This window comes from Dyadobacter sp. HNCC25DJ187, from assembly GCF_056895255.1.
Genome location: NZ_JBXHAT010000002.1, coordinates 403,701 through 461,371 on the forward strand (window position 1 = coordinate 403,701; position 57,671 = coordinate 461,371).

The following is a 57,671-nucleotide window of genomic DNA, read 5'->3' on the forward strand; positions in this document are numbered from 1 at the left end:
AATCTTTTTGACGGCACAAAATGATGCAAAAATTTTACCTGACCAATTGCTTTTTGGTTGCTTTGATTTCTTTTACAAGCAAAAACTCACTGGCCCAGTCCGACTCTGCAAGTATCAAACAACTCAGTGAAGTCACCATCAATGCTTTTGAGTCAAAAGCCACAGCCTTATCCACTACGGCTTCGGTAGGAGTGATCAATGCCCGTGCGCTTGAACGCTTTTCTGAGATGAGCTGGACTAACTCGGTAAATACGATAGCAGGTGTACGCATGGAAGAGCGCTCACCGGGAAGCTATAGATTTTCAATTCGTGGAAGTATGCTCAGATCGCCTTTCGGTATCAGAAATGTAAAATTTTACTGGAACGGCATACCATTCACGGATGCAAGCGGCAACACGCCTCTTAACACATTGGATTACAATTCTGTACAAAGCATGCAGATCATCAAAGGACCAGCCAGCAGCATTTATGGCGCCGGAACCGGCGGAGTAGTCCTGTTAAGAAGTGCCACAGATACAAATCTCAATAGGGTTGAACAGAGCGTTGGGTTGGGTAAGTATGGATTCCAAAGTAGAAATACGATGCTTCAGGTAGGAGGCATTACGATACAGTATGGCAATACGGAACAAGACGGCTTCAGAAATCACAGTGCGATGGGGAGAGATGCCATCCGTTTTTCATCTACAGGAAAGCTTGGAACAAAGGGGACCTTGAATCTGCTTGGCATGTATTCGGATATCCATTATCAAACACCTGGCGGGTTGAATCTGGCACAGTTTCAAACCAATCCTAAACTGGCCAGGCCCTCCACGTCTGCCTTGCCAGGCAGTGAAGCGCAACGAGCAGGCATTTACACCAAAATGGCGCTATTAGGCGGAAATTATGTACTCAACATTTCGGATAAATGGTCTCAGTCTAATGCACTTTATTTAACCACAACTGATTTTGCCAACCCATTTATTTCCAATTTTGAAAAACGCGATGAGCAAGGTATCGGTGGCAGAAACATCTGGCAGTACACTGGGCAACTACGGCAGGTAAAAACCAGCTGGAACAGCGGATTTGAATGGCAGTATAGCAAATCAGCACAAAGAAATTACGATAATAAAGGCGGCGTTACCGATAAGCAGCAAACAGCTGAGGATATCCGTACTACTTCCCTATCAGTATTCAGCCAGGTGGAAGCAGTTCTTTTCAAAGATCTGACTGCAACAGCGGGGCTGAGTTACAACAGCTTCAAATACAATTACGAGCGCTATTTCCCATTGCCCGATAGCGATGAAAGCCGTTCGTTCGAAGGCGTTTTCGTTCCAAGAATTGCACTCAATAAAGTGATTGACAAGACATGGGCCATTACAGCGTCCTATAGCGGTGGCTTCTCACCTCCTACCCTTCAGGAAGTAAGGCCATCCGCAGGTGGATTTCGCCGTGATCTGAACGCGGAAAAAGGCGTAAATTCGGAACTGAGCATTCGGAAAATGGATAAAAACTTTTCGGCAGAAATTGGCGTATACAGCTTCGGATTGAGAGAAACAATTGTACGCAGATCGGATGAGTCAGGCTCAGAGTACTTTGTGAATGCCGGTAAAACCAGACAAAATGGGTTAGAATGGAATTTATCTTACGACTTTCTAACCAACTCCTCGGCTCCTCTTACTTTTAAACTTTGGAATTCGGGAACATGGACAAACTATACTTTCCGCGAACTTTCACAGGGTGAAAATAATATTAGCGGCAAGTTTTTGCCTGGCGTTCCAAGATTCAGTCAAAACAGCGGTTTGGATGTGTTGCTCAAATATGGTTTCTCCCTATTTGCTACCTACCAGCATGGCAGCGCCATGTTCCTGAATGACGCGAATACAGTTAAAAACACGCCTTACCATCAGTGGACAGCAAGAGCTGTATGGAGGAGAAGCTGGGGTGGACACCTATACAGCGAGTTTTCAGTATCTGCTGAAAAAGTAAATGCGGGCATATACAGCCTGGGTTTTGACCTGAATGCATTTGGTAACCGTTATTACAACGCCGCGCCAAAGGACAATCTATGGGCGGGCATTAAGCTGGGCTGGGAATGGGGAAAAGTCAATTAAAAATTAGGAATGAAAAATCAATAATGAAAGTAGTGATTCAGCGCTAAATATGAGAAGAATGGAATCTTTTGAAGTCTATTTTAATTCTTAATTCTTAATTCTTAATTCTTAATTCTTAATTCTTAATTCTTAATTCTTAATTCTTAATTCTTAATTCATTTTGCATCTCTACCTCCATATACCCTTTTGTACCCAGGCCTGCCATTATTGTGATTTTCATTTTAGTACCAATACGAACAATAAGGCCGCCATTGTAGATGCAATAGCCAAGGAATTGGTAATGCGCCGACCATATCTTACCTCTACAAGACTGGAAACCATCTACTTTGGTGGCGGCACGCCTTCTTTGCTTGACAAGCGGGAGCTGGATTTACTGATGGGAACAATCAAAGATCATTATGATGTAATGGATCATGCAGAAATTACCTTGGAGGCCAATCCTGATGATTTGAACAAAGCTAAACTAAAGCAACTTGCAGATGCGGGAATCAACCGGCTCAGCATTGGAATCCAGTCATTTCACCAGCCACATCTGCAGCATTTGAATCGGATTCATTCTGCATCTGAAGGAGAACAATGTGTAAAAGAAGCACAACAATTGGGAATCAATAACATTTCCGTTGATCTCATTTATGCTATTCCTGCTGAAAATCACGAGATCCTTGAAAGTGATATTCAAAAAGCCGTAAGTCTCGGTGTCAGTCACCTTTCAGCCTATTGCCTCACCATTGAACCTCAAACTGCATTCGGATCCTGGCTGAAGAAAAAGAAGATTAAGCCTATTGATGAAGAATTTGCAGCACAACAATTTGAAACCCTGGTCGCGTCACTGGCTGAAAATGGATTTGAGCAGTATGAAATTTCCAATTTCGCACGCAATGATCAGTATAGCAGGCATAACAGCTCTTACTGGAAACAGCGCCCCTACCTGGGCGTTGGCCCTAGTGCACATTCCTACAATGGATTAAGCCGGGAATACAACATTGCTAATAATAGCAAATACCTGGCAGCTATATCAAACGGAACAATACCAGCCACACAGGAACTGCTATCCGTGGCAGATATAACCAATGAATACTTGTTGACGGGATTAAGAACAAAATGGGGTGTTGACGTAAAAAAGCTGGGTGTTTTGTCAGCAGATAGGTTCGCATCTGAAAGCTCTTCATCTTTGCAGGAATTGATCAATAAGGATTGGATCACTGTACAAAATGATACAATTCTGTTAACGCATGCAGGCAAACTCTTCGCAGACCGAATCGCAAGTGATCTTTTTATAGAAGATTGAAAAGATCACTTGCGATTCTGAATAACGCGAATTAAGTCTGGATATTTACAGACTAATCATTTCGTAATCAATAGGTTAAATCCAATACCCTGTCATATTGAGCTTGTCGAAATCACAAGTAAGCTAACCTCTAATTAACTGGAAATTATCCGTGTATTATTTCGGTGCGCTGCACCTTCCATACACTAAACGGGACAGGTTTTCTACAAATATTATGGCGCTCTGCGCCTTGTATAAATCGGCCCTGAGCTGTAACTACGCCACATCCAAGATCTTGTCAGACTGAGCTTGTCGAAATCCAGGCAGCAAAGCTTATACAACCTGTAAATCAATAACATTCTCAAGACAAGGTGCCCTGCATATGGAACCAGCACAATAAAAAAGGATGAGTTCTTAAACCCATCCTCCGTGAAATACTTCGCGCTTGTCTTACGCCAATTCTGCGTTCAATGAGATCTCAGCATTCAAAAGCTGCGATATCGGACATTCCTTTTTTGCTTTCTCTGCTATCTCAGCAAATTTTTCTGCAGTAATATCTGGAATTTGCGCCTTAAGATCGATATGACTTTTTGTAACCTGTCCTTTGGACGGATCCAATGATACGGTGGCAGTTGCATTCAACTCATCAGCGGTAAACCCGGCTGCGTTCAACTCGAAGCTTAGTTTCATTGCAAAACATCCTGCGTGAGCTGCTGCTATAAGCTCTTCGGGATTTGTGCCTTTACCCTCAGCAAAACGGGTATTGAAAGAATATTGGGTATTTTCCAGAACTGTGCTCTGTGTGCTGATAGTACCAGTACCTTCTTTACCAGTGCCTTTCCAAACGGCTGTTGCTTTACGATTAATCATTTTTTTTATCTTTTTTAAAATAATGAATTGTTTTAACGTTCTATTGCAGTTAAAGTACGATGGAACGATGTTCTACGCAAATTAATTAATTATTAAAGTTGTGCCGAAGCAACCAATACAGCGCATCCGGCATCCATTTAGTTAATGAATCGTTAACGTTCTTCTTAAGATTAAACCTGAGGGACGCCTTTGAATCAAACCGAAAATTAAAATTTAAATCACTTTTATCTATTACATCATGAAAAAGCTTCTTATTCCTTTCATATTCGCAATCGGCGTTTTGTTTCAAAGCTGCACCGGCCCACGTGGCCCCGAAGGGCCAGCTGGTGTAAATGGTGAAATCGGCCAGACGTTTGAAATTGAAAACGTAAACTTTAATGCAGGAAACGACTGGCAGATTCGCCGTCCGTTTACCTCTGCCAGTGCTACTGTTCTGGACTCAGACATCGTACTTGCCTACATACTTTGGGATGTTGACGGAAATACTCCGATTTGGAGACTGATGCCACAGGCGATAGATATGCCGAGAGGGATCGTCTACAATTTTGATTTTACTCCTGCCGACTTTACTGTGTTTATCGATGCGCCAACAAACATAAATCTTTCCACATTGTCCTCAACAGTCACCCAGAATCAGACATTCCGCGTGGTGGTCCTTCCGTCAGACTGGACTACAAGAAAATCAGGACCAGGAGTTGATTACAACGATTATGAAGCAGTGAAGAAATATTTCAATCTTGATGATTCGAAAATCCAAAAATTAAGTGCACAATAATTGTAGTGCTGGCACTAATTTTTTAACATTGAGACACATAACTGATCCGGTAGTTTTGGCTACCGGATTTTTTTAAAACTCAATGAAAAAACTTCTTCACATATCTCTGATAGCTCTTGGCTTTTCCTGCCCTTTGATGGCGCAGGAATTTGCCAGGCATACCGATGACTACCGCGATAAGTATCGCGAAGAGGTTACAAAAACACCTAATTCTCCGCTCAGCAAGGACGATTTGAAATATCTTCAATTCTATGCACCGGATTCTACGTTTCAGGTAAAAGCAAGTTTTGAAAGGACTCGTCATAACAGGCCATTTGGCATGCCAACCTTTAGTGGTGCTCAGAAAACATTCGTGCAATATGGTGTACTTCGCTTTAAAATTGACGGCAGACGCCATAAGCTGTATGTGTATCGAAGTCTGGGACTTGAAACGCTTCCTCAATATAAGGATTATCTTTTTGTCCCTTTCAAAGATAGAACCAGTGGCAAAACGACATATGGAGGTGGTAGATATCTGGATCTGAAAACAACAGAAATAAAGGACGGTACATGTATGCTGGATTTCAATAAGGCTTATAACCCCTACTGCGCCTATAGTGAAGGCTTTAATTGCCCGATCCCACCGAAGGATAATGTACTCATGATATCAATTGCAGCGGGCGAGAAGAACTTTATGAAGAAGCACTAAGAGAAGTAGCCTCACTCTATTTTCCAGCCTTTAACGTGCTGTCCGTTTTCGTATTCAGTCACGACATTCACATTCGTTTGCAAGTTCCTGAATACGACTGTGCCCGAAAAATTACTGCGATCAACAGGTGCATTTAGTATCTGACTATCAAAATAGGTCGCGAGATAATTTCTGTAGTGTCTGCCAACGCGGATCACAATATAATTACTGTAACCCTGAACGTTAGAATTAGGAATTTTTTTACCTGAATTTAAACTAAAAATGCCTGGTATCAGTGGAATGTAGGCTACCTGTATGCTGTCATTTACCCTTTCCACAACATTACTGTCCCATTGCGCTTCCCACCTTAGCTGAACTGTATCTTTGAATGTTTGATTAAAAACTGTAAGACTGTTTTCTCTCTCGAAAGCCTGTTGAAGGCTCGTGGCATCCGTTTTTAAATTAGGCTCTACGGAAGATTTTTCTTTACAGCCTGCCAAAGTGATAACAGCGAATAACAAGTAGGCGAATCGTTGCATGTGTACAGAGATCTGTTGTATATGATGAATCAAAGGTAACCATAAGGATATACATTCGCTTTGACAATTATCAAAATCGCATTTTCACATATTATTTTTTAAACGCTGATCTGATCCTGCTCAAATGCTCCTGAGAAATCCCCAAATAGGATGCGATATAACCCAGCTTCATGCGCTGTGCGATATCCGGAATCTGAGCCAATAGCTTTTCATATCTTTCCTCCGCACTGCAAAATGCGAACAACTTCATACGCTCATCCAGCAACAAGTAGTTATGTGTGATCATCAGTCTGCCCAAGCGCTCTACGATTGGAAACTGCTCAAACACCGGTTCAATCTTATCGAACTGCAGACTCCATAATGTAGAATCTTCGGTCAGCTGAATGTTGTAAAATGAAGGTTTTCCACTGAAAAGGCTATCTATTGCACTGGCAATCTGTCCTTCAGAAGCAAACCATGCAGTTACTTCCTTACCATCCTTATAGTAGAACACCCTGGCGATGCCGGATTCCAGAAAATGAAATTCTTTACAGATATTGCCCTGGTCGAACAGCAACTCCCCTGCCTTAATTTCTCTTCTGATAGTAATCTTTGATATTGCCTCCTGCACATCTCCGGTTAATGGAGTAAAACCATTGAGATAACGTAAAAATGCGTTCATGAACAAAGTGATTACAATCCAAAGTATAGGCTAACAAAAAACCCGGCATAAACCGGGTTTTCAATTTCTTTATTTTTCTGCTTTCAGCAGTTCCTTTTGTTTGAGGATACGCTCAAAAACCTTGATGTCGTGTTCAGACGTAAAGATCGAAAAGGGAAGATATACAAACTGTCCCTTTGAGATCACAAGAACATAAGCATCTTTGTCTTTATATCCTTCCAGAATTTGCTCCCACTTCATGATGTTTCCCTCTTTGTGGTTCAGCTTCATCAAAATCTGACGGTTGTCGAATTCATAAGAGAATTTTTCAAACATAGGCTTATACTGCGCAAGCTGGGTAATGCCGGTGAACTGGATCACCCAAAAAAGGATGTACAGCAGGGTACCTACAAAAACTGTAATGTATACCCAATAATTAGGATACACGTCTGTAATTCCAAGAATAGCGTTGATTAAAATAAGCGCAACGGGTACCAATACCCATTTGATCTGCGTTTTAAAAAAATAACGCATGGCAAGGGTGATGTACTTCTTGGTCGGCAAGGCATACTTCTTAGTACGAACCGCCGCCGGATTCGTAGGCATTTGATAAACAGGCTGGTGTTTGTTCACCGATACTTTGGCCATAATTCTAAATAAAAATTAAGCAGTTTCTTTATTGTCAGCAGTTGTCAGTATCACTACAGGCTCAACGACGCTAAAATGAAGTGCAAAGTTAGAAAAAAGCATCTGACTTATGCAGAAAGCATTTGAAATAAAAAGCAGTTACCATAATTTAGTGTAATTTGCGATAATACCGCTTTCTGCTTTCGGCCATCAGCTTTCAGCACTTTATTTAAAGGAGCCCATCAGTATTGGTGCACGTTCAGTCCGATTGCCAACAGCCGATTGCTGACAGCCGAAAGCAAATAAGCACTTTAACTATCCTGCCCATAATGAATTTTTTGTTCCCTGGATTTCTTTGGGGTTTGCTTGCCATAGCCATTCCCATAGCTGTACATATTTTCAATTTCCGGCGTACAAAACGTGTATTCTTTACCAATGTAGCTTTCCTGAAAGCGGTAGATACACAAACCAGGTCGGTCAGAAAAATAAAACATTGGCTCATTATGGCGGCCAGGATATTGGCTATAGCCTGTTTGGCATTTGCATTTGCACAACCTTATCTACCCGGCAAAAACGCTTCGTCAACACAGCAAAAAGGAGTTACAAGTCTTTATCTTGACAACTCAATGAGCATGCAAAATGAGGTGAATTCAAAACGATACATCGATCTTGCTACCGGTCATTTGAGTGATCTGCTTGGGTTGTTCAAAAATGCGACTTCTCTTCAACTCGTCACCAACGACTTTTCAGCGCAGGAGCAAGCACTTTATCGGGCCGAGAAAATCCGCGACTTACTTACCTCGGTAAGACTTTCCCATACACCCAGAACGCTGGAAGATGTATACAAACGACAGCAGAACTTGATTGCCCGACATCAAAGGTCGGGCAAAAATCAGCTTTTCTGGTTTTCGGATTTTCAGAAAAGCACTACAGGCAATGTGGCTGACCTTAAAATTGATACAACCAATCAACTTTTTCTTGTCCCGGTACAAACAATAGCTGAAAAAAATGTCTATGTAGATTCCGCATGGCTGAGTACGCCTTTCATCAGAGAGTTGCAAAACAATGTACTTTTTGTAAAAGTGAGTAATGCAGGAAAAGAAACTGCCAAAAATGTAGTGCTTAAACTCACGCTGGACAATACGCAGGCTTCTACCGCTTCTGTTACTGTACCGGCAGGAGGCTCAGCCACGGCTCAATTCAACTTCAGTCTGACGGGCAAAGGCTACAAAAAAGGATTAATTACTTTTGACGATTTCCCTGTAACCTTTGACAATAACTATTATTTTGTCTTGAATGCTTCACCAAAAATAAGGGTAGTACATATTTATGGCCAGCAAAATCCGGACAATCACATTCAGAATGTTTATGCCAATGACAGCTTATTTTCTCTAAAAAGTTACAGTGTAAACAATCTTGATCCTGGTATGGTGAAAGATGCAGATATGGTAGTGCTCGAAGGTCTGCAGCAACCGGGCGGTACGCTTATTCAGGAATTGATTGCATTCATTAACACAGGCGGAAGCGTATCCATCATCCCACCCTCTCAGCCCGACCCTAACAGTTACCAGAATTTACTGCGTGGCTTTGGCGTTAACGGGTTGTCTGTAAACAAGAGTCCATCTCAGGAGCAGCTACCCATGACTGCTCCTGATCGTAACAATCCGTTTTTCAGTGATGTTTTTGAAGAGTCTGTTCGTCAGGAAACCAATCTGAGTTTGCCTTCTGCCTCGCCGGTGTGGTCCTGGCCTTCATCAGGACAGCAATTGCTTGGTCTAAGGAACGGGCAACCCTATCTGACGCGTCTTACACAAGGAAAGGGGAAGGTTTATCTGTTCGCTTCCCCGTTTCAGAATGAATTCAGCACTATGGCACAGCATGCTATTTTTGTTCCTGTGATGTATAAAATGGCTGCCATGAGTGTGCGTGCTCAAAGAACAGCTTTCACTTTTGATGAAAATCCCATTGCGTTGCATTTAGACACGGTGACGCCAAATACAACATTTAAACTAAAACGTGACAAAACAGAAATTATCCCCGTGCAGCGTGTGGCAGGCAATCAACTTCTACTGGAAATTCCTCAGGGCGACCAATTAGGAGAAAGTCTTCAGGCCGGCTATTTTGAGCTGATCAAAGATAAACAGGTGCTACAGGTTATTGCTTTGAATCACAATAACAATGAATCCAAACTGGAGTACTATTCTCCTGAGGAATTAAAAGCTGCTTTTGCCGGTCAGAAGAACGTTCAGGTTTTTGACAGTTTGAACGATGATGCCTTTGCCAAAGAGTTTCAGCAACAAAACCTGGGAACAAGTTTGTGGAAGTACTTTTTGTATGTAGCACTATTCTTTCTTTTGGTTGAAGTACTTTTAATAAGGTTTAAAAAGTAAAAAAACGGATACGGCTTTCTGTTTATCACTTTTTACCCCAACTTTGTACCAAACATTATTTTATTTATAAATGCTTTCATCCAGAATAGGAATTCTTGGTGGTGGCCAGCTGGGACTCATGCTCCTGCAAGCCGCTATCGACTGGAATCTTGATATTCATGTTTTAGATCCCGATGCAGAGGCTCCCTGCCGCAGCATTGCCCCACAATTTACGCAGGGCTCACTACAAGATTTCGACACGGTCTATCAATTTGGAAAAGATCTCGACGTCATTACCATAGAGATTGAAAAGGTTAATGTAGAAGCGCTGGAAAAGCTCGAATCAGAAGGTAAACGAGTATACCCCCAACCTTCGGTCATTCGCCAGATTCAGGATAAAAGAATCCAAAAGGTTTTTTATACAGACAAAGGTCTTCCTACTGCTGATTTTATATTGACAGACAACCGCGCTTCGGTACGCGAACATCTGGACTTTCTTCCTGCTTTTCATAAGCTGGGTCGTGACGGATACGATGGTCGCGGGGTACAGCGGATCGGATCAGAAGCGGATCTTGACAAAGCGTTTGATCAACCCGGGCTATTGGAAAAAGCAGTTCCTTTTGAAAAAGAGCTGGCGGTAATCGTGGCCCGAAACCCATCAGGAGAGGTGATGACCTTCCCTACGGTCGAGATGGTTTTTCATCCTGAACTGAATCTGGTAGAATATCTTTTTGCTCCTGCAGAAATTTCAGAAGACATAAACCAAAAAGCACAGCAGATAGCACGACAAACCGCTGAGGCATTTCAGGTTGTAGGCTTGCTGGCGGTGGAACTTTTCTTAACTCCTGAAGGTGAAGTGCTGATCAATGAGGTTGCCCCCCGCCCGCACAATAGCGGTCACCATACCATTCAGGCAAATGTGACCTCTCAATACCAACAGCACTGGCGCGCCATTCTGGACTTGCCTTTGGGAAGTACCAAAGCATACGGCCCGTCAGCGATGGTGAATTTGCTTGGTGAAGCCGGATTCGAAGGTCCAGCTGAATACCAGGGGATGGAAAAGCTATTGGCGACGCCCGAAGTATTTCCGTTTCTCTACTGGAAAGCCATCACCAAACCTTTCAGAAAAATGGGCCATATTACCCTCATGGACGAAAACATCAGCGCGTTAAAGGAAAAGGTAGCATACGTTACAAAAAACATCAAGGTGATCAGCAGGTCGTGATATAGCAAATGGAGAACTGCTGATACTCTTTCACTCTAAAACAGAAATATAAATGGTTGGAATTATCATGGGCAGCCTTTCGGACAGAAAGGTGATGCAGGAAGCTGCGGATGCACTAAAAGAACTCGGTATTACGTTTGAAATGGAAATTGTTTCAGCTCATCGCACGCCGGAGAGAATGATGGAGTATGGTGCATCAGCGCGCACGCGAGGCCTGAAAGTGATTATAGCAGGTGCAGGTGGCGCGGCGCATTTGCCCGGTATGGTTGCTTCTCTTACCTCTCTGCCTGTCATTGGTGTTCCGGTTCTTTCCAGCAACTCGATTGATGGATGGGATTCAGTCTTGTCTATCCTGCAAATGCCGTCGGGTGTGCCGGTAGCAACGGTAGCTCTCAATGGCGCCCGTAATGCCGGAATTCTTGCAGCACAGATTATCGGAGCAAGTGATCCGCAAACGGCGGAAAGATTGGATGCCTTTAAGTCCGGACTTAAGGAGAAAGTTGCTGTGATGAACTCAGAATTAAAAAATCTGATTGATTAATAGAGGCGCTTTACTATTTTCGTAAAGTAAATACCATCACTTTGTAATAGTACAACCACAAAAAATAGAACTGCCTGTTAGCAATGGAAGACGAATTCCCAAAGAAAAGAAATGTACGTCCGGTTGAAAAATCGAACCTCCCAATAATCACTTTATCGGTACTTGTCCTTCTTGTTCTGGCAATGCTTTATGTTGGCTACGAATATATTTCTGATAGCTCCTCCAATTCTGAAGAGCTTACATCAGTAGTGGTTGACCCTAATCCGGAAACCGAAACTGCAGAACCAACAGAAGAACCCCAGCCTATTACAAGCGCTGAGCGCACTGAACCGGTAAAAGAAAAAGAGAAGGCAACGGAAAAAGTAAAAGAAATTTCTGCTTCATCCATAGGAGGTCAGCAAATTACACATAGTGTGAAAAGCGGCGAAACTTTCTCAAGTATTGCGTCGCGTTACAATCTCAAGCTCGAAACGCTGAAAGGTTTAAATTCCTCCGTATCGGACGTAAAAGCCGGAACCACCAAGTTAAAAGTTCAGGTAAAAACCATTCATACTGTAGGGCCTGGTGACGTACTTCGTGTAGTAGCTGAAAAGCATGGTGTGACTAAAGATGCTATCATGAAGGCCAATGGGAAATCAAAAGATTTTTCGGAAAGGGGTGAAAAACTGATCATTCCATTCCCTCAGAAAAAATAACGCATAGGTTTAAATTTGAATCAATAAAAAATGGGATCGCGACTAAATCGCGATCCCATTTTTTTTAAATCAGTACATGATTAGAATCCTCTTCCTCCACCACCCGATCCACGATTACCACCTCCCGGAAAGCCACCACCAGGAGTGCCTCCCGGCCCGTCGAAACCTCTACGGTTTGTAGGAGCAGGCATTTTGCCAAAATTTCTAAGTGTGTATGTAAATGTGAGCATGGCGTATTGCGTAAGTACCTGGCTGGTCATATCCTGCACGTAAGTCTCTGTTACATTCCGGGAAATGCTGTTATTCTGTTTGAGTATGTCAAAGACGGTTAGCTTCAGTTCGCCTGCATTGTTTTTCAGGAATTTTTTACCCACGCTTGCATTCCAGAGCGTAAAGTTCTGATTGTAGCCTTCACCTAACCCACGGTACGACTGGTTGTTTACGTCTGTCTGCACTACAAATCCTTTTCCAAAAATCCAATTCACACGTCCGCTAATGCCAGAAGTGTAATAGTTATTGTTCATTTGAGGCTGGATTGTATTACGTACAATATTGTAATTACCTGAATAGGATAGCGTAAAATCCAGATTTTCACTGATATTGCTGCTTACCACCAAACCCTGTGAAACAGCATAAGTATTTGAGAAGTTAGACACATTGTTGATCACACCCGGGGAGCGCACATAGTTAAACCCTGTATTCAGGTTAACATTTAGTTTCAAAGGAGCGATCGGTTTTCCATAGGCAATCAGCGAACGTGCATTCCAGCTGCCATCCACATTGATGGGCGATGTGAGTCTTGCCCCCTCTTCGAGTACAATACCATTAGGCAGCGTTGTCTGTTGCTGCGCGATGAAAGTCGAATTCACAATCGCGTTGTTGGTCTGCGTTACAAAAATCATAGCGTTCAAACTATAAGGCCGGTTCGCGCCAGCCAGTGAATAGCGAACATTCAGGTTATTGCGGTATTCTTGTTTCAGACTAGCATTACCTGCCGTAAGAGATAGCGGATTGCTGTTATCAACGACATTTTGAAGCTGCGTAATCGAAGGCTGATTTGTTGAGCTTCGGAAAAATGCCCGGAACTGCGTACCGGATTTGGACCGGTACATCACCATTAAGTTAGGTAAGATATTGGTAAATGACTGATCGACTGTTGCGTTTCTGGGTGCCAGCTGCTGGCTGTACAAATTGGCATTCTGAAAATCAATTCCCAGATTACTCGTCCATTCATTCTTTCTCAACCGGTACGAAATTCCGGCTCTGTTTGTCGTGTAACGATTATCAAAATTGTTAGTCAACAAGGTATCTAAGTTGGCGTATGAATTGTCGTCAAAATTCAGATTATAGGTTTCCCGAGCCGAATTGCTGTTACTTAATGTAAAATTATAGTTCAGTTGCAGCTGTCCGCTTTTGCCCATTGGTTCGGTATAAATAAGATTTGTCCCCAATGTGGTTCCGTCAGAACTCGTCAGATTTTCCTGATTGATCGTATCGCCGGGCATCTCGAGATTGTTAAAATAGAGGTTTTTTGAATATAGTCGTCCCACCCCACTACGATCATTCATTTGTGTGTTCACATTCAGAGAGATGCTACGGCCCCTTTTTGCGAAGGCATGGCGGTACAAAATGTCATTTCCGAAATTATATCCGTTGGTTTTATTATTCCGGTTAATATCAGCACTGTTCAGCAGGCTGCCATCAGCAAGGCTTGTTAATCCTACTTTCATACTTGCAGAATGGTTATCCTGAAAGCTCAATCGCGGGGTTACAATAAGTGTATTGTTTTTGTTGATGTTGTATTCGACCCGGAAATTCACACGGTGATTCATGTTTGTACTGGATGTACGGCTGGTGTCGTTATAGAATTGATTTCCGCCTACACCTTGCAGGAAATATTCCTGTTGGGTAGTCTGGTCGTTGGTATTATTGGTTCGATTGAAAAAATAGCTACCCGTTACATCAACCTTTGTTCCGAATTTATTTGAATAGTTCAGACCTATCGAATTGGTACTTGTGATACCGCTTTGCCCTCCTACCATAAAGTTATTCGAACTTCCACCGCCTCCCCGGCCCCCGAAACCTCCTCCTCCGCTGCCTGTCACACCCAGCAGATCCTGGCTGGAAAAATTCTGATTATTGATATTATTACTCAGACCGATCAGTGATATACGCTGATCGCCTTTGAAATAGCTGACATTTCCGCCAGCCTGGTAACGATTATCCAGCCCATATCCGGCAAACATTTTTCCAAACTGGCCTACCTTGCGGTCTGCTTTGGTTACAATATTGATCGTTTTTTGCGCATTTCCATCGTCGTAACCAGTAAATTGGGCCTGATCGCTAAGTTTATCAAAAACTTCAATTTTGTCAACGATTTCCGCGGGCAGGGATTTAAGTGTCAACGCTGCATCTTCACCGAAAAAGGGTTTGCCATCAACCAATACCCGGTTGACTGTCTCGCCATGCGCAGTCACCGTACCGTTGGTCACAGTAATGCCGGGCATTTTCTGAATCAGATCCTCCGTTGTGGCATCAGGATTGGTTTTAAATGCAGCTGCGTTAAACTGGGTGGTATCACCCTTTTGCTCCATGGCTGTCACCTGTCCGACGACCTTTACCTCCTTTAAATTGGCCACTGCTTCTGTCAGCTCGAAAGTACCCAGATTCTGGTCATCAGACTCCAGAGTCACCTTTTTCATCATATCGTTATAACTCAGATAGGATATCCTGATTTGGTAGGCTGTTTTTTGCATGAGCCCTTTGAAAGAGAATCTTCCCTTTTCATCTGTGGTTACATATTCGGGTTTTGCATCAGGAGTATCACGGCTCAGTGCTACATAAGCGCCCACTACCGGACTTTTGTCTGTACTGTCGATAACCGTACCAGTTATCTGTACATTTTGTGCGTGTGTAGATGCAGAGTAGCCGCTGCAAATCACAAATAGAAGAAGAGTTAATAATCTTTTCATGGTTATTGTAAAGGTTTCTGCAGGGTTAGAGAAGGTTTTTGAAAGAAAGTTTAATCGACAGATATAAACATATAAAAACATCGACAGTTCGGCATTTTTAACCGACGATTTGACATTTGTTGCCGATAGAAAAAGATCTATCTGAAGTGATTCAGAGTCTATGAATTTTTAAAAAACCGGATTTGCATAAAATCGGTCATTATTATTATATTTATCCCGATCACCCTCAACATAAAAAATTCGTACTGCTCTCCCTGCTGGGAATTTCTTTATCCTCCTATGCTGTGTACAAGGTTAATGTTTTTGATTTTCATCATTTACTCGGTAAATGTGAGGGTAGTGACTATTGTAGAATCTGTACCAACTGTTCCAGGTTCGGATATTGTAAAGGCGGTGGCACCTGCGTGTGTTATTCACCCCGCGCAATTGTAAGAAGAAGTCCATCCCCTAAAACTTACCGGCCGGCAAAAGCTATTTCCTTCAGTCATGCGCATGCCGTTCGTACAGGTAGTCCCTCGGTGAAACGCTATAATCTGCAAAAATCCGTTGCCGGTAAAAATACATCTATCCGAGAGGAAAAGGAAACCTTTGTGCTCGAAATTCCTGATAATGCTGATTTTGTACGTATTACTGCGGCTTCCGCAAATTTGAGGAAACAGTTCAATACAAAATCGAGATTCTTCAAAAGCTCAACCATGGGGATTTATTAATAAAACTGAAATCAGTTAGAGGCTGGGTGAAGGTGCAGGCGCTGGATTCCGGAGCGGTGAGATATGTGTCTGTTAGTTTACTTCAATAGGTCGCAAGATTATTCTTTACAAAATTTAGGTTATTTGGTCCAAAAAGTACGTTTATTCTGTAAGCCGGGTGCTAACCGAGGAAAAAGCCGTAGCACTCGACAAATATTTATATATTGTTGACCAGTTATCCTTAAACCAACATTTACTTTACATGAAGAAATATCTTTTCTTGATACCTTTTCTCATCAGTATATACAGTTGCAAAACAAAACCGTCCAAAGAGGTAGCAGTACCAGAGAAACAAATAGGTAATGTCAATTTTTTCATGGAAACGTCGGCGAGTATGGCAGGCTATTTCAATGGTCCGACCGAGTTTGTAAAAGACATTCCTAATCTGCTGGTCGATATAGAAGGAAGAGAGCTGGGCGGCAAAGGACCATTAAAAATATATTATGTGGCTGATTCCCTAACGCTGTATCCCAAGACGACAAAGGATTTCATCCGTGACATTTCCACCACCCGGGTTGCTAACGAGAAGAGCTCGGAAATGCATAAAATCCTGGAAATGATTGCCATCAAAACGGATTCCAATGATATCTCCATTTTCGTTTCGGACTGTATTTTGTCTTATCCTGACAACGTTATCAAATCAAACCCTGAAATTAATAAGCAAAAAGCACCAGGCGAACTGAAAGCGCTGGTAAAAAACACCTTTCTGAAACTTAAAAGACAGGATATTTCAGCGTCTCTGTACGGCTTTAGCTCTGCATTTTTCGGGAATTACTATACCTATCAGAATGCGAAAATAAAGCTGAACGGTGAACAGCGTCCCTACTATATTTGGGTAATCGGCAACAAAGATCTTGTGGCTAAATTTAATACACAGCTTACCGGCATTAATAACTTTAAACCTGTGATCGATCTGAATTTCGGTTTGTTTGATAAGACGATTGAAGATTACCAAACATTTTTTACCTATGAGAAGTCAGGCCAATGGCAGCCAAAAGATAAAGAAATTTCCGAGCTGAAAGCTTCGAAAAAAGATCCGGCTGTATTTGCTATTGCGGTGGATTTGTCGACACTCCCCAGTTCAATCAATGCACCTGCGTATCTAAATGAACATTTGAAAACATCGTCTGAAAATCTGGATTTCAGGATTAAAAATATCCTTCTTGCCACCGATCTGGACAAGTCGAAACTGAAACCAAGAGAAAAGGAGTATCTGGAAAAGAATACCCATGTAATTATCCTTGAAGTTTCGGACATCTACAAAGACAAAGCAACAATTGACCTTAAACTTCCTTTGGTTTATGACAACACCTACAAAGAAATGTCTACGATGGATGATAGGATGCTGGATGCCATCCCGGGTAAAACCTTCGCTTTTGAACATCTGATCGATGGTGTACGCGAGGCTTATGAAAATTCGAATGATAACTTTGTTCACATATCAATACCTGTTAAAAAATAATAGCCATGTTTGAATTTCTTTATGAATTGCTTTGCGGACAAAATCCAGATCCTATTTTCGCATCCGATATTTATCCCTTTGTAGGTCTGTTTACACTTGTTTTCGCTGTTGTCTTCGCACTGGTATTCTACATAATTCTTGGCAGAACTAAACCCATTTGGGATAAAACTGTCCACTGGGTCATTACAATGGTCATTTTGCTGATCATTGCTTATGGCTTTGCCTATAACAACGCGCAAACTATTACCGAAGAAAGTGAAAATTCATTTTTCTACAAGTTTGCGATGGTTAATACGCTCTACGCCTTTATTTACTTTGTGATATTCTCATTGATTTTTAAACGCTTTTCTATTTTCGCCAAACGCACTCCATTTTAATTAGCGACATTCATCAGATTATGCCTACAAGAAATACATTTGTTTTTGGAATCGGAGGAACGGGAGCCAGAGTTGTTCGTTCACTGACCATGCTGCTTGCGGCGGGTGCAAAGCTGAACGATACAAATAAAATTATCCCGATTATCATTGATGTAGATGCTGATAATGCTGATACCAGCCGAGCCCTGGCAGCACTTAAAACGTACAAATACATCCGGGAACACGGATATAGCCATACAGAAGAAATCCGTGAAGGCTTCTTCAATACCAACCTGAATACACTAAGCTCCATTACTTCTGACAATCAGTATGCAGAAGGCCTGGATGATTCCTTTCAGCTTCAGTTTGAAAATCTGGAAAAGTCATTCATTGAATACCTCGATCCCAGAGGAGAACTGGAAGGTGATATCAATAAGGACCTTTTGGAGGCCTTGTATGACAACTCCGATTTCAGCGATCCCAATACCGAGCTAAACCTGAAACTGAACCAGGGTTTTAAAGGAAATCCCAACATAGGCTCTGTCGTTTTCAATAATCTGTCCAATACACGTGAATTTAAATTCGTACTGAAGAGTATCGGAGAGAATGACCGGATATTTATTGTCAGCTCTATCTTTGGCGGTACCGGCTCTTCCGGATTTCCGCAGCTTGTAAAACTGCTGCAGCAGGAAGAAAAACTACGCGGCAACAAGTACGGTGCCCTGACGGTTATGCCGTATTTCAACGTGACAGACGATACGAACAGTGCAATCAATTCCGATCTGTTTAACTCCAAGACAGAAGCGGCGCTGACTTATTACCTGAAATACCTAAGTGGGAAGATCAATTGTTTTTATCAGCTTTGGGACCGCCCATTGAAACAATATGAAAACAAACAAGGTGGCATTGAGCAAAAAAACAATGCGCATTTGATAGAACTGATTGGTGCTACGGCCATCATTGATTTTGTAAATAAACCGGACGGCAGTTTTGCTCCAAAAGGTCAGACACAATACTTTGATTTTGGTATTAAAAAAGAAGATCAGGTGATTGATATCCGTCACTTCTTCCCGTCAACTGCCAAAACCATCATGGAGCCGCTCACGCTGCTGACCTATGCCATGAAAATTTATCTGGAAGAGATTCCTGATCTAAAGAACGAAGCTTTTTATAAAGAACTTGGTATTGGTGAGAAATATTCAAACAGTGCTTTCTATCAGAATCTTACTGCTTTCTTTTCAGTGCATTACAAAAACTGGCTGATGGAAATGTCAGGTAATGAAAGAACGTTCCAGCCCTTCAATCTGAATCAGGATCTGAATGCAATGGTCAGGGAAAAACCCATTGAAGTAAAGAAGATCTTAGGTTTGGTAACAAATGGAGGAATTTCGGATTCTTACCTGAAAGCTGAACTTGGAAAACTGGAAGATGAACTGAAGAAAAGCATTCCGGATCAGGACAAACGGTTTTTTAAATTGCTCAATCGTATTGCACTGGAATGTTACAAAAAACTGGAGGCGCTTCCATCCATGATCTAATCAAAGCACAATGGCATCATACATTTTTAGAAAATATCCGGGTTATAACCCCAACGAAATACAGGGATGGAGCCCAAGCACGGGTATTGATCCCACCAGTTTTGATCCTGAAAACATCGCATTTGGCAGGGGTTCTTCGAAGGCTGGCACATCCATTCCTTCGCCGATGGCGCGGCTTGAATTATTTGATACTGCCTTTCAGATCGTAGGTTCGGACCGTGGAAACCTGGACGGAAACACCATTTACCATCAACTTGTATCAGATTGTCTGGATGTGTTTCAGCTGCTATTCAACTCCAAAAACTCGGAAATAGGACTTGGCAGGAAAATCTGGTTCAAAGAGTGGAAGGTTCAGGAAAATATTAATAAACTGAAAGAAAAAGGGCAAAACCACCCGCATAGTTTATTGGCAAAATCCTTTGAACAGATTTTCCATGACCCAAACAGTTCGAGGTTTTCAGAAACAGACAGCCTTTTTTTGATTTTTTACGAGAACAAACTGTTGGGAGGAACATCGCCGCTTTCCCTGTTTTTTACTACGCCAAACTGGGCGAGATATGTAAAAAACAATGAGATCAAATCGGTTCCGCAAAGTGCTGACGGTAAAGTATTTTTCAGTAATGAATACCGGCCCTTGCACAAGAGAGATCTTGAATTTGTTGAATACATATACAAGCTATCCTTGCAGTTTAAGCAGGCTTTTGCCAAAGCGGATGGATTCAGAAAATATCTTAATAAAACTGTAGCACAATACTTTCCGGAATTCCGGCACCAGTTTACGGATCATCAGTCGGGAGCAGGACTAATGGACAATGAATACAGTAAACTGAAAACCAATGTAGATGGCAAATTCCTGACGGTAAACGGACTTTTCTTTTTCCAGCAAAAAGAAGAAAAGGAAAAAGAGAAAATAAAATCTGTGAGCGATTTTATCATCCGATCTACCGAAACAAAATACCGGGACCAGTATAATGAGCGGAATGAGCAGCAAATTGTAGAGCCGCCGCTCGTGCTGGTAGATGGCATGAATGTGCCGGGTGATTACATGGAAAAGAATATTTCCTGGAATTCTTCTACCCGGATCAAGGATTTTTACCACCGCGGTGTCCCTTTGTTTGAAAGAAAATTGCCTCAGGGAAATGCTCTTACCACAGTAACCTATCCTTTCCTGACCATTGATGACTTTCTGGAAGATGCGCTGGTAGAAATGCCATTTAATATCAACCGAACCAAGTTTTACACTGGCTTTAATGGTGATTTTAAATATTTACTGCCTGTAAAAAAGGAGTATTTCAACTTCTTTAATCTGGCCGATCTGAAAAATAACTTTTCTGTTGAGCTGCATGACGGTCAGGTGACTGTGAACCTTAAAGTACCGGTTAAAAATAGAAAAGGCGTTTCAGAAGTTGTATTCAGCAGGAAATATGAAAAGAGTAAATCCATTGTGGAGTACCGGACCGATTTGGGCATATTTCCATTTTACCAGATCAACGATCCGGAATCGCGCTATAAAGACCTGAATGAGTATACCATTTTGCTGGCCGAACGCAACGAGCGACTGAAACTCAAAGGACTAGAATTTTATTCATTCAAAAACTTTGCTTCGGATACGACACATCTGACGGCTTCAGTTGAGGACCGTTCAAACTGGACGGATATCAATGCAGGAAACGCTACATCTACGTCGAGGTTTTACAAAATCAAGGAGGCATTCGACTATTTGCAGCTGGCTTATTCCGATAGCAATGGCGTGGATTCTGCAGGGCTGATCATTCCTAATTTTGAGATAAGAACGTTCAACAAGGATAATCTGACCAAGGCCTATACATTCGCCATCGATTTTGGCACGTCTAATACGCACGTGGCCTACATGCAAAATGGCGAAGCTTTGCCAAGGCCATTTGACATCGGCGAGGCAGATCAGCAAATGGTACTGCTAAACTCTCCGGGTACAGACAGAGATCTTGGCAATAAATACGCATCTTACGGCCAGTTTCCGTGGATGGATTTGACCCTGAGGAGGGAGTTTATTCCTCCGATTATTGGACCAGGACAAAATATTTCCTTTCCGTTTAAAACCGCTACCTGTGAAATTGTAGCCTTCAATAATATCCAGAACAAATCGCTTTTCAGTCATATCAACATTGGTTATTACATTGACCAGGAAGAGATGCAGGCGAGTAATGTCAGTTATACAACCAACCTGAAGTGGCTGCTGGAAAATAGTAACAATGATTCTAATAAAAGTCGGGTCAGTGCTTTCCTGACACAGCTTCTGCTTCAGATCAGGGCAAAAATTATCCTGAATTACGGAAATCCTGGCGATCTGAAGGTGGTCTGGTCTGTTCCTTTGAGCATGGAAAGAGGGATTAAAGCCGCATTGAGAAATGTCCTGAGCAGTGCTTTCAAAGATGTTTTCAAGAATTCAGGAGCTCAGTTACTTGATCCAATCCCGGAATCTGTAGCGCCGTATTTTTTCCTGACTAAATCCGATACGGACATTCAGGATACCGCCAACGTAATCAACGTAGATATTGGCGGAGGAACCACCGACGTGATGATGTTTATGGAATCCGCCGGGAACCGTGCGGATAAGTACCTGACAACTTCTTTCCGTTTTGCGGGCAGTGATATCTGGGGAAATGGATATAAGAACAAGTTGAAAGACAATGGTTTCATACGGAATTATCTGAGCTATCAGAAAAAGAACAACATCAATCCGATTGAAACCAAATACTTCAATAAGGTCAAGGATGATTCGAACCTGAGTGCCGACGATCTTGTAAGTTTGCTTTTCAGATATGACGATTTCAAGTTCAGTGATTCCATTACCATTGGAAATCCGGATTTGCTGATCATTCCGTATCTGCATTACAGTGCCATTATTTTTCATCTGGTACAGCTGATTGAAATAAAAGATTATCCACTACCGAGATATTTGTCATTTACCGGAAAAGGAAGTCAGTATATCAAACTGCTGTGCGGCGGCGACGAGCGTGATCTGGAAGATTTCACGCGTGTGCTTATCAACGCCTACACAACGAAGACACTTCAATCCGGATTTAAAATACATCTTAATTCCAACCCAAAAGAGATCACTGCGAATGGCTCGATCCTGTATGCATTGGCTTCGGAGGATGAGAAGGAGAAATACCGTAGAACTATGGACTTCATACATCCTGGTTTCGATCCAAAAACCAATGCAGAGCTGGAACTCAAACTTTCGGGTGATAGAGCTAAGTTTGATATTTCAGAAACGCTGGAAATTGATAGCCCATTAAACGTGGCTGTACTGCACAACCTGAATGCATTTTTAGAAAAAACATTGAATAATCCGGATGTGTCAAAGTTCCTTAAAGATTTCAAGATTGGCGGACTGAAAGATTCACTCAGACTTTTGCAGTGGAATCATGACATTTTTAATGGCGAAGGACTAGTGTACGATAGCTACCGGAAAGTTTTGCAGGATTTACACAAACAGGATGTAGAAAGCGAGATTTCCGAATCGCTGTTTTTTTTCGCGCTGAAAGATGCACTGTATCGTTTATCCAAAAGCATAACAGAAAATAAACCAGTGGTTTAATGAAAAGAGTGGTTTCTATTTTTTTTATTCTGCTTTTACAAGGATCCGTAAGAGCTGCAAACGGAGCTGGTAAGCAGATTGAAAATGCCAGGTTTCAGATCATAAAAGAAACTGTGGAGTTTCTGGCTTCGGATCATGTAAACTTTAAGGAAGTAACTGAACCACAATGTAAAAACTGCAACGGGTACGATGATCTGATAAATTTTGTCAGAAAAAACAAAATAAAAAGGGCTGACGATTTAATTAGTGATTGGCAAAAAGTAAAGATTGATACCAGTTCTTTCGGCTGGAAGAAAAGTTTGGCTGGGTTTAAAGATCAAATAGTCACGAAAATAACAACAGGCCCAAAAAGTAGTCGGAAGACTTTGGAAAGCTATAATTCCTATGAAAACAGACTTGTTTCAATCATTGAAGCAATTGTAATAACGGAACCTGTTGCTGAAGATTTGCCCCATATTGAAATTGCGCAGGAAGTTTCAGATCCTGCGATTGAAGAAATAGTAACTGAACCAGTGAATCAAATGTCAGAAAAATCTTTGGAACCAAACAGCTATTTCGCGTTTTTGCCGGATCTTTCAAAAGATATGTCTTATAGCCTGATCCTTCTTTTGGCTGCCGGTGTGCTATTTTTACTATGGACTCTGCGCAACAAAAATCGTATCATTGTCCGACACAACAGAGACCTGCAAGAACTGCGCAGCAAAGGCGGCAGTAACGAATGGCAGTCTAAAAACATCAGTAACGAGCTAAAAGTAGTTTCTCAGAAATTAAAATCAGCTGAAGCTGAAATTGCCGTTCTTCAGGAGAATCTAAAAGCAGAAACAGAAATGAATGAAAGACTTTCTGCCGTAGCTGAAACCAGGAAACCTGTTGTCAAAAAACCAGAACCAAAGCCTGTCGTGACATCGGTTGTTAAGTATGCCAGGTATGCCGACCAGGGAGATGGATTTTCAGTGCAGGAACTGCTCGATGAAGAGGATAGTGAAACCATTTTTGAAATAACACCTTTGTCTCCAACTGCCGCTTCTTTTAAAATTTCGGGCAATCAAAGTGCGCAACGGTATGCACTTTCCAATTCTCCGTATTTTCTTGGAAAAACTAGTCAGTACGATACCTTTCCGTCGGGTAATAGCCTGATTAATACAGATGTGCCAGGTGAATTAAAACTACAGGGCAATAAATGGCTGATTGTTAAGCCTGTTCAGATCAGTTTTAGTTAACGGAATTACTTCAATAGAATGACATCATTAGAAAGCCTCCGGCAGCAGTTAAATGATCTGCTGACTTTAAATCACGGCGATATCAGAATAACAGAATATCCACAGGTGGTAGCTGATGCGAGGGAACTTGGTTTTAATACGGGTCAGTTAAGTCAGCTTATACAACAGCTTTATTCTGAAATCGACTGGCGGCCTTTTGAAATCATCAATAGCCGACTCGAAATTATTTTCAGAAAAGGAATTATTACCACAGAACAATTTGAAGAAATGGTTCTGCTTGCAGGAGAGAATATCAACAGAAATGTTGTACAGGATTATGTTATTTCTGAACTAAGCAAAAGAGAATTTAAACCACGTGAAACCAATCATCCGGATCCACAGTCGATCCTGAATAAATGGATGACGGATCGTGTTTGGGAAGAATACCGAGAAAGTCTGATCGAAGTGGAATGGCTTGGGCAAAAAGCCAATTCTTTGATGAAACTCGGAGATATATCGTTTCAGAATAAAGAGGATGCAAAATATTTTCTAAGGAACGGAAATTACTTACCCGGGCTGGTTACAGCTTTAAGCAAAAGTGCAACCAAAGCAGATGAATTTGCCAGGATCATTGAGGATCAATTTGATTCTGAGAAAAAATATCTGCGTGTCATTTATAGATTAAATCCCCGCCTGCCGTTTCGTTTTCAAGGAGAACTCTACACCAGTGTTAGAGCGCTTTTGCAGGAAGCATGTAGCACCTATGAAGGTTATAATGCCCTACTGGAATCATACAGAAAGGGGGAACTGCAAATCTGGATCGAGGAATCAGATCCCGCTATCGCCTCGAACCTGGGAACGCTATATAACCTGAACAGCTTTTTGAAATTTCTGTACAGAACGGATCCCGGACTACCGTTTTTCATCCATCAAAATCGATACCAAACACCAGTAGAACTAACAGAACATGCTAAGAAGGATTTTGCAATCTGGCAGGAAATTGCCGAATCTATTTCAAATAAAAACGTAAATGAATGGTTTACCGGGCTGGGGCGTGATGATTGGAATGAACAATTGGATCATAGCCTTATCTTCATTTCTGATAGCGGATACTATTCCGGAGATGAGGTCAATCTGGGAGTTGTACAGGCATTGTTTCACATCATTAATCCTTTATCAGAAAAGCCCAGGCTTAAAATTGATCAGGAAAAAATTCAGCTTTTAACAATAAACGCAGGCGTTACTGTCGACCATCCCATACAGGTAGCTCTCAAAAATCATGGCTATTTAAAAGCAAAAATCTATTTCAAATTTAGCAAGCCCGGAATATCGGTTGATAAAGATATTTTTCTGTTTAATAATCTGACCGGAAGAGTTCATGAAAATATACAGATCACTATCGATACGACCTTGCTGAATAAAGACCAGATTTACTGTCTTGAACTGGTTATCTCCACCGTATATGAAGATATTATCATACCCATTGATATTAAAGTAGTTTTTCCAAAAAAAGCATATGCACTTAAACTGGCAATGTACAGCACCTTGGCAGCTTTATATTTTGGTGTCTTCCGTTACCTTCTGGGTTTGATTTTAAATTACAAAGGTTGGCTCGTAGATACTTCTCCGGCTGGAAATTCCGCGTACCTGATCACAAAAGCTCCATTATCATCCTTTTTGCTGTTTCTGCTTTTTATTTTAGGATTAGTCATGTCTTTTAGAATGATTAAAAAATTTGAGAAAATATAGTTATGAAAGACGGAAAAGCAATCTTAATTCTGGTAGTACTTTTTGCCTTTATCCTATATGTTCTTCGTGGCTTTTTAGGACGAATTAGTTCATTCCTTTTTGTCCCCATAGACAAGCTTCTTTTTATTTCCCACAGCATATCACCCGTGATCATGTGGATGTTGTTCGGATTACTGGTGGGTCTTGTTTTCGGATCGTTCATTGCTATTAAAAAATATAAACTGGATTTTAAATTACTGAGTTACCCTATCGGAATATTATTCCTTACAATCACTTTAATTCTGCTTGTATCCTACTTCGTGAGCAAAAATAATGATCGAACTGACATTGGTGATACAGACACGATGCCTTCCGGTAAAGCAAATCCGAGGAAAAAATCTGACAGTGAAGTTGCAGAATTTAATGATACGCTCGATAAAGGAATCGAGGCAGTTAAGAATGAAGATTACCAGGATGCGGAAAGGTATTTTAAAAAAGCGGCGATGATGGACAAAGGTAATTCTCAGCTCGACAGCCTTGCGCGGATATACTCGGCCACTGCTGAGGAAAAGTGCAAAATGTTTGCCCGTGATCCCCAACTCAAATACATTCCTGACCATTATTACAAGTATGTCGCTGCCCTCACAAACACCCCTCCCCAAATATGCAAATAAAAATCTACCTCCTCTGTTTACTAACACTAGCTTCCAATTATGATATAGCGAATTTGTATAATTCCAGCCTCTCACATATCATAACAACCAATGAAAAAGTAGATGCCAGATTGATCAGATATGGGTTACGTATTGGTTTTCGTTTTTGGTGATGTAGTGAAAATCCGGGATACAGCGTTTGAAATAATCTAATCTGTATCCCGGAATATACCACTACTCCAACCACTCCTCCAACAACCCTTCATAACTTTCCAGAAACAAAGCATAAGCCTTTTCGAGTTGTGGAAGTGCTTCGGATAGTGTGCTGGTGTCATCGGATTTGAGCCTCCACTCCGCATCACGTGCGATTTCTGCAATTTGAGATACGCCCACGGTGCCTGCACTTCCTTTTAATGTGTGCAAATTGCTCTTCACCGTCGCTATATCATTTTCAGCAAAGGCGGTCACTGCTCCGCTGACAAGTTCATTGGATTCCGCGACAAAATCTTCAAATACGGATAATACCAGATCGGCTCCGCCTATACCGTTCAGCTGATCAATAATTTCCTTATCCAAAACCGGTAATGTAGCTTCCTCAGTCTGTTCCACTTTCTTTACCTCAACATTATAATTGTGTGTTCCGTTGTTGGCCAGAAGTTCTCTTACTTTATAAATCAGGGTCTGAGCACGTATGGGCTTCGCCAGGTAGTCGTCCATGCCCTGACTGATAAACCTGTCGCGGTCTTCTTTCATCGAATAGGCAGTCATCGCTACAATAGGAGGCAGATCCGAGAAGCGTTTTTTCAGTTCCACCGTTGTTTCTACCCCATCCATGTCCGGCATCTGAATATCCATAAAAATGATATCGTACATGCTGTTGCCGGATTTCACCTTCTCTTCCACCATATCAATGGCCTGAAATCCGCTTTCTGCAAGATCAACCACACATCCGGCTTTCTTCATAATTTCATTGGCTACCTTCCGGTTTACCGCATTGTCATCCACCAATAGAATATGAGGGTGATATTCGGAAAATACATTCTCGATCGGAAGTTCCTCAAGCTGTTTAGCCTTACTTACCTTTACTTCTGAGGTTTCACGGGTCTCAAATGTAAACCAGAAAGTACTACCTTCTCCAGGTGTTGAATCTACTCCAATCGAGCCATTCATCAGTTCGCAAAGCTGCTTCGATATAGCAAGGCCAAGACCTGTTCCGCCGAAAGATTTTCGCGAAGAATTGTCCAGCTGTGTAAAGGAAGTAAACAGAATCTGTCGGTCCATCGCGCTGATCCCTATACCGGAATCCTGTACTTCCACCTTGATCTTGTTAAATTCACCTTCCCGTTTCACAGATGTCAGAAAAACCTTCACAGCGCCGTTCTCCGTGAATTTCAAAGCATTCGATGTCAGATTAGAGAGAATCTGCAGCAGCCTGGTCTGATCGGCAATGATAAACTTGGGCAGATCTTCTGCAATATAGTAATTGAGTGTATTCCCCTTGTTTTTAGCAGTTTGTCCAAACAGTGAAACTAATTTCAGAAGCAGTTCCTCCACGGCAATCGGTGATTCGTGCAGTTCCATTTTCCCCGCTTCAATTTTTGACAAATCCAGAATGTCGTTCAGGATGTTAAGAAGCGTTTCCGATGAGCGCTTAATCGTGAGTACATAATCCTTCTGCTCTACGTTCAGCGGTGTCTCACCCAACAAATCAATCATTCCGATCACACCGTTCATAGGTGTACGGATCTCGTGACTCATATTGGCAAGGAAACCTTCTTTTACTTTCAGAGAACGTTCGGCATGCTCCTTTGCTTTGAGCAATTCCTGCTCGTTACGTTTAAGCTCGGTAATGTCGCGGGCCAATACTGCTACCTCTGCATGTTTACCTTTATCGTCTACAAACAGAAGCATATTTACCATGAACTGTCTTTCGGTACCATCCTTCCTGTTTAAAGTAATTTCAAAGTTGCGCAGACTTCTGCTTTTTCGAAGTCGGATCAGTGCAGAATGGATTTTTTTCCGATCCATAAAAAACTCTGTCACCTGACGCCCGATTACCTCATCTGGCAGGTAACCAAGTCTCTTCAAAACCGACTGACTGATCATTGTGATCGCTCCATGACGATTGATACGGCAGTATATATCCTGGAGATTTTCAAAAATCCCACGGAACAATTCCTCGCTGTGACGAAGAGAAAGTTCAGCTTCCTTTCTACGGGTGATGTCCCTGGCAATACCCGAAACCTCTTCAATCACGCCCTGCGCATAGCGGATAGGATTCAGATAAAATTCCAGCCACATTTCGCCTCCGTCTTTTTTATCAATTCTGAATTCAAAATACTGGGGCTCTCCCCTGAGTGCCTGCCGGTACTTCGCATCCAGCGTTCGTCTGTTATTAATGCCCACCATGCGCCAGCCAAATTTCTCTGCACTCACGTTCAGTGTAGGTGCCACGCCTACTTCAGAATGAATCAGATCCGCATAATTTTTATTGAAAGAGGTAAGCTGAAGTCCTTTGTTCACAGACCAGATCAGGTGAGAACTGCTGTCAAAAATGGCATTCAGTCTTGCCAGGTATTTGCTGAGCTCTTCCTCGCTTTGCTTCCTGGCAATAGCAATCGCCACCTGGCCGGAAATGAATTCCAGTAATTCCAGATCACGTGCATCAAACATTTTCGTGTCATCATACGATTTCACTCCGATAATCCCCGTCACTCTATCGCCGATACGCAGCGGAACGCACAACAGCTGCTGCGGTGTAACACCATACAAATGCAAACTATTTGTTTTAGCCAGTTCTTCTATATCCTCACCGGACAAAAACAATGGTCTGTTGGAAGCAATCGCATATTCAGTAACACCATTACCCAGTCTGCGACGGGTAAAGCGCACATTACCTTTGAAGTACTGATCAACGTAATACGGGAAATACAGATAGCTCTGGCTCGAATCGTAAAGGGCGATAAAGAAATTCTTTACATCAATGATCTTACCCAGCTCATCGTGTATGGCATGGTAAAAATCATCTAAATTCTGGGTATTAACTGTCCAGTTCGCAATACTGTAATACAGATTCTGTGCTTTCTCTGCACGAATTTTTTCGGTAAAATCATTAAGAATACACCTGTACGCGGTAGGTTTGCCATTGTCAAACCGGCAATTGACGCTGCCGGTTACAAACACTTTTTTCCCTGCCCGATTTACAAATACCGATTCAAAATTGGGGTTGGGATTCCCTTCTTCAATCAGTTTAAGCTGTGCTCTGGCTTCTTCTTTATGTTGCGGATGAATGATGTCATCAATACGCATTGAGGCAATTTCATCCAGACCGTAACCCAGAACTTCCCGCCATGCTTTATTTACAAAAATGAATTTCCCATCAATTGCAACCAGTTGGATCAGATCACTGGTATTATCTACAAGATCCTGCAACTGCGAATTGGATTTGGCGATGGAGGATTCCATACGTCGCCTTCGTGTGATATCGTCTCCTACCAGTGTGATGCAAGTGACCTCCTCATTTTCGGTCTGCATGAGCACCGAGTTAATGGAAAAGGTTCGCAGAGTTCCCTTGCTTGCCAGAAACGGCACTTCCCTTTGTTCAAGTTTTCGTTTTCCCTGTATGCCTTCTTCCAGCATTTGCCTGATCTCGTCTGCTTCCTCCTGTGGAATCAGCTTATCAAACAAACTGTACCCTACCAATTCGTGCTCCGACCAGCCGGTTTTCATCAGCGCATGGGTACTGATATTTTTGATGATAAAATCAGGTGAAAAAGTTACGCCAATCAGATTCAGATACTGTAAAGAATCGTGTATAGTATGCCAGTCGGTCTGGGAAGAAATTATTTCCATAGTTTCCCGTGCTCGTATTTTTAAAGTTCGTTCCTAGTCTAAATTGGTTAAATCTACGAATTAAGACGTAATTTTACCTTGTGAAAAGAATTTATAAAAATCAGAACGACTCGAAAGTACGTGCCAAAAAGCATTTGGGACAACACTTTTTAAAGGATATGAACATTGCGCGCCAGATCGTTGATGGTCTGACATTGCATGGAGGCTATAACAAGGTTTTGGAAATAGGCCCTGGTATGGGTGTATTGACGCAGTTTTTGCTAACCAATAAAACCTATCAGACCTATGTCATCGAAATAGATACAGAGTCGGTGGCTTATCTCAAAAAACATTATGAAGAGCTCACTCCCAGAATTATAGAGGGTGATTTTCTAAGATACAATACTGCGGATACGTTTTCTGAGAAGTTTGCCATTATTGGTAATTTTCCGTACAACATATCCTCCCAGATTTTTTTCAGATCACTCGAAATTCGGGATCAAATTCCCGAGATCGTTTGTATGCTTCAGAAGGAAGTAGCACAGCGTATTGCATCTCCTCCGGGTAATAAGGACTATGGTATACTGAGCGTTCTTTTGCAGGCTTTTTACGATATTGACTACCTTGTTTCGGTTCCTCCCGGAGCGTTCGACCCGCCTCCAAAGGTCCAGTCAGGTGTAATTCGGCTGCGACGTAATGGGGTTGAAAAGCTGGGCTGCAACGAAAAAATGTTTTTCAGAGTAGTTAAAACTGCATTTAACCAAAGAAGAAAAACACTTCGGAATGCGCTTAAACCAATAGGTGAAATGCCTGATCATCCGCTACTTACCAAGCGTGCAGAGCAACTCAGTGTAGCTGAGTTTGTGACATTGACACAGCTTGCTGAAAGCATTCAGCTACCGCAATAATACAATTACCAGGCTGAGATAAGCCTTGCCGCTAATAGTTAAAGAAATGACGTTTGAACTGACGAAGGAGTATGTAGAACATATTCAGGAATTGATAGAGAGTGGAGATTCAGTCGCTATAAGAGATCAGATGGACGGTCTCTTTCCGGCAGATATAACCAGCCTGCTTACTGAACTTGATACAGATCAGGCCAAATACATGATGGCCCAACTGGAAACGGAAACAGGAGCAGAAATACTGGCAGACCTGGATCCGGGTGAAAGGCGTGACTTTCTGAAATCATTCACTTCCTTGGAAATTTCACGCTATGTGAATGTGTTTGATTCTGATGATGCGGTGGATTTGCTCAACGAGCAGCCTATTCGCGTTCGGGAGGAAGTGATAGCTTTACTTGAAGACCGGGAACAGGCCCGGTTTATCCTGGACCTTCTGCATTATGACGAAGATGTAGCAGGCGGTCTGATGCAGAAAGAGCTTGTAAAAGCCAACATCAACTGGACAGTAAATGAGTGTATTGAGGAGCTGCGCAAGCAGGCAGAAGATGTGGGCCGGGTATATGCCGTTTATGTGATTGACGACAACGGTACACTATTGGGATTACTTTCTCTTAAAAGGATTGTACTGGCTCATAAGAATACCAAAATAGAAAGCCTGTACGATAAGGATGTTATCTTTGTTGAAACCTACCGACCGGCGGAAGAAGTTGCAGAACTGATGCAGAAATATGACCTTGATACATTACCTGTAGTGAATGTACAGGGAAAATTACTGGGGCGTATCACCATTGATGACGTAATTGACTTTATTACCGAGCAGGCTAGTTCGGATACGATGGCGATGGCCGGGATTACCGGTGATGTGGAAGAAGATGATACCATATTTCAACAAACAAAGGCGCGCCTTCCCTGGTTACTGGTAGGTATGATGGGCGGCATACTGGCTGCAAAGTTCATCAGCTACTTTGAAGGTGATCTGAAAATTATTCCGGCTATGGCTGCATTCATTCCCATCATTGGTTCCACAGGTGGAAATGTGGGTATACAAACTTCTTCCCTTGTGTTACAAAGCCTGGCCGACAGAAGCGGACTCGATGCTGGTCTGGGATATCGTCTGATAAGAATGCTCGCTATTGCGCTCATTAATGGATTTATTATCAGCAGTATTGTATTCGGATTCAATCTTCTGATCGGAAACGAAGTTCAATTAGCACTGGTAGTTTCGGCTGCCTTGATGTCGGTGGTATTCCTCGCATCATTTATGGGCACAGTAACACCTATCGCATTGGAAAAAATTGGAATCAATCCGGCCGTAGCCTCAGGACCCTTTATCACCACAGCCAATGACCTGATCGGATATGCTGTTTACTTTGGTCTTGCCCATTTATTGCTTGATCTTTAAAATCACCTGCACTTTCTACAAGCCCTGTTTTGAGTAAACAGAGCTTGTAGGTGGCTTTCAATATCATAACATTATTGATATGAAAGTATTTTGTACTACCATTTTTACCCTATTGGTCATCGTATCTGTGAATGGCCAAACAGCGAAAGATAAACAGATTTATCTGGCTGATCCTGCCGTTTTCTTTCATCAAAACACCTACTATTTATATGGAACCGTGGAAGGTAATGCCAACGCGGGCTTTCAGGTTTATACCTCCCCGGATCAGAAAAACTGGGTAGATAAAGGAGTTGCCCTGAAAAAAGGAGAGGCTTACGGCGAGAAGGGGTTCTGGGCTCCGCAAGTATTTGAGCATGATGGAAAATTCTACATGGCTTATGTCGCCAACGAAAATATCGCCATCGCTCAAGCTGACAGCCCGCTTGGTCCCTTCAGACAACAGGAGAAAAAACCGCTAGATGCTCCTGTAAAGCAAATTGATCCTTATATTTATTTTGACACAGATGGGAAAACTTATCTTTATCATGTGAGGCTTCAGGAAGGCAACAGGCTTTTTGTAGCCGAGATGAAACCTGATCTTTCGGGAATTATTGAAGAAACCCTTAAAGAGTGCCTGCACGCAGAAGATGGCTGGGAAAATACCGCCAAATCAAAATGGCCCGTCGCGGAAGGGCCAACCATCCTGAAAAGAAATAATCTTTACTATCTTTTCTATACAGCCAATGATTTCCGTAATCCGGATTATGCAGTTGGATTTGCTACCAGCGACAAACCTACAGGTCCTTGGAAAAAATACAACGGCAATCCTATTTTAAGCAGAAAAGACATTCGACAAAACGGCCCAGGCCACGGAGATTTTTACTTCGATAAAAATGGTGGAGTCCGGTATGTATTTCATACCCACAATTCAGAAAAAGCGGTTGCTAAACGAAGAACTGCAACAATCAATGTTAGACTTCAAAAAGATAAAAATTCATTTGATAAACCCGTGGCAGAATATAAGAGCTTCCGATTTTTGAATACAAAATAAGCGTGTGTAAATAAAAATAAATACGATACCAGATTATTATACTAAACCAACTGATCCGAAAATGAACAAAAATTTGAAACGGTTATTCCTGATTTGCCTTCTTGCTACCAGTTCAATGGTATCTGCACAGAAGACATTTACGAATCCCCTGCTACCTTCCGGCGCGGATCCATACAGCATTCATAAAAATGGCTACTACTATTATACCCATACAGTACAGAATAAGCTCATGTTATGGAAAACCAAAAATCTGGCTGACCTTGCAACAGCGGAAAACAAAACAATATGGACGCCCCCAGCCGGGACGATGTACAGCAAAGAGCTATGGGCACCGGAACTACACTACATCAATGATAAATGGTATATGTATTTTGCCGCAGATGATGGCAAAAACGATAATCACCGCATGTATGTGATTGAAAACGCCTCAAAAGATCCTATGCAGGGAGAATGGACTTTCAAAGGGCAGGTTGCCACACCCGACGACAAATGGGCGATTGACGGTGATATTTTTGAAGTGAAGGGTCAGTATTATATGATCTGGTCAGGATGGGAAGGCGACAAAAATGGCCAGCAGAATATATACATTGCGAAAATGGATAATCCCTGGACCATTTCCGGAGAACGTACCAAAATTTCGGGCAGTGATTACGAATGGGAAAAACACGGTGATCTGAACGACCCGAATAACCCGCCGCACGTGAACGTAAATGAAGGCCCTCAATTTCTGAGAAACAAGGATAAAATTTTCATCATTTACTCTGCAAGTGGTTGCTGGACGGATTTCTATGCACTTGGAATGCTCCAAACTACGATCTCCTCAGATTTGATGAAAGCCAGCTCGTGGAAAAAATCCCCTGAACCGATTTTCAGGCAATCTGCTGAGAATAAAGTATATGCGCCGGGACACAATTCGTTCTTCAAATCTCCTGATGGAAAAGAAGACTGGATACTTTACCACGCCAACGCAGAACCCGGACAAGGATGTGGCGGCTTCCGCTCTCCGCGTGCGCAGAAATTTACATGGAATAAAGACGGCACACCGAACTTTGGCATACCAGTAAAAGCAGGAACTAAACTGGCAGTTCCTGCTGAATAAAATTTATCCGGTTACTTTTTCGCATAACTGGCCGGATCAAGGGAAGCGGGTGCCCACTGCTGGAAAAATTCAAGCACTTTGGCAGGGTCGTGCCCCTTCCCTTTTTCAAGATAAGCAGAGTTCTGTGTATGAATCCGCTTTCCTTTTCCATCTAGAATCACAAAAACAGGAAACCCGAAACGCTGGGGATAATCCAGTGAAGCGAGCACATCTTCATTCTTATTTTCAGGACTATAATTAACGTGCAGCATTTCGAAATTATCATTGCGGAATGTTCTGAGCGTATCATTACTGTTCACCAGCTTATCAAAAAGTATGCACCAGCTGCACCAGTTTCCGCCTATCTGCAGCAATACATGCTTGTTATCCTTTCCTGCTTTGGCAACCGCTTCCGCAATCTGCGCTTTTGCATCTGCTTCGGGATGATAGATGGTAGGCTTCTGAGCAAAAGCTGCTACAGACAGCAACAGCATCATTCCAAAAGACAAAGCTTTTACTTTAACCGTGTTCATATCACTTATTTGTTGTTTTAACATTCACTTAAACTGATTGGAATATTCACAGCCAAGCCACCTTCTGATGTTTCCTTATAACGGTTATTCATATCCAGGGCTGTCTCCCACATTGTATTTACTACATTGTCTAATGAAACTTTGGCATTATCCGGATCGCTCTGCAAAGCCAGCTGGCAGGCTGTAATCGCCTTGATTGCACCCATGGTGTTGCGTTCTATACAAGGAATCTGAACCAGTCCGCCGACAGGGTCGCAGGTCATACCCAAATGGTGTTCCATGGCAATTTCAGCGGCCATCAAACATTGCTGTACACTCCCGCCGAGCACCTCTGTAAGCCCTGCCGCAGCCATAGCCGACGACACACCGATTTCGGCTTGACAACCTCCCATAGCAGCTGATATTGTAGCGCCTTTTTTGAAGATACTACCTATTTCGCCGGCGGTCAGCAGAAAGCGGAACACCCCTTCTTCATCTCCCTCACAAAACGCAATGTAATATTGAATAACGGCGGGAATCACGCCTGCGGCCCCATTTGTGGGAGCTGTTACGACGCGACTATATGACGCATTTTCCTCATTTACAGCCAGAGCGAAACAACTTACCCAGTCGAGCGTATACTTAAATCCACTACCGCTCTTCTGAATTGCCACGAGCCACTCATCATAATCCAGACATACTTTTCCATTCAACAGTTTCTGGTTCAAATCTGCTGCACGGCGTTTTACATTCAAACCACCAGGAAGCACTCCCTGCGTTTGAGAGCCATGAAAAATACTGGAACGCATCACATGCCAGATATTAATGAGCTCTGTGCGTATGGTGTCTTCATCACGCCAGTACCGCTCATTTTCCAGTACAATTTCCCATATCGGCCGGTGACACTGCCGATGCCATTTCAAAAGATCGGCTGCGTAATCGACAGGATAAGGAAGAATCGATGTCTGTTGCTCTTCCGGTGCAGCACCTTCCTGAATCACAAATCCTCCGCCAATGGAAAAGTAGGTCTCAGTGATTTCTGTCTGATCTTTACAAACTGCTGTAAAGGTGAGCCCGTTGGGGTGAAACGGTAGGGACTTTTTCATACAGAATACCACATTCTTTTTCGGTAAAAACGAGATCTGAATATTTCTATCCAGTGAGAGCGTTTCTTTTTGTGTAATACCTGCAAGAATGCTGTCGATATCAGTTGTAACTATCGTAACCGGGTCGTATCCTGCTAATCCAAGTATGACGGCGATATCTGTTCCGTGTCCTTTACCTGTTTTGGCGAGGGACCCGTACAAAAATACGTTCACGGATTGTACATGCTGAAGCCCCACGGATTGACGAACTACATTCAAAAATTGCTGCGCTGCCCGCCAGGGGCCAAGTGTATGGGAACTGGAAGGGCCAATTCCAATTTTAAAAATGTCAAATACTGAGATACGCTCGTCGTTCATGGTGCTTCCGGTTAATTATAATCGCGGATTGTTCCCAATCCTGTTTATGCTGGTTTAGTGCCACAAGATACCATGCCAACACCGTTTCAGCTTCATCTCAATGTGGATTTCTGATATAAAACAGGCTCTGCAAATCTATTGTTTACAGAGCCCCTCTTCTGCTTATTTCTATTTAAATATCTGTTGGTATAATTCCTACATTGCCCGTCCAAGTGACATTTCATATAGCAGGGCCCGCGGGCATCTGAGCAGGCTGCAATGGTTTGAACCTATCCGGGTCTTTTTCAAATTGACTGATCTGAAGCAGACTGAAAAGTATATCGCCTTTCAGCCTGGCATCGTTGGTTGCCTTCTGAGTATTCATCCAGACTCTCAGATTATCAATTTCACCCAATACAGTTGCTTTGACGTTGTCGGATGCATCGGTGCGGGCTGCGAGCCCGAGTAAGGCTTTCAAATACACCTTTCTGACCATGCTCTGCAGATCCGCCTGGTGGCCTTTGGCAGCAGATGATTTCCATATCTGATTGTTCAGCTTGTCAATGACTGATATCAATCCTGGTTGTTTTTCGTTTCTCCCATGGTACTCCAGTAGCCTGGCTGCACGCTCGTGATCCAGAATCAGTGCAATGGTCTGACCTGCAAGTGATTCGGCGGCACCGGTCGGATCAAAAGTTACACCTGTGTATCCTTTAAAATTTTCCTGGTTACGCGAATAACCAATCGGATAAGGAGGTAGATTTTTGATAACCTGCTCAGGAATAGATAATTCTTCAGTCGTAATAACGCTGATCAATGCATCCAGTGCTTTCCCTTGCTGAACAGGATCAATCATTTCTGTTACGGGTTGCCCGTCTCCACGCAAGGCATACCGAAAGTTGAGTCCGCCCAGTAAATTAGTAGCAGCCTCAATCTGATAGCGATGAAGTAAATACAACGGAACAAGCACTTCTTCCAATGTTGCCATCGGACGTCCTTCGGGAATCGCCTTTTCCGAGAGGACGGATAGCGCCTTTTTCCGAATTTGCATCAATCTGGTTAATTCTGTCACCGCATCGTTGCTATTATCCCAATGCGCGGAATGTGGGTGAATTCCCAGATCAAACATAAAGACATGTCCTTGCTTAACCGACTCACGAATGATTTTATCCAATTCCGTTTTCTCATTCTGATTTTTATCAAATTCCGTGTAACCCCATATGATCGCCCGTTTGTCATAGCTTCCGATTCCTTTTGAATAAGCATCAGAGATATCAATCGTGCCATCCGCTTTCATGGTGATCTTCGGGAAAGGATAGTCGGTCACCGAGGAGCGCTCGTTGGAGCTTGACATATGATTGTGGTACATACCCAAAGCATGACCTACCTCGTGCGCTGCCAGCTGTTTCATTCTGGCCAGTGCCTGATCTACTGCTTTTTTTAATGCTTGTTTGTCATCGCCGTAAGGTTGAGTAAGACCCTGCAGGATGAGAAAATCCTGCTTATCACGCATGGAGCCCAACGTAACCTGGCCTTTGATGATTTCTCCTGTTCGAGGATCAAAAATACCGATACCGTTCGAAAAGCCGCGCTGCGGCCTGTGCACCCAGTTGATCATGCTGTATCGGATATCCATCGGATCGGCACCATCGGGTAACTCTTTTACCTGAAATGCATTGATAAAGCCTGCTGCTTCAAATGCATCGTTCCACCATGATGTCCCTTCTATAAGTGCTTTCCTGATAGGCTCAGGTGCTCCTTTGTCAACATAAAACACAATAGGCTTGACTGCCTCACTTTTTGCGGCTCCCGGATTTTTCTTTTCAAGTCTCCACCTTCTAATGAATTTTTTCACGACCGGCTCATCAGTTGCTGTCGAGAAATCAAGGTATTCCATGGAGTTATAACCCGATCTGGGATCGAATGCTCTCGGCTTGTAATTCTTATCCGGAAGTTCTATAAATGAATGATGATTTTTCAAGGTAATTGAGCTAGGGTCAGGTGCTTTGGCTGGGGTTCCAGGCCCTCCACTGAAAAAGCTCCGCTCACCTCCACCAGTTCCTGTAAAAGTCAGCAAGGCTTCAAACTCTGTATTGCCCGGAAAACTTTTCGTCCTTTCTATGGCTATGGCCGACCGTGATTCATCGATTCGATACACATTTCCTCCACCCGCAACTGGTGCACCTGGCCTGCTAAAACCGCTGCCACCCAAACGTGCACCTGCATTCTGGCTGTCCCGAAGCAGAAATGCAGTAAGGTCAATCAGCGTTTTTTCTCCCTCTTTTACTTCAGGCTTAAACCCCCAGATGACCGATTGAGGAAACGATTCCGCAACACATCTCCTCTCTGCTTCATACTCTGTATCAGCACGATAATCATAATTGGGCAGTGTGAGGAACAGCTTGGGTCCCACCTTAATAAACTTAACTATCCTATATCCTGCTACAGTACCTCTGTCACCTGCTCCACCACCTCCCTCGGGCATTGCATTCACATACAGGAACTCATTGTTGAGCATTGTGTCTGGTATTTCCAGCAGGATTTTACCCTCTTTTTCATCATAGTAAAATGTGAAATAACCATCATTCTTCTTCATGCCCTGTGTTCGGGCTGCGATAGTACTAATCGCAGATGGCCTTTGAGTAGAAGCAGGAGCTTGCGCAAATGAGGTAAAATTTCCGATGAGCAAACCGGCCAGTATTGGTAGATATAATTTCATTGTGCTGGTGATTTTCAGTAAGAAAATAACCCCGGCATAATTGCCGGGGTTAAGGTATAGTAAGCGCTTTATCAATATTCAAATTCCTGATGTCCCTCTGAGCATCTGAGGAAATCCATATGTCCCATAATCGGTGCTCCAGGAGGCATTGATGTGACAGACGATGGCTGGAATTTATCCGGATTTCTGTGAAATTCTTCAATCTGCGTCAGACCGAACATCATGTTTGCTTTCTGCTTGGCCGGAGCCGAAGCGACCTTCCCTTTCATCCATTCGCCCAATTCATCTACTTTCAAAAGAGCCTCGCCGCGTACATTTTCAGGCGCTTTGGTATTTGCTGCGAGTGTAAGCAGGTATTTCAACGACAGATTGTTAACCAATGTCTGCAATTCTCCTTTATAACCTGTTGCAGCAGATGATTTCCAGGTGCTTTCAAAAAGTTTATCAATTACAGGCATCAGGCCGGGCTGCTTGCTGTCCCGCGCATTGTATTCGACAAGCCGGGCTGCACGTTCTGGATCCAGAAGATAAGACAGTGTAGTGCCGGCGGCAGATTCGGCAGCGGCAATAGGGTCGAATGTAGGACCGGTATGTCTGTCGAACGTTTCAAGGCCAGCCGGATAACCCGATGGTCGTGGTGGTATCTTTTGAATCAAACCTTCCGGAAGAGCTAGTGCATCAGGAGTAATGGTGCTCAACAGCGATTCCAGCGCTCTCCACTGCTCTTTTGGCTCAACCATACGTGTTATTACCTGACCGTCATTTTTAACAGCGTGGGTAAAATACAATCCTCCTACCGACTTCGCCACGGCTTCAATCTGGTAACGATGCAACAGATAAATCGGTACCAGTACCTCTTCAATCGTAGACATTGGCTCACCTTTCTGTATCGCTTTCTCGGAGAAATTATCCAGCACCTTTCGCCTGACGGTCATGATATTGGTCATCTGATCGATCGGATTGGAACCATCATCCCACTGATGAGAAGTCGGGTGCGTATTCCCTCCAATGTCCGGAATGAAAATATGACCTTGTTTCAAAGTTTCCTGCATGATTTTCTCCAGTCCGGCTTCCTCATTGGCACCCTTTGGAAATTCGGTATACCCCCATATCACTGCTCTGATGTCCCAGCTGCCTATTCCTTTCGCATATGAATCGGAAATATCCACGGTGCCGTCAGATTTCAGCGAAAACTTCGGAAATGGGTAATCCATCACCGACGCGCGATCTTTGGGGCTTGCTGCGAAGTTGTGTGCAAAGCCCAGCGTATGACCAATCTCATGTGCTGACAACTGTCTCACCCGCGCCAGGGCTAGCTCCTCCATGGCTTTGGATGCGGGGTTACCATCTTCGTAGGGTTGCAGTAAGCCTTCTGCGATCAGAAAATCCTGACGGTGACGATCAGAACCAAGCGTTACCACACCTTTAATAATCTCGCCCGTTCTTGGATCAATGTAGGAAGCACCAGAAGAGAATCCACGGGGACTACCGGTACGGTTTATCCAGTTTACAACATTGTAACGAATGTCCATCGGATCCACTCCCTCAGGAAGTTCCTTGCAAATAAATGCATTTTTATAGCCTGCTGCCGTGAATGCTTCATTCCAATAGGCTCCACCTTCGATCAGCGCTTTTTTGATAGGAGCCGGAGCTCCGCGATCGACGTAATACACAATCGGTGTGACCGGTTCACTCACTTTGGCATTAGGATCCTTTTTGAACAGACGGTGTCTTCTGATGAATCTTTTGACCGTAGGCTCATTCATAGGTGCCGAAAAATCCATATAGCTAAAAAGTCCGAAAGCCGATCTCGGATCAAACTTTCTGGTTTGAAAGCCTGCTTCGGGAAGCTCTACAAACGACTGATGCATATTGATTGTGACCGCACTCGGATCCGGAGCCAGACTACCACCACCTCCTCCGAAACGACCCATATTTGGCGCTCCACCCGTGAACGTGATCATGGCTTCAAACTCTGTGTTTTTAGGAAAATTCTTCGTGTTTTCCATAAATACTACCGAGCGGGATTCATCCATTCTATAACTGCCACCCCCTCCGGCCGCAGACGGCTGCACGCTTACCGGTCCGCTTACTCTGCGGATACCAAGTCGCGCTGCAATATTCTGACTGTCACGAATGATAAACGGCGTAAGATCAATCAGCATTTTTTCGCCTTCTACAGCCGTCGGAGAAAAACCGAAGATGACGGATTTGGCAAAAGCATTGTCGACTGCCTTGATCTCATCCTTATTGTCGGTAATAGCACGGTAATTATTAACTGGCTGAACCAGCAAAATCTTCGGACCCACTTTGATGAATTTTGCGATAGCTGAAGATGCCTGGCCCCGCTCAGGACCTCCATTACCAACCCCTTCCGAAAGGGAAGAAAAATAAAGAAACTCTTTATCCAGCTTATCTATCTCGAGGAAGATTTTCCCTGTTTTTTCATCGTAATAAAAATTGAAATAGCCCTCATGCTTTTTCATTCCCTGTGTAGCGGCCGAGATGGACGCAGCAGGTGCTGCCTGTGATCTAGCGGCGGGTGCGGTGCCGGGTGCTTGTGCGTGAGCGACGCCCCCTGCTGCCAGCATAAGCGCCAGCATATTGTAGTTCAACTTCATAATTAAATATTTGAGATGATATGATTGAGCAAAATTGATCGGTGTGATGAATGAGCGCACACCACTTTATACTTTGTTTCTATTACTTTACCAGCTCTGCATTCAGTAAAAAAACCTCTGAACGGTAGTCTCCGGATTGATTTAATAACAATTTCCCTCTGATTTTTACAGGCTTATCGGTATAGGTCATTTCTTTGGACATGTTCACTTCCACCATGGATGGAATATCGCCCTGCCCACAGTAGGGACACTGATCCATGGGCACCACGGCCAACATAAATTCTTTATGATTCAGATCTGCATTGATCGGAATGATATATCCAGGCAACTCAACAACCTTATTTTGCATAGACTGCAATTTAGGTGGAAAGGCAGGTACCATCTTGTAATCCTTGTTCTTCTTATACGTTCTTTCAGCAATCATTTTCCACGTTCCATTCATTAAAGGGATGTGTGTGGGAGGTTGAGCTACAGAATAAGTCATCCCACTAAAAACCATCAGTAAAAACAGAATATATTTTTTGAACATGGTAATCTAACTTTTTGAAATAATTGATGAAATATCGGTTCTGTAGGCCTGTATAGCCGGAAATACCGCGGCAAGAAATCCGATCAATGTACTGCCCACAACCAGATAAAATTCTTGTGGTATCAGCATCCAGCCCGTAAGTCTGGCCTGCGCAGATTCCTGAAAATGACCAATGAGCTGCATACCTGCATGTCCGAGTCCTAAGCCTATGACAGCACCCAGGGAAGTAAGCATCATTCCTTCGAGAATAATGATGCAAAACAATTTTACTGCGGAAGCTCCCATTACACGCATCAATGCTAAGTCGTATTTTCTTTCCCGCATAGAGTTATACAGACTCACAAAAACACTCAATCCTGCCATCAGCATGATTCCCACGGCGAACCATTGCAGTGTATCAACACCAATACCAATCAGTGAAAACAGACGTACACTCTCCTTTGCCGGAGAGGCCGCCTGCATGGATGTTGATTTACTGATCATTGCCGGTAGTAAAACCATGGCCATTCTCGAACGGTATTGTATTAGTAGCGATGTTATCTCCTTTTCCTGATGGTGCTCTTCGTCTTCACTTCCATGCATTTTCCAGACACTTTCCATGCCGGTCAGCACCAGATTATCAACGCTGCTTCCTGTTGGTATAAGAACACCTTTTAAAATGTAAGCGTGGTCTCCATGTATGTCCTGGGCTGAGCTTAAACCATGTGAACCATACAGCTTATCCCCTATTTTCAACTTCCCTATCCGGGCTACCTCTGCACCTACAACCACCTCGAAGTCATCAGACCAAAACTTTCCACTTGCAAGTTGCAAGCTATGTAGATTTATAAAACTTGTATCCGTACCTACAATACGAAATCCTTGATAATTATCTCCCAAAGCCAACGGAACGGCACGACTCACCATGGGATTCCGTGCCAGCTGTTCCGCCTGTTCCAAAGGAATATTCCCTGTTGGAAAATCAACAAAGTAAATGCTACTTAAAATCAATTGTAGCGGACTGCCTTTTGCACCTACCACTAAATCTATTCCGCTGGCATTCCTGCGCAACTTTTCACTGACCTGTGTAGTCCCCAACAAGAGCAACGTAAGTATGCCGATGCCAAAAGAAATCAGCATTACATTCAAAAAAAATGTGAGCTTATTGGCACGCAGATTCTTCCAGCTGATTTCAATGGGCGTCATTCACAGTCAGGTTATAAACATTAGTAAATGCCGTCTTTATGCGGTCATCATGTGTGGATACAAGTAGCGTTGTACGTAAAGAATCCGATAAATCAAGCAGCAGTTTCAGCACAATGTCTGTATTCTTGTTATCCAAACTGGATGTGGGCTCGTCGGCTACCAGCAACCTTGGTTTATTGACCAGTGCACGTGCTATGGAAGCCCGCTGCAACTGTCCCTGACTGAGCTGATGCGGATAGTTGTTTCGCTTCTCATCAATACCCAATTCTGCAAGAATCTGATTTACTTCAGATTCACTTTTCGGGAGTTCAGCAAAGGATTGCGCCAATAACAGATTTTCCTGAATTGTCAGACTCTTAATTAAATGGGTTTTCTGGAAAACCAATCCGATGTTTCTTCCCCGAAAACAGTCCAGCGCTCTTGATGAAAGTGCATAAATATCAATATCATCAATCCTTATCTTGCCTGAGGAAGGTTTGAGAATACCTGTCAGAATATGCAGGAACGTCGACTTCCCACTTCCGGATTCACCCGTTAACAACCATTTCTGTCCCGCACTAATACACAGGTCGCCAAAAGTAATTCTTTCGGCACCTGTATATTGATGAGAAACTGCTTTAACATCCACCATTTTAACTAATTACTTACCGGTGCCTGACGATTTTTCTTCTCTTATGGTCGGATACTTGATACCGAGTTGCTCCAGATAGGTGCCGTATTTCGACGGATCGTAATAATACTTTTTCATTTCCGGTCTAAACTCATTCATGATTTTTTCATTCAGATATATGGCGGGCTTGTCCGTTTTTGAGATCAAAGCAGTGTACTTGGTATCCTTGGTCTGTACATCATTGAAATACGTCCAGGCACTTTTGATCACATCTGGCTTTACAAACAAATCCAGCAAAGTCATCGCCTGTACTTTTGCAGCTGCCGTTACGCCTTTATGTGCAATCGGAGTCGCCATCGCGATTGCATTCGCCCAATGGTGGCCCGGCAGACCGGGGATGTTGGCAGGGAATCGAAGTGTAATGGTTGGAACATTCCAGGATATATCGGCAATGTCGTCGGATCCACCCCCACCCGAAGAGGCAGTGGCCGTAGGTTTTGCCAAAGGGCTCAATGTCGTTGCCAACCCTTTGGTGGAAAGCAGTGAATCACCTTCAGGATTCCGCATTTCTTTCTGCGCTGCTTTTGCCAGAGTCTGATCCGCCTCCGACCATTTCGGCAGACCTACCGCCTTGATGTTTTCATACATCGTTTCAGCCAGTGGTTTGTTGAAATGTCCCGGCCAGGCGCTACCCAATACTTCGTAGGTCATTTTAGCACCCGTCATCTCCCCTGCTGCTTCTGCAATCCGGATGCCGTCGTTGTACATCTCTACGATTTTGGGATACGTTCTTTCCCGGAAATAATACCAAACAGAAGCTTTGGACGGCACCACATTAGGCTGATCACCACCGTCTGTGATTACATAGTGAGATCGTTGGGTAGTTTGCATATGTTCGCGGTGATAGTTCCAGCCAATGTTCATCAGCTCAACCGCATCCAACGCACTTTTTCCACGCCATGGTGCAGCACCTGCGTGAGAAGCCTGTCCTTCAAAATTGAATCGCGCCGAGACCATTCCATTTCCTCCGCCATCGCCATAGGAAACTGACATATTGTTACCCACGTGCGTAAAAATGCAGGCGTCCACATCCTTGAAGAATCCGTCGCGAACGTAATAAGCTTTGGTTCCCAACTGCTCTTCGGCCACACCAGGCCAGACCATAATCGTACCCGGAAGTTTTTCCCGTTCCATGATTTTTTTCAGTGCCAGTACAGCAGTGATATTTAACGGTTGACCTGAATTGTGTCCTTCGCCATGTCCCGGAGCACCTTCAACGATCGGATCATGATAGGCGACACCTGGTTTCTGAGAGGCTTTCGGAATACAGTCAATATCGCTGCCAACTGCGATGATTGGTTTACCTGTTCCCCATTTAGCCGTCCAGGCAGTAGGAATGCCAGCAATACCCATTTCAATCGTAAAACCATTTTTACGCAGAATGTCAGTCAGGTATTTGGAAGTTTCGTATTCCTGAAAGCCCAATTCTCCAAAGCTGAAAACCATATCCACCATCTCCTGAGTGGCCTTTTGACTGGCATCTATTTCTTTGGCCAATTCGGTTTTCAGCGCATCGATTTTAGCCGGTGTCATCTTCTTTTGTGCCGCTACCTGCGAAGGCAACGACACGGCTGCTCCAATAATACAGGCAGCTGCATATCGCCGAAAAACAGCAATTGAAAAGTTATTTTTCTTCATGATCCTAAAAGTATTTTTGGCTTTTAAAAAGCTGGATTAATCTTGCCTTAAACTCCACTAATTACCACCGCCGGTTGTGGTGCCTGCTTTATCCTCCCGCACGGTAGGATATTTAATACCGAGTTGCTCCAGATAAGTCGCGTATTTGGATGGATCGTAATAATACTTCTTCATCTCAGGCCTGAACTCTTCCATGATTTTTTTATTGAGATGGATCGCCGGCTTATCCGTTTTTGAGATCAGAGGTGTATACTTCGTGTCTTTGGTCTGCACATCGTTGAAGTAAGTCCAGGCATTTTTTACAATTTCAGGCTTCACAAACATATCCAGCAAAGTGAGTGCTTCAGCTTTCGCGCCGGCCGTTACTCCCTTGTGCGCAATAGGTGTAGCCATCGCAATCGCATTGGCCCAGTGGTGACCAGGCAAGCCGGGAATATTGGATGGATAGTTCAATACGATGGTCGGTATGTTCCAGGAAATATCAGCGATATCATCCGAGCCACCACCACCTGCTGAAGGTGTAGTAGCAGGCTTTCTCAATTGACTGAGCGATGTACTCAAACCATCAAAACCTTTACCCGGCTCTGTCGGGCTTTGCATTTCTTTTTGCAAAGCTTTGGCCAGTTTCTGATCTTCCTCGCTCCATTTGGGTAAACCCACCATCTTGATATTTTCATACATGGCTTCGGCAATAGGCTGGTTCATATGTCCCGGCCATGCACTTCCCAGTACTTCGTATTTCATCGTTGTCTTCGTCATCTTGGCAGCCGCTTCCGCGATCCGTTTCCCATCTTCAAACATCTGCATGATTTTTGGGTAGCTGCGTTCACGGAAATAATACCAAACCGAAGCTTTGGAAGGAACCACATTAGGTTGGTCACCGCCGTCGGTAATAACATAATGCGAACGTTGCGTTGGCTCCATGTGCTCACGGTGATAGTTCCAGCCAATGTTCATCAGCTCCACGGCATCCAGAGCACTTTTCCCTCTCCAGGGAGCTCCGCCGGCATGCGATGCCTGTCCTTCAAAATCATAGCGCACCGAGATCATCCCTACCATACCGCCATCTCCATACGAAGTACCCAGATTGTTACCTACGTGTGTAAAAATACAAGCGTCCACATCTTTGAAATAACCATCACGGACATAGTAAGCTTTGGTAGCCAGCTGCTCTTCTGCAACTCCCGGCCATAGCATGATCGTACCGGGAATTTTCTCCCGCTCCATTACTTTTTTCAAAGCCAGTACGGCAGTCACGTTCAGCGGCTGACCAGAATTATGTCCTTCGCCATGTCCCGGTGCGCCTGCCACAATAGGATCGTGGTAGGCAACGCCGGGCTTTTGGGACGCTTTGGGAATGCAGTCAATATCACTGCCTACTGCTATTACCGGCTTACCCGACCCCCATTTTGCAGTCCACGCAGTAGGCACGCCTGAGATACCGTATTCGATCGTAAAACCATTTTTCTTTAAAATATCTGTCAGGTATTTTGATGTTTCTACTTCCTGGAAACCAAGCTCTCCGAAACTGAATATCATATCCACCATTTCCTGAGAGAACTTCTGGTTCTTGTCAATTTCTTTGGTGAGCTCCGTTTTGAGTGCATCAATTTTTGCCGGGGTCATTTTTGTTTGTGCTTCCGCACTAGTCGACAAAAACGCCAGGGTACCTGCCAGACAAATCCCTTTGGACAAAATATGTTTGTAGTGAGCAATGCCACGTAAATTCCTTTTCATGAAGAACAGATTAAAGGTTTAAAATCAGTTATCAGATTGTACTCAATCATCTGCGAAAACAGCTAACGGGGAAGCGAAAATGCCGGTTTAATCACGTACACTCTCAACTATTGACTTCCCCATTGCCTTTCCAACGGCGCTTACCAACTACTTTACAAAAGCTTATTGGTAGAAAGCTCAGAATTAGGAATCGGGAAAATGTACTCCGGTTGTGTGGGAGCTATTGATGGAGCCGAAAGACCACCACTTCCCTTGGCAGGAATCGTTAGCAGATTTCTTGTAAGATCATTCGACCTGAAACCTTCTCCCAAAAGCTCTATCCTTCTTTCGATCAGAATGGTTTTTACCAGGGCATCCGCTGTTGCTGTTGCACTTGCCGGGAATTCGTATGTCGCATCAGACCGTTTTCTGACTGCGTTCAAAAGTGCCGTGGCCTTTTGCAGGTCGCCCGTTTTGGCCGCAGCTTCAGCGTAGTTGAGCAATACCTCGGCGTATCTGATCAATGGTACATAATCCAGCGTCGGATTGGTCTGATTGTATTTTTTCAGGTAACTAAGCGTTCCCGAAACCCTGACGAACTCTGTTCTTCTTGTATCAGTGGCCCGCCATGTAGCATCACCCAAAATTCCGGACGGATTCAGGTTATACTCCACGTTCTGGTTATAGATGTATGCCAAAGAATTTTGACCGCTGATCAGGTTCAACGCAGTCATTGGCATAGAGAAGATCGACTCAACAGTTGTGAAGTTTGTAGTAAATACAGGAGCGATACTGGCCTGTAATGCATGCCTCACGCCGGTTGCTGCCGTGAATGGCGCCGTATCGGACACAATCTTTTTAGACTCTTCCACCACTTTGGCATAATTACCCATATTCAGGTAGACTCTTGTTTTGAGTGCGATAGCAGAGTTTTTATGAGCTCTTGTCGTGTTCAACAGCGCAGTTGAATAGTTCAATGGCAGGTCCGTCTCAGCTGCTTCCAGATCAGCAAGAATCTGCGCATATACCTGCGCCACAGTACTTCTGGCAAGATCATTGTTAGCTGGCGTTTTTTCTCCCCTCAGACGAAGCGGTATACCCGGAGATGCTCCCTGATCTTTGGTGAAAGGTTGTCCGTAACGCGTGATCAGATTGAAATAACCAATGGCCCTCACAAATTTGGCTTCCGCAAGATACTGTGCAGCAGTGGCTGCGGGAACCGCATCGGGATGTTCAGCCAGTCCATCAATGATCAGGTTCGCAGCATTAATCGCTGTATACGCCGTACCCCAGGCAGACGAGGCATCATTAGAACCTGAAGTTACAGTATGACTCCAGGCATCATAGCCGGTAAACACGTTCTGAGTACGGTTAATAAACTCCTCTCCGCGGATATCTGCCAGCATCAGATACCTTCCTCCCAGAAAACTACCATTTTTCAAAGCCGCGTACATCCCATTGACCTGCCCAAGAACCCGCTCAGGTGTGTCAAACAGGAAGGCATCCTGCAGAGAAGTATCAGGTACCGGGTTCAGAAGCTCTTTTTCATTACAGGAAACCAGAGCTGGGCCTAACGGAAGTACCGCTACCGCCAGCTTAAGTGCAAATGTTCTTATCGGATTAACATTGATCTGTTTCATAATCATAAATAAGTTTTTGAGGATATCAGAATCCGAGATTCAAACCGAATGTAATTGTACGCCCCTGCGGAATTGAGTTTTTGTCAACACCAGGGGTAGTATTGGAATTACCATTTACTGAAATTTCAGGATCCGTACCTGTGTATTTAGTCAGGATAAATGCGTTGAATACCTGTGTATAGAGCCTTACAGAACTGATCCCGATTTTGCTTAGGGCAGGCGTTGGCACTTTGTATCCCAGAGAAACAGACTGTAATCTCAGGAAATCGCCTTTTTCAGCATTTTCAGAAATAGGCCATGATGAACCGTTGGAAAGCAAATCACCATACACCACGCGCGGGATATTCGTCACCTGACCTGGCGTTGTCCAGCGTTCAAGCACCTCGGTAGTATTATTCCAGAAACGCTGGTCGCGCCAGGTACCTTTCGTTCCGTTCATGACCATGTTACCGCCGGAGTAAGTGAAATTGACGCCCAGATCAAAGTTTCCATACTTGATGGTATTGATAAACCCACCATAATACGTTGGCAGCGCGTTACCCAGCAGGTAGTAATCATTCACCCCGATAGCAGGTGCTGCCGTACCGTCAAGGTAAGTCCAGCGGCTACCTCCTGATGGTACAACGTGACTGTACTGAACCCTGTCGCCAGCACCGTTGATAAATACGCGCTGACCGTTTTCAGGATTTACTCCATCTGTTTTCGCTCCATACAAACTACCCACAGAATAGCCTACACGCGTGATATTGGTTGCTTCGGCAGCGGTAGATGTGGTTCCAACAAGTTCGGTACCTGCTCCGTAGAGCTCAGTAACCTTATTTTTATTTTTGGTATAGTTGATGCTCGTGTTCCAGCTAAACTTACCTCGGCGGATAATGCTGGCATTGATACCCAGTTCAAGACCGCGGTTGTACATGCTACCGATGTTCATCAGAATCGCGTCTCCGGGAATCCCTTTGGAAGGAGATTGTGGCACGTTCAGAATCAAACCGTTCACACTGTTTGCGTAATAGGTTGCCTCCAGTTGAATACGGTCATTGAGAAAACTCAGATCCGCTCCAATGTTTGTCTGGTTACTTGTTTCCCAGCCCAGATCAGGATTTCCGCCCTGGCTAAAATTCCAGGTCGGAACAGCTGCGTAAAGAGATGATTCATATAGGGCCAGTGAGCCGAAAGGACTCACCCCGGAATTTCCTACACGACCCCAGCTAGCGCGTATTTTCACACTGCTCATGATATTGGCGAGTGCAGAAGATTTGTAAAAATCTTCCTCAGATAATGTCCAGCCACCGGAAACACCACCAAAATTCCCATATTTTTTACCGCTACCCAAAGCTGAATTTCCATCGCGACGGTAGTTCAAAGTAAAGAAGTAGCGCTTGTCGAAATCATAGGTAAAACGGGAGAAAAACGACACAAGTGCAGATTGCGTCAACACATTGGCGGTTGGCGCAATCTGCCCGTAGCTTCCCTGAATCTCATTGAAGAAAGGATCAGACAACTGCGTACGGGTAGCTCCCCAACCTGAGGTGTTAAATTTCTGAATGTCATAACCGGCCAGAAGAGAAACATTATGTTTCGTAGCAAACGAGGTCTGATAGTTCAGCGTGCTTGTCCAGTTCAGGTTATTGATCAGCCTGCTGCTGTTGGTTGCACTTCCGTTGGTTGAAAAACCGGGACCGTGTACAGGACTATTAAATGCCACATTCTCTACTTTGAGACGGTCCATGGCATAGTTAAATTTGTATTGAAGACCTTTCACAATCTTTACTGTAGCTCCGAAATTGGCAATGATACGATCATTTTCAGAGGTGTACTTGTTCAGATCCAGAAGGGGAATCGGGTTGTAGAAGTTGCTGGCAACATTATTATTGCCCATGCCCATCGTATTGGAATTACTCAAATTATAGGAACCGTCGGGATTCACCGCATACACGTTGGGTGCAGAAAGCCACGCCAGACGAGCCGAACCTACCAAACCAAAAGCATTACCTGACAGAGATCCCGTATTGGGTGAAGAGTTCAGACTGGTATTGTAATTGATATTACTCGAAAACGACAACCATGAATTCAGCTTATGATCCACATTAAAACGGGCAGCTTTTCTGGTGAATTCATTGGTTTTAAGAATCCCGCTCTGATTGCTGTAGTTACTCGAAAAATAGTACTTCGTAGATTCTGAACCACCCGAAATGCTTACGCTGTGATTTTGCGAAAAGCCTGTCTGATATACTTTATCGTACCAGTTGGTGTTCACAATCGAGCCGTCTTCATTGTACGTAGGAAAAAACAGTGCAGAGGCGACGGCATCATTGTTGGCATTTCCACCTAAAATTTTGGCATTCATAACTGCCTCATTTTTAATGGTCATAAACTGTTCCGCGTCCAGCATCGTTGGCAGACGGGTAGCTCTTGTGGCGCCAGCCCAGCCTTCATAAGTAACCTTTGCTTTTCCTGTTTTACCGCTTTTGGTAGTGATCAACAATACACCTGCAGCAGCCCTTGAACCATAAATAGAAGTAGAAGCCGCATCTTTCAATACGTCAATTGATTCGATATCAGCCGGATTAATATCACCAAGCGGGTTATTGGCAACAGTTGAGTTGGCAGAAACATCGCCGGTATTGATAGGAATGCCATCCACAACAATAAGCGGATACGAGCTTAATGAAATTGAGTTAATCCCACGGATTCTGATTACCGGCGCGTTGTTCAAAACACCATTTGGCTGACCTATGCTTACTCCGGTTGCGCGTCCTGCTAAACCCTGGTCAAAACTCTGAACGGGCATATCTTTGAGCTTCTCTCCTGAAACACGCGCCGCCGAACCCGTAAATTCCTCCTTCGACATCGTGCCATATCCCACGACCATCAATTCACTCAACTGACGTGTACTTGCTGCCAATTTGATGTTCAGGGCAGTCTGGCTACCCACTGTAATTTCCTGCGCGACATACCCTACATAGGAAAACACAAGCACCTGAGTTCCTTTGTCCGAAACTTTCAGGCTGTACTTCCCCTCCATATCGGTGATAGTCCCCGTCGTTGTTCCTTTGATCAGTACCGACACACCCGGTAACGCGTCCCCGTTTTCCGAGTCTGTAATTATACCCGAAATTTCCTTATCGGCCATCTTTGATTCTGCAGAGGGTAGTTCTGTCCTAAGCAGGCCAGTCATTTTGGTCTCCTTCTCAATGATAACAACAGTGCCCTTTTGTTCCCGGTAAGCAAGTTTGGTAGGGCTCAGCATTTCGTCGAGCACCTCGTCGACGCGCTTTTTGCTGGCATTGATATTGACCCTGTAAGGTGCAATCAGATCTTCATTGTAGACAAAACGAAAACCTGTCTTTTTATTAATAACCCCGAGCGCATCTTTAAGACTTTTGTCTTTCAGCGTAAGATCAATTGTCACCTCCTGAAGGCTCTGTGAGCGTGATGGTCCCGCCTGCAATCCGGAATGCGCTGTAACAACCAGTAAAACAAGGAAACAGGAGAATTTGAGTGTCCATTTAGTAATGGACAGTAAACTACTGGTACAATTTTTCATACCTTTGAATGTGTTTTGGGTTAGTCGTTAAAACATTAATTCAAACATTTGATAGCTGGTCAGTTGGTGATTGGCGTTACGTTCTGATCTGTCTATCCAAGCATTCCGGCGGACTTCTGTTCGCCGGTTTATTTTTTGTATTGTCTTCTACATAGGCACCTTATTAATTGATTTCTTCTTTTTACTTATTGTTACCCTTCTATTTTCAATCTTATAAGTCAGACTGTTGGCCATACTGAGTAATTCCAGTATATGGTCGAGTGAGTCGGTGGAAACAAACTCTGCTGATGTCCTGTAATATTTGATACTTTCATCAGTAAGTATCACACTTACATCAAACTTGTTTTCAATCACTGCCAGAATATGTTCGAGCGATTCATTGTCAAAAAGCAATCTACCAGCTGTCCATGCTACTGAATTGGCACTGTTTACTGCTACCTTTTTTATTTCCCTGGTTTTCAAGTTAACACTGACCTGCTCATCAGGAAGTAAAACCTTTGTAACCTTCCTCATATTTTCACACGCCGGCTTTTCAACAGCCACCTTACCCCTGGTAACGGTAACCTGTATATTTTGCAAATGACTATAAGATCGGATGTTGAAGGCTGTACCTAGAACCTTTGTCGTTGTTCCTGCCGCCGAAACCACAAACGGACGCTTTTCATCTTTTTTGATATCAAAATATACCTCTCCTTCCACCAATATTACCCTTCTTTCATCCGGGTCGAAACGGGCCGGATATTTTACCGCAGTTGATTCATTCAGCCACAACAGAGATCCATCGGATAGCCTGATCTTCTTTTTTTGATTCTTTCCTGTGTAAACCCTTACCAAACTAGTCTCGTAAACAAATTGATGCAGCCTGGATCTGTTCATAATTGCAAAAATACCTATGCCTATGATCATCAGCAGACTTGCTGCTACTCGTAAAGTATTGACCCTTATACCGAAAACACACTCCGGCATATGTTTAATTACTTTCAGCTCTCTGTCGCACTTTGCCTCTTCGAGCTGTCTGTTAAGAATCTCATCAAGCTTCCCCTGTTTCAGTAAATGAAAAAAAGCTTCCATCTCCTCCTGGCCCAGTTTATTGCTGATGTACCTCTTCACAAGAACTTCCAAGAATTGCTTCTCTTCCATGTAGCAGGGATTTACTGTAGTAAGACGTAAAGCTTCGAAAAGAGGGTACCCCTAAATATAAAAAAAAGTAAATTTATATTTTTCACAAACCCAATCGACAGGAGAGTATAATCTTAATCAATATATTGATAAACAGATATTAATGTATACAATAAACTAAAATTAACCTAATATACAAAATCAAGTTAAATTAGAATATTAATATTAAATATTAAGACATATGTAGGTTACCTAAGGATGTACCCAAAGGACGAAATTGATAATAAGGAATTACTACTGAATTGAAATAAAACAAAGAGCTATCAGCGAAAACGACACTCCAAAACTTTTCTGTGCAGAGCATTTCAGCAATCTGATGATTTTTACCATGTGCTTTTTGATGGCGTTTCGTGAAATACCCAACGCTTCGGCAGCTTCATCGTAGGTATAGTCCATATCACGACAGAGCTTGAACACCTCCTGATTTCTCGGAGACATACTGTGTAATACTTCGGCCAGATACTGCCTGTATTCTTCCGACTGATAAGCGTCCTCTACACTATTGTAATGATGTTCACCTGCACGAATAATACGCTCTTTCAGGGACTGTTCCACTGCAGCCCGTCTGAGAAAATCAAGGACATGATTCTTGGCTACTTTATACAAATAAGGCCTGAATGCATTTACTTCATTCAGATATGCTCTTTTTTCCCACACCTTGATAAAGATCTCCTGACACAGGTCGTCGGTGTGATCATATGTTTTGACAAATTTTAAAACATATCGCTGTATCTCGGAATAATACTGATTGTACAATGCATCAAACGAATCCCTATCTCCCAGAGATACTTCATTCAATAAGGCAATTTCATCGATTTTAACCATCTTTGACAACGCTTTTGGACTTTCAGAATTTCATATCGGCTTACTAAGATAGCTATATAATTATAATTATTTTATCATTTAAAAAATACCATCCCCTTTATTTTGCTATTCGCACGAAATACATTAGCATAATTATGATTTTTATGGTTTATGTCAAATATTATTCTGAATACCCCAAATATTGAAGCTTATTTAAAACTATTCTGACCATACGATTCCATACCAATTACTTCATGATAGCTGTAATACAGAGAGTGCGGGAAGCCTCCGTAACCATTGATAAAAATATCTCAGGGAAAATAAATAACGGATTACTCGTGCTGTTGGGCATTACTCATACCGACACTACAGAGGATCTTGAATGGCTTGGCAAAAAGATAGTGGGATTACGAATTTTCGGCGATGAGGACGGGAAAATGAATCTGGATTTAAAATCAGTGGATGGAGACATCCTGCTCGTAAGTCAGTTCACCCTGCATGCAAGTACGAAAAAGGGAAACCGTCCTTCATTTATAGAAGCAGCAAGACCGGAAATAGCCATTCCTCTGTATGAACAGATGATTTCATTTTTACAAAACCAAACCGGGAAACCAATTCAGTGCGGACAATTTGGTGCCGACATGAAAGTAGCACTTCTTAACGACGGTCCGGTTACGATCGTGATCGACTCTAAAAACAGAATCTGATGGTGGCTGCGGAGCAACTCAATATTAAACATAATTCATACAAAATGACTATAGAAGAAGCACAACAGCAGGTGGATACCTGGATAAAAACGTATGGAGTCCGTTATTTCTCAGAACTGACTAACATGACCATCCTGACTGAAGAAGTAGGAGAACTAGCCAGAATCATGGCCAGAACCTATGGAGACCAGTCCTTCAAAAAATCGGATCTGGGAAAAGACCTGGCCGATGAAATGGCCGATGTACTATGGGTGTTAATCTGTCTTGCTAATCAGACAGGCATCAATCTGACAGAAGCATTTGAGAAAAACATGGCTAAAAAAACCGGTCGCGACAAAGACCGCCATCAAGCCAACGACAAACTAAAGTAGAAAGCTCACTCAGGCTGCATAACAGGGCCGCCTGAGTGAGCTCGACAAAGTAAAAAAACTTTCCCAACCCTAGTGGATCATCAATAAGAACGACCTTTCAGCTAACCCAAAAGTTATAAATTATTTCCAGTTTTTTCTTAGAAAACGCAGCCAGTTTCCGTGCATCACGTTTTCTATATCTGCCGGTGTATAGCCTCTCTGTTGCAGGATCGTCGTGACTTTCTGTAGATCGGCAATAGTTTCCAAATCATAAGGACTCTGCTCTGTACCAAAAGCGCCATCCAGATCAGAGCCAATCCCAATATGAAGCGCATTACCGGCAAGCTGACAAATATGATCCAGGTGATCCACCATCACGGCCAAATCACAGTTCATGCCACGTGGCGTTGACGCCCCCCTTACCCAGTTGGGCACCATCATCCAGGCGTCCAGAGCGCCACCGATCACAGCGCCCCGACTGATCAGTTCTTTGATCTGCTCATCGCTGAACTGGCGGTTGTGGTTTACCAGACTCCTGCAAAGATTATGAGATGCCCAAACCGGACCATTAAAGTGATCCATCGCCTCCCAGAAACTGTCATCACAAAGATGTGTTGCATCCAGTATTATATTCAGCCGTTCCATTTCTTTAAGCAGATCCTGTCCCGCTTTACCCATAAAGCCAGCGGCATCCGTCCCCTGCGCATAGCGTCCCGGGCCATAATGTGCGGGCCCGATCGCACGCAGACCATACTGATACGCACGCTCAACGTGTCCCAGCGTAACCAGCGAGTCAGCGCCCTCCAGGCTCAGGATATAACCAATTGGCTTACTGCTGTTGGGCGTGCCATCACTCCAAAGTGTGAGGTGTTTTTCAAGCGATTCAAGATTATTGATCTGCACCATTTCGCCACACTCTTCCATACTCTGATACCAGGCGATCTGTGCCTGCGTCATCGCCCAGGCCTGCTCGGGAGAATTCCAGCCAGGAATCAGACTTCCCGGTTTCACGAACCTTGCAATTTGCGTAGCCACAACCAAACCAATATTCCCCTCCCGCAACGCGGGAAAAGTGACAGTGCCTTTGGCTCGATCCGGCTTGTCGGTCATTCCCTCTTCCCTTGCGCGAACATCCGTTACAGGCAGCCGCAGATCACGGTTCCATTCCACAGCATTCATGCTCAGGTCCAGATGGGCATCGAATATAAACATAAGTTTGCTAATTAATCATGTAGTTCAAACAAGGCTTCTACCTCTACAGGGATATTGTCGGGTAACGAGCCCATTCCTACTGCGCTGCGTACACCAATCCCGTTTTCAGTGCCATAAATATGCGCAAAAAGTTCGCTACACCCATTGATTACATAAGGATGGCGCTCAAAATCTGCTGTACAGTTAACCATACCCAGTATCTTAACTACACGCTTGATCCGATTCAAACTGCCAACATTCTCCTTAATCGTAGCAAGCATCGTCAATCCTACCTGACGGGCCGCCAACTTTCCGTCTTCAATATCCATATCACTTCCGATACGGCCGATGATCAGGCTCTTGTCATCGCGAACGGGCCCATGCCCCGACAGATACAAATACTTTCCATCAATCAGGCAAGGTTTGTATA

The 57,671-nt window shown here is 43.4% G+C and carries 43 protein-coding genes (1 of these 43 only partly in view); 22 read left to right on the plus strand and 21 right to left on the minus strand.

What is annotated here, in order from left to right; translation table 11 throughout:
• Positions 1 to 20: 20 nt before the first annotated feature.
• Both AC1XUE_RS12765 and hemW read left to right on the plus strand, forming a co-directional pair.
• Entirely contained in the window at positions 21 to 2,090 is a 2,070-nt protein-coding gene (locus AC1XUE_RS12765) for a TonB-dependent receptor (protein WP_483356363.1), read from the plus strand.
• Positions 2,091 to 2,250: 160 nt separating this feature from the next.
• Positions 2,251 to 3,378, plus strand: coding sequence for a radical SAM family heme chaperone HemW (gene hemW / locus AC1XUE_RS12770; protein WP_483356364.1), 1,128 nt, complete (start codon positions 2,251 to 2,253; stop codon positions 3,376 to 3,378).
• Positions 3,379 to 3,807: 429 nt separating this feature from the next.
• On the opposite strand, the gene AC1XUE_RS12775 is transcribed toward hemW, so the two are convergent.
• The gene (locus AC1XUE_RS12775) at positions 3,808 to 4,227 is read right to left on the minus strand and encodes an OsmC family protein (protein WP_483356365.1); all 420 of its coding nucleotides are present in this window, start codon (positions 4,225 to 4,227) and stop codon (positions 3,808 to 3,810) included.
• A 238-nt stretch (positions 4,228 to 4,465) separates the two neighbouring features.
• Here AC1XUE_RS12775 and AC1XUE_RS12780 point away from each other — a divergent pair, with 238 nt between their 5' ends.
• Both AC1XUE_RS12780 and AC1XUE_RS12785 read left to right on the plus strand, forming a co-directional pair.
• Entirely contained in the window at positions 4,466 to 5,002 is a 537-nt protein-coding gene (locus tag AC1XUE_RS12780; protein WP_483356366.1) for a hypothetical protein, read from the plus strand.
• An 82-nt stretch (positions 5,003 to 5,084) separates the two neighbouring features.
• Positions 5,085 to 5,690, plus strand: a complete 606-nt coding sequence (locus tag AC1XUE_RS12785) for a DUF1684 domain-containing protein (protein WP_483356367.1) — start codon at positions 5,085 to 5,087, stop codon at positions 5,688 to 5,690.
• An 11-nt stretch (positions 5,691 to 5,701) separates the two neighbouring features.
• On the opposite strand, the gene AC1XUE_RS12790 is transcribed toward AC1XUE_RS12785, so the two are convergent.
• From AC1XUE_RS12790 to AC1XUE_RS12800, 3 genes are all read right to left on the minus strand, one after another.
• Complete coding sequence (locus AC1XUE_RS12790) at positions 5,702 to 6,208, minus strand: hypothetical protein (RefSeq protein WP_483356368.1); 507 nt, start codon at positions 6,206 to 6,208, stop codon at positions 5,702 to 5,704.
• A 91-nt stretch (positions 6,209 to 6,299) separates the two neighbouring features.
• A complete protein-coding gene (locus AC1XUE_RS12795) occupies positions 6,300 to 6,869 on the minus strand; it encodes a Crp/Fnr family transcriptional regulator (protein WP_483356369.1) in 570 nt (189 codons plus the stop codon).
• 69 nt (positions 6,870 to 6,938) lie between these two features.
• Positions 6,939 to 7,496 carry a YcxB family protein gene (locus AC1XUE_RS12800; protein ID WP_483356370.1) on the minus strand — a complete coding sequence of 186 codons (558 nt, stop codon included), beginning with the start codon at positions 7,494 to 7,496 and terminating at the stop codon, positions 6,939 to 6,941.
• 308 nt (positions 7,497 to 7,804) lie between these two features.
• On the opposite strand from AC1XUE_RS12800, the gene AC1XUE_RS12805 reads away from it, so the two are divergent.
• The 4 genes from AC1XUE_RS12805 (at position 7,805) to AC1XUE_RS12820 (ending at position 12,305) form a co-directional block, all read left to right on the plus strand.
• Positions 7,805 to 9,865, plus strand: a complete 2,061-nt coding sequence (locus AC1XUE_RS12805; protein ID WP_483356371.1) for a BatA domain-containing protein — start codon at positions 7,805 to 7,807, stop codon at positions 9,863 to 9,865.
• 70 nt (positions 9,866 to 9,935) lie between these two features.
• Positions 9,936 to 11,069, plus strand: a complete 1,134-nt coding sequence (locus tag AC1XUE_RS12810) for a 5-(carboxyamino)imidazole ribonucleotide synthase (protein ID WP_483356372.1) — start codon at positions 9,936 to 9,938, stop codon at positions 11,067 to 11,069.
• Between the two features lie 52 nt (positions 11,070 to 11,121).
• Positions 11,122 to 11,610: a 5-(carboxyamino)imidazole ribonucleotide mutase gene (gene purE, locus AC1XUE_RS12815; RefSeq protein ID WP_483356373.1), complete on the plus strand. Its 489-nt coding sequence runs from the start codon at positions 11,122 to 11,124 to the stop codon at positions 11,608 to 11,610.
• A gap of 83 nt (positions 11,611 to 11,693) precedes the next feature.
• Positions 11,694 to 12,305, plus strand: coding sequence for a LysM peptidoglycan-binding domain-containing protein (locus tag AC1XUE_RS12820; RefSeq protein ID WP_483356374.1), 612 nt, complete (start codon positions 11,694 to 11,696; stop codon positions 12,303 to 12,305).
• Positions 12,306 to 12,385: 80 nt separating this feature from the next.
• Here AC1XUE_RS12820 and AC1XUE_RS12825 read toward each other — a convergent pair whose 3' ends face one another.
• Positions 12,386 to 15,277: an outer membrane beta-barrel protein gene (locus tag AC1XUE_RS12825; protein ID WP_483356375.1), complete on the minus strand. Its 2,892-nt coding sequence runs from the start codon at positions 15,275 to 15,277 to the stop codon at positions 12,386 to 12,388.
• A 182-nt stretch (positions 15,278 to 15,459) separates the two neighbouring features.
• Between AC1XUE_RS12825 and AC1XUE_RS12830 the strand changes: the two genes are divergently transcribed.
• The 8 genes from AC1XUE_RS12830 to AC1XUE_RS12865 all read left to right on the plus strand — a co-directional run bounded on the left by AC1XUE_RS12830 (position 15,460) and on the right by AC1XUE_RS12865 (position 26,566).
• Positions 15,460 to 15,987, plus strand: a complete 528-nt coding sequence (locus tag AC1XUE_RS12830) for a hypothetical protein (RefSeq protein WP_483356376.1) — start codon at positions 15,460 to 15,462, stop codon at positions 15,985 to 15,987.
• A 241-nt stretch (positions 15,988 to 16,228) separates the two neighbouring features.
• Entirely contained in the window at positions 16,229 to 17,488 is a 1,260-nt protein-coding gene (locus AC1XUE_RS12835) for a hypothetical protein (RefSeq protein ID WP_483356377.1), read from the plus strand.
• A gap of 5 nt (positions 17,489 to 17,493) precedes the next feature.
• Positions 17,494 to 17,865 (plus strand): hypothetical protein, encoded by a 372-nt coding sequence (locus AC1XUE_RS12840; RefSeq protein ID WP_483356378.1) that lies wholly within the window; start codon positions 17,494 to 17,496, stop codon positions 17,863 to 17,865.
• Positions 17,866 to 17,885: 20 nt separating this feature from the next.
• Entirely contained in the window at positions 17,886 to 19,382 is a 1,497-nt protein-coding gene (locus AC1XUE_RS12845; RefSeq protein ID WP_483356379.1) for a hypothetical protein, read from the plus strand.
• Between the two features lie 10 nt (positions 19,383 to 19,392).
• On the plus strand, positions 19,393 to 22,965 hold the full coding sequence (locus tag AC1XUE_RS12850) for a hypothetical protein (RefSeq protein WP_483356380.1): 3,573 nt from the start codon (positions 19,393 to 19,395) through the stop codon (positions 22,963 to 22,965).
• A complete protein-coding gene (locus AC1XUE_RS12855; protein WP_483356381.1) occupies positions 22,965 to 24,185 on the plus strand; it encodes a hypothetical protein in 1,221 nt (406 codons plus the stop codon). The genes AC1XUE_RS12850 and AC1XUE_RS12855 overlap by 1 nt, the downstream gene beginning before the upstream one ends.
• Positions 24,186 to 24,203: 18 nt before the next feature.
• A complete protein-coding gene (locus tag AC1XUE_RS12860) occupies positions 24,204 to 25,913 on the plus strand; it encodes a hypothetical protein (RefSeq protein WP_483356382.1) in 1,710 nt (569 codons plus the stop codon).
• A gap of 2 nt (positions 25,914 to 25,915) precedes the next feature.
• Complete coding sequence (locus AC1XUE_RS12865; protein WP_483356383.1) at positions 25,916 to 26,566, plus strand: hypothetical protein; 651 nt, start codon at positions 25,916 to 25,918, stop codon at positions 26,564 to 26,566.
• 213 nt (positions 26,567 to 26,779) lie between these two features.
• Here AC1XUE_RS12865 and AC1XUE_RS12870 read toward each other — a convergent pair whose 3' ends face one another.
• Positions 26,780 to 30,397 carry a PAS domain S-box protein gene (locus tag AC1XUE_RS12870; RefSeq protein ID WP_483356384.1) on the minus strand — a complete coding sequence of 1,206 codons (3,618 nt, stop codon included), beginning with the start codon at positions 30,395 to 30,397 and terminating at the stop codon, positions 26,780 to 26,782.
• Between the two features lie 80 nt (positions 30,398 to 30,477).
• Here AC1XUE_RS12870 and rsmA point away from each other — a divergent pair, with 80 nt between their 5' ends.
• From rsmA to AC1XUE_RS12890, 4 genes are all read left to right on the plus strand, one after another.
• Positions 30,478 to 31,284 carry a 16S rRNA (adenine(1518)-N(6)/adenine(1519)-N(6))-dimethyltransferase RsmA gene (gene rsmA, locus AC1XUE_RS12875; protein ID WP_483356385.1) on the plus strand — a complete coding sequence of 269 codons (807 nt, stop codon included), beginning with the start codon at positions 30,478 to 30,480 and terminating at the stop codon, positions 31,282 to 31,284.
• 46 nt (positions 31,285 to 31,330) lie between these two features.
• A complete protein-coding gene (mgtE, locus tag AC1XUE_RS12880) occupies positions 31,331 to 32,683 on the plus strand; it encodes a magnesium transporter (protein WP_483356386.1) in 1,353 nt (450 codons plus the stop codon).
• A gap of 79 nt (positions 32,684 to 32,762) precedes the next feature.
• Positions 32,763 to 33,713 carry a glycoside hydrolase family 43 protein gene (locus tag AC1XUE_RS12885; RefSeq protein ID WP_483356387.1) on the plus strand — a complete coding sequence of 317 codons (951 nt, stop codon included), beginning with the start codon at positions 32,763 to 32,765 and terminating at the stop codon, positions 33,711 to 33,713.
• A 61-nt stretch (positions 33,714 to 33,774) separates the two neighbouring features.
• Positions 33,775 to 34,812 carry a glycoside hydrolase family 43 protein gene (locus AC1XUE_RS12890; RefSeq protein WP_483356388.1) on the plus strand — a complete coding sequence of 346 codons (1,038 nt, stop codon included), beginning with the start codon at positions 33,775 to 33,777 and terminating at the stop codon, positions 34,810 to 34,812.
• Positions 34,813 to 34,823: 11 nt separating this feature from the next.
• Here AC1XUE_RS12890 and AC1XUE_RS12895 read toward each other — a convergent pair whose 3' ends face one another.
• The 13 genes from AC1XUE_RS12895 to AC1XUE_RS12955 form a co-directional block, all read right to left on the minus strand.
• Complete coding sequence (locus AC1XUE_RS12895; RefSeq protein ID WP_483356389.1) at positions 34,824 to 35,324, minus strand: thioredoxin family protein; 501 nt, start codon at positions 35,322 to 35,324, stop codon at positions 34,824 to 34,826.
• A 17-nt stretch (positions 35,325 to 35,341) separates the two neighbouring features.
• On the minus strand, positions 35,342 to 36,766 hold the full coding sequence (locus AC1XUE_RS12900) for an L-serine ammonia-lyase (protein WP_483356390.1): 1,425 nt from the start codon (positions 36,764 to 36,766) through the stop codon (positions 35,342 to 35,344).
• Positions 36,767 to 36,986: 220 nt separating this feature from the next.
• A complete protein-coding gene (locus AC1XUE_RS12905; RefSeq protein ID WP_483356391.1) occupies positions 36,987 to 39,464 on the minus strand; it encodes a zinc-dependent metalloprotease in 2,478 nt (825 codons plus the stop codon).
• A 71-nt stretch (positions 39,465 to 39,535) separates the two neighbouring features.
• Positions 39,536 to 42,085, minus strand: coding sequence for a zinc-dependent metalloprotease (locus AC1XUE_RS12910; protein WP_483356392.1), 2,550 nt, complete (start codon positions 42,083 to 42,085; stop codon positions 39,536 to 39,538).
• Between the two features lie 82 nt (positions 42,086 to 42,167).
• Positions 42,168 to 42,614: a hypothetical protein gene (locus AC1XUE_RS12915; RefSeq protein WP_483356393.1), complete on the minus strand. Its 447-nt coding sequence runs from the start codon at positions 42,612 to 42,614 to the stop codon at positions 42,168 to 42,170.
• A gap of 6 nt (positions 42,615 to 42,620) precedes the next feature.
• Entirely contained in the window at positions 42,621 to 43,799 is a 1,179-nt protein-coding gene (locus AC1XUE_RS12920; protein ID WP_483356394.1) for an ABC transporter permease, read from the minus strand.
• Positions 43,786 to 44,430: an ABC transporter ATP-binding protein gene (locus AC1XUE_RS12925; protein WP_483356395.1), complete on the minus strand. Its 645-nt coding sequence runs from the start codon at positions 44,428 to 44,430 to the stop codon at positions 43,786 to 43,788. Before AC1XUE_RS12925 ends, AC1XUE_RS12920 begins: the two co-directional genes overlap by 14 nt.
• A gap of 9 nt (positions 44,431 to 44,439) precedes the next feature.
• Positions 44,440 to 46,107, minus strand: a complete 1,668-nt coding sequence (locus AC1XUE_RS12930) for an amidohydrolase (RefSeq protein ID WP_483356396.1) — start codon at positions 46,105 to 46,107, stop codon at positions 44,440 to 44,442.
• A 57-nt stretch (positions 46,108 to 46,164) separates the two neighbouring features.
• Positions 46,165 to 47,733 carry an amidohydrolase gene (locus AC1XUE_RS12935; RefSeq protein ID WP_483357990.1) on the minus strand — a complete coding sequence of 523 codons (1,569 nt, stop codon included), beginning with the start codon at positions 47,731 to 47,733 and terminating at the stop codon, positions 46,165 to 46,167.
• 263 nt (positions 47,734 to 47,996) lie between these two features.
• Positions 47,997 to 49,463 carry a RagB/SusD family nutrient uptake outer membrane protein gene (locus tag AC1XUE_RS12940; RefSeq protein WP_483356397.1) on the minus strand — a complete coding sequence of 489 codons (1,467 nt, stop codon included), beginning with the start codon at positions 49,461 to 49,463 and terminating at the stop codon, positions 47,997 to 47,999.
• Positions 49,464 to 49,488: 25 nt separating this feature from the next.
• Positions 49,489 to 53,010 carry a SusC/RagA family TonB-linked outer membrane protein gene (locus AC1XUE_RS12945; protein ID WP_483356398.1) on the minus strand — a complete coding sequence of 1,174 codons (3,522 nt, stop codon included), beginning with the start codon at positions 53,008 to 53,010 and terminating at the stop codon, positions 49,489 to 49,491.
• Positions 53,011 to 53,157: 147 nt separating this feature from the next.
• Entirely contained in the window at positions 53,158 to 54,150 is a 993-nt protein-coding gene (locus tag AC1XUE_RS12950) for a FecR family protein (protein ID WP_483356399.1), read from the minus strand.
• 273 nt (positions 54,151 to 54,423) lie between these two features.
• Positions 54,424 to 55,014, minus strand: coding sequence for an RNA polymerase sigma factor (locus AC1XUE_RS12955; protein ID WP_483356400.1), 591 nt, complete (start codon positions 55,012 to 55,014; stop codon positions 54,424 to 54,426).
• 233 nt (positions 55,015 to 55,247) lie between these two features.
• On the opposite strand from AC1XUE_RS12955, the gene dtd reads away from it, so the two are divergent.
• Both dtd and AC1XUE_RS12965 read left to right on the plus strand, forming a co-directional pair.
• A complete protein-coding gene (gene dtd, locus AC1XUE_RS12960) occupies positions 55,248 to 55,700 on the plus strand; it encodes a D-aminoacyl-tRNA deacylase (protein ID WP_483356401.1) in 453 nt (150 codons plus the stop codon).
• Positions 55,701 to 55,744: 44 nt separating this feature from the next.
• Complete coding sequence (locus AC1XUE_RS12965; protein WP_483356402.1) at positions 55,745 to 56,071, plus strand: nucleotide pyrophosphohydrolase; 327 nt, start codon at positions 55,745 to 55,747, stop codon at positions 56,069 to 56,071.
• A gap of 120 nt (positions 56,072 to 56,191) precedes the next feature.
• On the opposite strand, the gene AC1XUE_RS12970 is transcribed toward AC1XUE_RS12965, so the two are convergent.
• Together AC1XUE_RS12970 and AC1XUE_RS12975 are read right to left on the minus strand one after the other, a co-directional pair.
• Positions 56,192 to 57,262: a dipeptidase gene (locus tag AC1XUE_RS12970; protein WP_483356403.1), complete on the minus strand. Its 1,071-nt coding sequence runs from the start codon at positions 57,260 to 57,262 to the stop codon at positions 56,192 to 56,194.
• A gap of 11 nt (positions 57,263 to 57,273) precedes the next feature.
• Positions 57,274 to 57,671, minus strand: partial view of a RidA family protein gene (locus tag AC1XUE_RS12975; protein WP_483356404.1) — the 3' portion only. The gene runs 88 nt beyond the window's last position; 398 of the gene's 486 nt are visible here — the last part of the coding sequence; its start codon lies off the right edge, out of view — the gene reads right to left on this strand; its stop codon occupies positions 57,274 to 57,276.

What these genes read in the sequence shown, in the direction of transcription:
- AC1XUE_RS12765 (WP_483356363.1), top strand. Translation starts at nt 21, where the DNA reads ATGATGCAAAAATTTTACCTGACCAATTGCTTTTTGGTTGCTTTGATT.
- AC1XUE_RS12775 (WP_483356365.1), bottom strand. Translation starts at nt 4,227, where the DNA reads ATGATTAATCGTAAAGCAACAGCCGTTTGGAAAGGCACTGGTAAAGAA.
- AC1XUE_RS12780 (WP_483356366.1), top strand. Translation starts at nt 4,466, where the DNA reads ATGAAAAAGCTTCTTATTCCTTTCATATTCGCAATCGGCGTTTTGTTT.
- AC1XUE_RS12785 (WP_483356367.1), top strand. Translation starts at nt 5,085, where the DNA reads ATGAAAAAACTTCTTCACATATCTCTGATAGCTCTTGGCTTTTCCTGC.
- AC1XUE_RS12790 (WP_483356368.1), bottom strand. Translation starts at nt 6,208, where the DNA reads ATGCAACGATTCGCCTACTTGTTATTCGCTGTTATCACTTTGGCAGGC.
- AC1XUE_RS12795 (WP_483356369.1), bottom strand. Translation starts at nt 6,869, where the DNA reads ATGAACGCATTTTTACGTTATCTCAATGGTTTTACTCCATTAACCGGA.
- AC1XUE_RS12800 (WP_483356370.1), bottom strand. Translation starts at nt 7,496, where the DNA reads ATGGCCAAAGTATCGGTGAACAAACACCAGCCTGTTTATCAAATGCCT.
- AC1XUE_RS12805 (WP_483356371.1), top strand. Translation starts at nt 7,805, where the DNA reads ATGAATTTTTTGTTCCCTGGATTTCTTTGGGGTTTGCTTGCCATAGCC.
- AC1XUE_RS12810 (WP_483356372.1), top strand. Translation starts at nt 9,936, where the DNA reads ATGCTTTCATCCAGAATAGGAATTCTTGGTGGTGGCCAGCTGGGACTC.
- purE (WP_483356373.1), top strand. Translation starts at nt 11,122, where the DNA reads ATGGTTGGAATTATCATGGGCAGCCTTTCGGACAGAAAGGTGATGCAG.
- AC1XUE_RS12820 (WP_483356374.1), top strand. Translation starts at nt 11,694, where the DNA reads ATGGAAGACGAATTCCCAAAGAAAAGAAATGTACGTCCGGTTGAAAAA.
- AC1XUE_RS12825 (WP_483356375.1), bottom strand. Translation starts at nt 15,277, where the DNA reads ATGAAAAGATTATTAACTCTTCTTCTATTTGTGATTTGCAGCGGCTAC.
- AC1XUE_RS12835 (WP_483356377.1), top strand. Translation starts at nt 16,229, where the DNA reads ATGAAGAAATATCTTTTCTTGATACCTTTTCTCATCAGTATATACAGT.
- AC1XUE_RS12840 (WP_483356378.1), top strand. Translation starts at nt 17,494, where the DNA reads ATGTTTGAATTTCTTTATGAATTGCTTTGCGGACAAAATCCAGATCCT.
- AC1XUE_RS12845 (WP_483356379.1), top strand. Translation starts at nt 17,886, where the DNA reads ATGCCTACAAGAAATACATTTGTTTTTGGAATCGGAGGAACGGGAGCC.
- AC1XUE_RS12850 (WP_483356380.1), top strand. Translation starts at nt 19,393, where the DNA reads ATGGCATCATACATTTTTAGAAAATATCCGGGTTATAACCCCAACGAA.
- AC1XUE_RS12855 (WP_483356381.1), top strand. Translation starts at nt 22,965, where the DNA reads ATGAAAAGAGTGGTTTCTATTTTTTTTATTCTGCTTTTACAAGGATCC.
- AC1XUE_RS12860 (WP_483356382.1), top strand. Translation starts at nt 24,204, where the DNA reads ATGACATCATTAGAAAGCCTCCGGCAGCAGTTAAATGATCTGCTGACT.
- AC1XUE_RS12865 (WP_483356383.1), top strand. Translation starts at nt 25,916, where the DNA reads ATGAAAGACGGAAAAGCAATCTTAATTCTGGTAGTACTTTTTGCCTTT.
- AC1XUE_RS12870 (WP_483356384.1), bottom strand. Translation starts at nt 30,397, where the DNA reads ATGGAAATAATTTCTTCCCAGACCGACTGGCATACTATACACGATTCT.
- mgtE (WP_483356386.1), top strand. Translation starts at nt 31,331, where the DNA reads ATGACGTTTGAACTGACGAAGGAGTATGTAGAACATATTCAGGAATTG.
- AC1XUE_RS12885 (WP_483356387.1), top strand. Translation starts at nt 32,763, where the DNA reads ATGAAAGTATTTTGTACTACCATTTTTACCCTATTGGTCATCGTATCT.
- AC1XUE_RS12890 (WP_483356388.1), top strand. Translation starts at nt 33,775, where the DNA reads ATGAACAAAAATTTGAAACGGTTATTCCTGATTTGCCTTCTTGCTACC.
- AC1XUE_RS12895 (WP_483356389.1), bottom strand. Translation starts at nt 35,324, where the DNA reads ATGAACACGGTTAAAGTAAAAGCTTTGTCTTTTGGAATGATGCTGTTG.
- AC1XUE_RS12900 (WP_483356390.1), bottom strand. Translation starts at nt 36,766, where the DNA reads ATGAACGACGAGCGTATCTCAGTATTTGACATTTTTAAAATTGGAATT.
- AC1XUE_RS12905 (WP_483356391.1), bottom strand. Translation starts at nt 39,464, where the DNA reads ATGAAATTATATCTACCAATACTGGCCGGTTTGCTCATCGGAAATTTT.
- AC1XUE_RS12910 (WP_483356392.1), bottom strand. Translation starts at nt 42,085, where the DNA reads ATGAAGTTGAACTACAATATGCTGGCGCTTATGCTGGCAGCAGGGGGC.
- AC1XUE_RS12915 (WP_483356393.1), bottom strand. Translation starts at nt 42,614, where the DNA reads ATGTTCAAAAAATATATTCTGTTTTTACTGATGGTTTTTAGTGGGATG.
- AC1XUE_RS12920 (WP_483356394.1), bottom strand. Translation starts at nt 43,799, where the DNA reads ATGACGCCCATTGAAATCAGCTGGAAGAATCTGCGTGCCAATAAGCTC.
- AC1XUE_RS12925 (WP_483356395.1), bottom strand. Translation starts at nt 44,430, where the DNA reads ATGGTGGATGTTAAAGCAGTTTCTCATCAATATACAGGTGCCGAAAGA.
- AC1XUE_RS12930 (WP_483356396.1), bottom strand. Translation starts at nt 46,107, where the DNA reads ATGAAGAAAAATAACTTTTCAATTGCTGTTTTTCGGCGATATGCAGCT.
- AC1XUE_RS12935 (WP_483357990.1), bottom strand. Translation starts at nt 47,733, where the DNA reads ATGACCCCGGCAAAAATTGATGCACTCAAAACGGAGCTCACCAAAGAA.
- AC1XUE_RS12940 (WP_483356397.1), bottom strand. Translation starts at nt 49,463, where the DNA reads ATGAAACAGATCAATGTTAATCCGATAAGAACATTTGCACTTAAGCTG.
- AC1XUE_RS12945 (WP_483356398.1), bottom strand. Translation starts at nt 53,010, where the DNA reads ATGAAAAATTGTACCAGTAGTTTACTGTCCATTACTAAATGGACACTC.
- AC1XUE_RS12950 (WP_483356399.1), bottom strand. Translation starts at nt 54,150, where the DNA reads ATGGAAGAGAAGCAATTCTTGGAAGTTCTTGTGAAGAGGTACATCAGC.
- AC1XUE_RS12955 (WP_483356400.1), bottom strand. Translation starts at nt 55,014, where the DNA reads ATGGTTAAAATCGATGAAATTGCCTTATTGAATGAAGTATCTCTGGGA.
- dtd (WP_483356401.1), top strand. Translation starts at nt 55,248, where the DNA reads ATGATAGCTGTAATACAGAGAGTGCGGGAAGCCTCCGTAACCATTGAT.
- AC1XUE_RS12965 (WP_483356402.1), top strand. Translation starts at nt 55,745, where the DNA reads ATGACTATAGAAGAAGCACAACAGCAGGTGGATACCTGGATAAAAACG.
- AC1XUE_RS12970 (WP_483356403.1), bottom strand. Translation starts at nt 57,262, where the DNA reads ATGTTTATATTCGATGCCCATCTGGACCTGAGCATGAATGCTGTGGAA.